The 44,583-nt window shown below is 68.2% G+C and carries 35 protein-coding genes and 2 pseudogenes; 26 read left to right on the top strand and 11 right to left on the bottom strand.

Annotation, left to right across the window (positions count from 1 at the left end):
* Positions 1-208, top strand: a 208-nt coding sequence (locus A6A27_RS33090; protein WP_158074104.1) for a tyrosine-type recombinase/integrase, incomplete at its 5' end; no start/stop codon positions are given.
* A 163-nt stretch (positions 209-371) separates the two neighbouring features.
* On the top strand, positions 372-1,217 hold the full coding sequence (locus A6A27_RS33085) for a hypothetical protein (RefSeq protein WP_073838591.1): 846 nt from the start codon (positions 372-374) through the stop codon (positions 1,215-1,217).
* Between the two features lie 505 nt (positions 1,218-1,722).
* Here the strand turns inward: A6A27_RS33085 and A6A27_RS33080 are convergent.
* Together A6A27_RS33080 and A6A27_RS33075 are read right to left on the bottom strand one after the other, a co-directional pair.
* A complete protein-coding gene (locus A6A27_RS33080) occupies positions 1,723-3,378 on the bottom strand; it encodes a hypothetical protein (protein ID WP_083673073.1) in 1,656 nt (551 codons plus the stop codon).
* Between the two features lie 376 nt (positions 3,379-3,754).
* Positions 3,755-4,627: a hypothetical protein gene (locus A6A27_RS33075; RefSeq protein WP_073838589.1), complete on the bottom strand. Its 873-nt coding sequence runs from the start codon at positions 4,625-4,627 to the stop codon at positions 3,755-3,757.
* An 841-nt stretch (positions 4,628-5,468) separates the two neighbouring features.
* On the opposite strand from A6A27_RS33075, the gene A6A27_RS33070 reads away from it, so the two are divergent.
* Both A6A27_RS33070 and A6A27_RS33065 read left to right on the top strand, forming a co-directional pair.
* Positions 5,469-6,362 carry a hypothetical protein gene (locus tag A6A27_RS33070; protein ID WP_073838588.1) on the top strand — a complete coding sequence of 298 codons (894 nt, stop codon included), beginning with the start codon at positions 5,469-5,471 and terminating at the stop codon, positions 6,360-6,362.
* Entirely contained in the window at positions 6,346-7,359 is a 1,014-nt protein-coding gene (locus tag A6A27_RS33065) for a TRM11 family SAM-dependent methyltransferase (RefSeq protein ID WP_073838598.1), read from the top strand. Before A6A27_RS33070 ends, A6A27_RS33065 begins: the two co-directional genes overlap by 17 nt.
* Before the next feature lie 107 nt (positions 7,360-7,466).
* Here A6A27_RS33065 and A6A27_RS33060 read toward each other — a convergent pair whose 3' ends face one another.
* Positions 7,467-8,207: a hypothetical protein gene (locus A6A27_RS33060; RefSeq protein WP_073838587.1), complete on the bottom strand. Its 741-nt coding sequence runs from the start codon at positions 8,205-8,207 to the stop codon at positions 7,467-7,469.
* A gap of 106 nt (positions 8,208-8,313) precedes the next feature.
* Between A6A27_RS33060 and A6A27_RS33055 the strand changes: the two genes are divergently transcribed.
* From A6A27_RS33055 to A6A27_RS33030, 6 genes and pseudogenes are all read left to right on the top strand, one after another.
* The gene (locus A6A27_RS33055) at positions 8,314-8,883 is read left to right on the top strand and encodes a DNA cytosine methyltransferase (RefSeq protein WP_241825569.1); all 570 of its coding nucleotides are present in this window, start codon (positions 8,314-8,316) and stop codon (positions 8,881-8,883) included.
* Positions 8,852-9,520 (top strand): hypothetical protein, encoded by a 669-nt coding sequence (locus A6A27_RS33050; protein ID WP_073838585.1) that lies wholly within the window; start codon positions 8,852-8,854, stop codon positions 9,518-9,520. The genes A6A27_RS33055 and A6A27_RS33050 overlap by 32 nt, the downstream gene beginning before the upstream one ends.
* A gap of 1,083 nt (positions 9,521-10,603) precedes the next feature.
* Positions 10,604-10,798 (top strand): annotated as a pseudogene (locus tag A6A27_RS47775) (helix-turn-helix domain-containing protein); the annotation flags it as partial.
* 1,004 nt (positions 10,799-11,802) lie between these two features.
* Entirely contained in the window at positions 11,803-13,953 is a 2,151-nt protein-coding gene (gene ligA / locus A6A27_RS33040) for an NAD-dependent DNA ligase LigA (protein ID WP_083673070.1), read from the top strand.
* A 358-nt stretch (positions 13,954-14,311) separates the two neighbouring features.
* Positions 14,312-14,899 (top strand): lanthionine synthetase LanC family protein, encoded by a 588-nt coding sequence (locus A6A27_RS33035; protein WP_083673069.1) that lies wholly within the window; start codon positions 14,312-14,314, stop codon positions 14,897-14,899.
* A gap of 68 nt (positions 14,900-14,967) precedes the next feature.
* A pseudogene (locus tag A6A27_RS33030) lies at positions 14,968-15,726 on the top strand (thiopeptide-type bacteriocin biosynthesis protein); the annotation flags it as partial.
* Between the two features lie 4 nt (positions 15,727-15,730).
* Here the strand turns inward: A6A27_RS33030 and A6A27_RS33025 are convergent.
* Positions 15,731-16,285 (bottom strand): GNAT family N-acetyltransferase, encoded by a 555-nt coding sequence (locus tag A6A27_RS33025; protein WP_073838582.1) that lies wholly within the window; start codon positions 16,283-16,285, stop codon positions 15,731-15,733.
* Complete coding sequence (locus tag A6A27_RS33020) at positions 16,282-17,088, bottom strand: GntR family transcriptional regulator (protein ID WP_073838596.1); 807 nt, start codon at positions 17,086-17,088, stop codon at positions 16,282-16,284. Before A6A27_RS33020 ends, A6A27_RS33025 begins: the two co-directional genes overlap by 4 nt.
* Positions 17,089-17,217: 129 nt before the next feature.
* Here A6A27_RS33020 and A6A27_RS33015 point away from each other — a divergent pair, with 129 nt between their 5' ends.
* The 8 genes from A6A27_RS33015 (at position 17,218) to A6A27_RS32975 (ending at position 23,007) form a co-directional block, all read left to right on the top strand.
* Positions 17,218-17,427 (top strand): hypothetical protein, encoded by a 210-nt coding sequence (locus A6A27_RS33015; RefSeq protein WP_073838595.1) that lies wholly within the window; start codon positions 17,218-17,220, stop codon positions 17,425-17,427.
* A 119-nt stretch (positions 17,428-17,546) separates the two neighbouring features.
* Positions 17,547-17,786 (top strand): hypothetical protein, encoded by a 240-nt coding sequence (locus tag A6A27_RS33010; RefSeq protein WP_073838581.1) that lies wholly within the window; start codon positions 17,547-17,549, stop codon positions 17,784-17,786.
* Positions 17,783-18,064 (top strand): hypothetical protein, encoded by a 282-nt coding sequence (locus A6A27_RS33005; protein ID WP_241825567.1) that lies wholly within the window; start codon positions 17,783-17,785, stop codon positions 18,062-18,064. The genes A6A27_RS33010 and A6A27_RS33005 overlap by 4 nt, the downstream gene beginning before the upstream one ends.
* A 223-nt stretch (positions 18,065-18,287) precedes the next feature.
* A complete protein-coding gene (locus A6A27_RS32995) occupies positions 18,288-19,019 on the top strand; it encodes a GOLPH3/VPS74 family protein (protein WP_241825566.1) in 732 nt (243 codons plus the stop codon).
* Between the two features lie 57 nt (positions 19,020-19,076).
* A complete protein-coding gene (locus A6A27_RS32990; protein ID WP_073838579.1) occupies positions 19,077-20,564 on the top strand; it encodes an APC family permease in 1,488 nt (495 codons plus the stop codon).
* An 11-nt stretch (positions 20,565-20,575) separates the two neighbouring features.
* Positions 20,576-21,223 (top strand): GNAT family N-acetyltransferase, encoded by a 648-nt coding sequence (locus tag A6A27_RS32985; RefSeq protein ID WP_083673067.1) that lies wholly within the window; start codon positions 20,576-20,578, stop codon positions 21,221-21,223.
* Positions 21,220-21,843: a hypothetical protein gene (locus A6A27_RS32980; RefSeq protein WP_073838577.1), complete on the top strand. Its 624-nt coding sequence runs from the start codon at positions 21,220-21,222 to the stop codon at positions 21,841-21,843. The genes A6A27_RS32985 and A6A27_RS32980 overlap by 4 nt, the downstream gene beginning before the upstream one ends.
* 72 nt (positions 21,844-21,915) lie before the next feature.
* Positions 21,916-23,007 (top strand): tetratricopeptide repeat protein, encoded by a 1,092-nt coding sequence (locus A6A27_RS32975; RefSeq protein WP_073838576.1) that lies wholly within the window; start codon positions 21,916-21,918, stop codon positions 23,005-23,007.
* Between the two features lie 156 nt (positions 23,008-23,163).
* On the opposite strand, the gene A6A27_RS32970 is transcribed toward A6A27_RS32975, so the two are convergent.
* Both A6A27_RS32970 and A6A27_RS44575 read right to left on the bottom strand, forming a co-directional pair.
* A complete protein-coding gene (locus A6A27_RS32970) occupies positions 23,164-23,406 on the bottom strand; it encodes a hypothetical protein (RefSeq protein ID WP_073838575.1) in 243 nt (80 codons plus the stop codon).
* A gap of 69 nt (positions 23,407-23,475) precedes the next feature.
* On the bottom strand, positions 23,476-23,646 hold the full coding sequence (locus A6A27_RS44575; protein WP_158074103.1) for a hypothetical protein: 171 nt from the start codon (positions 23,644-23,646) through the stop codon (positions 23,476-23,478).
* A gap of 408 nt (positions 23,647-24,054) precedes the next feature.
* Between A6A27_RS44575 and A6A27_RS32960 the strand changes: the two genes are divergently transcribed.
* The 3 genes from A6A27_RS32960 (at position 24,055) to A6A27_RS32950 (ending at position 29,721) form a co-directional block, all read left to right on the top strand.
* Positions 24,055-24,252 carry a hypothetical protein gene (locus tag A6A27_RS32960; RefSeq protein ID WP_073838573.1) on the top strand — a complete coding sequence of 66 codons (198 nt, stop codon included), beginning with the start codon at positions 24,055-24,057 and terminating at the stop codon, positions 24,250-24,252.
* Between the two features lie 53 nt (positions 24,253-24,305).
* Positions 24,306-24,587 carry a hypothetical protein gene (locus tag A6A27_RS32955; protein ID WP_073838592.1) on the top strand — a complete coding sequence of 94 codons (282 nt, stop codon included), beginning with the start codon at positions 24,306-24,308 and terminating at the stop codon, positions 24,585-24,587.
* Between the two features lie 256 nt (positions 24,588-24,843).
* On the top strand, positions 24,844-29,721 hold the full coding sequence (locus A6A27_RS32950) for a DEAD/DEAH box helicase (protein ID WP_073838572.1): 4,878 nt from the start codon (positions 24,844-24,846) through the stop codon (positions 29,719-29,721).
* A gap of 167 nt (positions 29,722-29,888) precedes the next feature.
* Here A6A27_RS32950 and A6A27_RS32945 read toward each other — a convergent pair whose 3' ends face one another.
* The gene (locus A6A27_RS32945) at positions 29,889-34,118 is read right to left on the bottom strand and encodes a sacsin N-terminal ATP-binding-like domain-containing protein (protein WP_073838571.1); all 4,230 of its coding nucleotides are present in this window, start codon (positions 34,116-34,118) and stop codon (positions 29,889-29,891) included.
* A gap of 535 nt (positions 34,119-34,653) precedes the next feature.
* On the opposite strand from A6A27_RS32945, the gene A6A27_RS32940 reads away from it, so the two are divergent.
* On the top strand, positions 34,654-37,011 hold the full coding sequence (locus tag A6A27_RS32940) for a hypothetical protein (RefSeq protein ID WP_073838570.1): 2,358 nt from the start codon (positions 34,654-34,656) through the stop codon (positions 37,009-37,011).
* A 122-nt stretch (positions 37,012-37,133) separates the two neighbouring features.
* On the opposite strand, the gene A6A27_RS32935 is transcribed toward A6A27_RS32940, so the two are convergent.
* Together A6A27_RS32935 and A6A27_RS32930 are read right to left on the bottom strand one after the other, a co-directional pair.
* Positions 37,134-38,192, bottom strand: coding sequence for a UvrD-helicase domain-containing protein (locus A6A27_RS32935; RefSeq protein WP_073838569.1), 1,059 nt, complete (start codon positions 38,190-38,192; stop codon positions 37,134-37,136).
* The gene (locus tag A6A27_RS32930) at positions 38,176-39,768 is read right to left on the bottom strand and encodes an ATP-dependent nuclease (RefSeq protein ID WP_073838568.1); all 1,593 of its coding nucleotides are present in this window, start codon (positions 39,766-39,768) and stop codon (positions 38,176-38,178) included. Before A6A27_RS32930 ends, A6A27_RS32935 begins: the two co-directional genes overlap by 17 nt.
* A gap of 607 nt (positions 39,769-40,375) precedes the next feature.
* Between A6A27_RS32930 and A6A27_RS32925 the strand changes: the two genes are divergently transcribed.
* Both A6A27_RS32925 and A6A27_RS32920 read left to right on the top strand, forming a co-directional pair.
* The gene (locus A6A27_RS32925; RefSeq protein ID WP_073838567.1) at positions 40,376-40,909 is read left to right on the top strand and encodes an SMI1/KNR4 family protein; all 534 of its coding nucleotides are present in this window, start codon (positions 40,376-40,378) and stop codon (positions 40,907-40,909) included.
* Between the two features lie 714 nt (positions 40,910-41,623).
* Positions 41,624-42,280 carry an HAD family hydrolase gene (locus A6A27_RS32920; protein WP_073838566.1) on the top strand — a complete coding sequence of 219 codons (657 nt, stop codon included), beginning with the start codon at positions 41,624-41,626 and terminating at the stop codon, positions 42,278-42,280.
* Here A6A27_RS32920 and A6A27_RS32915 read toward each other — a convergent pair.
* Positions 42,277-43,512 carry an XRE family transcriptional regulator gene (locus tag A6A27_RS32915; RefSeq protein ID WP_241825565.1) on the bottom strand — a complete coding sequence of 412 codons (1,236 nt, stop codon included), beginning with the start codon at positions 43,510-43,512 and terminating at the stop codon, positions 42,277-42,279. The two genes, A6A27_RS32920 and A6A27_RS32915, sit on opposite strands and share 4 nt — an antisense overlap.
* Before the next feature lie 544 nt (positions 43,513-44,056).
* Between A6A27_RS32915 and amcA the strand changes: the two genes are divergently transcribed.
* The gene (gene amcA / locus A6A27_RS47220; RefSeq protein ID WP_073838564.1) at positions 44,057-44,239 is read left to right on the top strand and encodes a multiple cyclophane-containing RiPP AmcA; all 183 of its coding nucleotides are present in this window, start codon (positions 44,057-44,059) and stop codon (positions 44,237-44,239) included.
* Complete coding sequence (locus A6A27_RS43650) at positions 44,191-44,517, top strand: NAD-dependent epimerase/dehydratase family protein (RefSeq protein WP_338013330.1); 327 nt, start codon at positions 44,191-44,193, stop codon at positions 44,515-44,517. Before amcA ends, A6A27_RS43650 begins: the two co-directional genes overlap by 49 nt.
* Positions 44,518-44,583 lie beyond the last annotated feature (66 nt).

The raw sequence follows: 44,583 nt of genomic DNA, 5'->3' as shown, positions 1-44,583 counted from the left end.
CTTGACACCTCAGCTCCTGGGGTGTCTGACACCGCACGAGCTGCGGCACACGGCAGCGAGTCTCGAAGTGGCCGAGGGTGCCAACGTGAAGGCGGTGCCGCCGATGCTCGGGCACGCCTCGGCAGGGATGACGCTGGACGTGTACGCGGACCTGTTCGAGGACCACCTGGACCAGGTCGCGGACCGCCTCGACCGGGGCGGCCGCTAGTGCTGCTGCGGACTCAGTGCGGACGGCCTCTTGCGGACTAGATGCGGACGGCTTGCCAGGCGGCCCGCTCCACGTTTTGGGGCGAGCACCTGCCCCATGCCCCGCGACTGCTGCTCAGGCAGCTCGGGCGCGCACTTCCGGACTATGTGTCACGATCTTGGCCATGCGTCTTCCGTTCGGCCTGCTCGTTGCATCCGTCGCGGCTGGTTTGCTTTCGGTTGCGGCAGCGCTGCTCGCCATGGCAGCCGCGTCGCTGCAGTTCGGCCTGGTCATGCTGCTCGCATTGCTCGGCTACGTGCTGGTGAGTCGGGGTGTGCGCCGCGTGAGGTGGGCCGTCGCCGCCGGTATCGGGCTACTTGCCGTGGTCGCGGCGGTAAGACTGTTCTGGTACCAGGAACAGGTCGATGAAGCAGGCTGGCTGCCACACGGCCAAGGGGTAACGAAGACGGCCATGTTGGCGCGTTGGCAGGAGATGATCGACCGGGAAAGGCTCGCCGCGCTGGGTCTGGCGCTTGGCGTTCTCTGTCTCGCGGCCGGTGCGTTGGCGTTACCGTCACGCGGCAGGCGGCGGGGTGTCGCGACGACAGTCCTCGCGCTGCTGCTACTCGCCTGGTTCGGGCTGAGCGCCGCGCGGGAGTTCGGCCGTTATCCGCTGATCGACCTGCTCGGGGCGGTGTGGCCGGCGCTGCTCGCTGCCCTCGTAACCGTGGGGACATTCGCGCTGTCAGGGTGGCGGACCGACCGGCGTTGGCTGCTCCCGGTGGGGTTGTTCCTGCTGTCACTCGAGGCGGCTCACGCCTACTCGGATCTCGCCGAGCAGTGGTCAGGCTGGTGGGTTATGGCTAACCCTCCCGACGGCGTCCTCCTGACCATAGGGGTGGCGCTGAGCACGCCAACGGAAGGCTTCCCGCAGGTATCGCGCGCCATAGAGGCGGCAATCGCGCTCGCCGGTGCGGGACTGGTGGCCGCCGGCGCATTGCGTAGCTCCCGCGAGGCTGACGCTCCATAGGTCGCGGCCGGGCAAGGTATCTCTCTTGAGGAACGGATCTCCTCGTCGGGCCGTCGTAGGCCGTCCCCCTGGCGGGGAGCGGGTCGCGGTGTCCCATATTCGGTCCCGGGATCACTCCGGGACCTACCAGTGCCCGCCCCCCGTAGCCGCGCTGTCCCACATGGGTTGCTCTGGCCGGCCAACTGCGGCGCACCGTAGCAGGCGGGTACGACGTCGCGCCCCGGTCCCTCATCGCCGTCGACATGGTCACGGCGACCGGGTGATCCGAGGGCAAGCTGGCTTACCCCCGCTGTCCTGATCGAATGGCACGCTAATGGCACGCGCGGAGACACCTCTCGACATCTCACACCACTTCGTCGCCGTCCGCCGACCTCTTGCGGACTGGATGCGGACTACCAGGGCACGCGTGAGGCGCGGCTGCTCGACTCGGTCTGCAAGCCAGGCTTACCGGCCAACTGCCACTGCGGGCGAGGTGTCGGCGAGGCAGCGCGGGCCCGACGCCGGTCTACCCGCGTTCGGCGCAGGCTCCTCTGCGCAGCGCGTAATCGGCCTGCCCCGTGTAGTGCCAGGCGGGGTTGAGTCGCAACGCCAGGGCCGGCGCCTGCCAGGCCCCGCTGGCCTGCTCGATGAGCTCGTATTCCCAGCTGGTCTCGTGAGTCGGCGTAGTACCGTGGCGGAGGAAGTCGGCCAGCCGCTGCAGTTCGGCGGGCCGGTCGAGCAGCCTGCCGTGCAGGCTGGTCACCTCGTACACGGGGAGCTCGGGATAGGCCCCAGGCGGGACGGTAACCGCGTCGGCTATCGGTAGGAACAGGACCATCCGTACGCCCGGCACCGGGCAGAACATGTTGTTGCGGAAGAACGGTGCCTCGTCCATCAGCGACCGCAGGAACGGCTCGTCGGGATCGTTCGGCACCCGGCCGGTGGTGCCGATCAGCGCGAAGATGCCCCGCAGCTGCCAGCCGGAGGCGACGCCCCAGCCGGAGCTGGCCTCCGGCGGCGGATAGTAGATCTGCCCGGCCCGGATGAGCGGGCTAGCCAGCGCCGCCGCTTCGACCGCCGGGTGCGGCATCCGGCCCAGGTAGTAGCGGATGATCATGGCGCCCTCGCTCACCCCCACCAGCGCCACCGGCTTGCCGGTCCGCGCGTGCAACTGATCCACCTGGTCGGCGAGCAACCGCGCGCTGGTCTCCACCGACTGGTGGGTGTCCTGCGCCCGGTAGGGCCTGGGCCGCCCATCCGCCTCGGTGCCCCGATAAGAGAAAAGCGTCAGGGGTGCCGAGGCGAATTCGTGGGCGAGCCGCCCGTCGTAGCTGGTTTCGTAGCCGTCGAGGAACAGCACCGTGTATCGGAGGTTCGCGAACTCCGGCCGGGCGGCGGCGGCCCGCAGCAGCGGCGGGTCCGTCGGGCGCTGGCCCAGCGCCACGATATCGTCTTGAAACACCAGCAAACCCAGGACCAGCACAAACGCCACCGGCGTCACCGGTACGCGCCGCCACCGGACCTGCTCCTGGGTCACCGCGGCGCGCACCACCCGCAGCCACAGCAGGCCATTGGCCGCCCCGGTCAGTGCCACGACCGGAACCGTCAACCAGGACGGAACCCCCCAGACGAGGGCGCCGGCCGCAGTGAGCACGACGAAGTTGAGGATCGCCCAGCCGACCAGGGCAGCCGAGGGCAGCCCGCGCCACCAGCCCGGCACCATCCCACCCCGCTGCAGCAGCGGGGCCAGGACCAGCAGCGGTAGCAACTCGAAGACGATCCACCAGGACAGCGCCACTTCCACGGTGACCAGGGCTATCGCCGCCCACGGCGACAGCAGCACCGTGGCCAGCGCGGAGATCGCCAGGTTACGGCCGGCCAGCCGCCTCCACGACGGGCGGGGCACCTCCGTCGGCCAGGCGATCGCGATCAGCACGGCGCAGAACAGTCCGCGCAGCACGATGGTGGCCAGCAACTCGACGGCGAACCCGATCCACGAGTTGTGGTACACCAGCACCCAGAGCAGGTCGTGGAACGTCCCGTACGGCCAGACCGCGCTGGCCTGGGGCGCCAGGCCGAGCACCGAGGTGAACCGTACGCCGCGCAGCACGGCCGCCTCGATCGCCGGCGGCACGGCGCACAGGATGACCAGCTGCAACAGACGTACCCGGTCGGGGCGCACGGATCCTCCTCGCCGGCGGCGACCGCCCAGGCCCGGCATCACTGCTGCGCCTGATACCCGCACCGCGCCGGAACATTCGTCGCCGCAGCAGGACAATCCCGGAAGGCGAGGAGCCGCTATAGCCGGGGCGCCCTTCCGCAAACTCGATCGTCATTGAAGCTTGACGGGCACCATGCGGCTTCATAGCGGATCTCCTCGTCGGGCAGTCGTAGACCGTCCAGCCTCCCCGGACGGGGGGACAAGGTGGAGCGCCCTACTGGACGAGTCTCAATGGTTGCTTACGACATCCGACAGCACCATCCGCCATGTATGGTCGCGGTCCCCGCAAACGGCCTGCGGGCCCGGCCACGACGGCCGGACCCGCGGCACGGCGTGTTCAGGCGGCGACATTTGCCGCTGCTGCGGCTGTCCGGTAGGCATTCGCGGTGGCACGCGCGGCGCGGGTCCGTTTCCGGTGTGTGGCGGTCGCGGCCAGGTGTGCGGCGGCCTGCGGAGATGCGACGCCGGTGAGTAGCCCGCTTGCCAGGGCGTGGGCGATGCGTTGGTCGATGCGTCGGGCTCGCATGCGTAGGGCGTCGGCGGTGATGCCCATGGCGTCGGCGATCGGTTCGATTGCCCGCCGGCCGAGGCGTAGGTCGATGTAGGGCTGCTCGTCGCAGGCGTCGAGCAGGCCCAAGATGACCGCGCGGCGTATGAGTAGGTCGGGATGGCCGTAGGGGACGGTGGGGGTGCGGGGTCCGATGACGTGCTGGATATCGTCGACCGGCACCGCCTCGCCGGCGCGTTGGCGCAGTGTGTATCCGGCTCGCCATGCGGCCATGCATAGCGATGCGTACGGCGCGGGTTTCGACAGGTCCGTCCGGTCGCGCAGCGCCGTGAGGAACCCGGTGAGGATTTCCGAGTCGATGTCGTGGGCGTCGCCGGACCAGCCGAGCCGCAGTTGGCCGGCGCATCGGCGTAGTGCCGGCATCGCCATGCCGGCCGCGGCGACCACCCACGCCGGCCCCTGCAGCCGGGCGCGCAGGACCAGTTCCCGCCACACGGTGTCACGGGCTGTGTAGGCGCGTGGGTGCTTCAGGAGCCAGTCGCGCAGTGCCGGCAGTGTCATGGAGCTGGCGGGGAGGTCGTTGTCATCGTGCAGCTTGTCGAGATCGAGTGTCATCGGGTTGGGGTCGCGTGTCAGTGCCGCGAAGGCGGCGTTGACGGCGTCCAGTGGCGAGTCGGGCCAAGCGGTGTCGGGCGCTGCCATGTCAACAACTCCTTGTCAGGGCGAGCGTCGATGACGCGTCGATGGGTGTCGTCGGTTGCGGTGACACTGATTGCGCCACGGCGGCCTCACAGACCTCTGACAGCGCAGCTCGCCGCATCGGTGTCAGCGGCAACGGCGGCGACCGTCGCTGTGGCCGGGTGTCTGACACGCCTCGGCAGCGTCGACCGTTTCCGATCGTGGCGATCTGACAGAGCCGCCCTGACCTGGACGTACCCGCCTTTGCTGTCGCCTGGCCGCGGTCTGTCGGCGCGAGCGGACATCCAAGCCGTCGCACTGCCGCCGGGGTCTGACAGTGCGGCGGGGAGTCTGACAGGTACCCCGGTCAGTCCCTCCGAGTCTGACAGCGAGGCCGTTGTCAGGTGTCCCGTCTCAATCAAGTTGCGCGTGTCGCAATGAAGTTGCTCCGACCCGGCTGTTTGTCTCACTAGAGTTGCCCCGGCCTTTCGCCGTGGCACTGGCAGCTGCGGTGTCCGACGGGGTGGTCGCCGCCGTCGCGACGACATGGCGGCGTCTGACAGCACAGGTCGCCCTCGCCATGTCATCGATGCCATTCGCTGACATGGTGGGCATTGTCCGTCACGCTCGGTGTCTGACAGCGGCGTCAGGTATCGCAGGGATGCTCTGACATTCGGCGGCGGCGTCCGTCGGACACGGTCACCCCTCGACCGGCGCGCAAGGCCGGCGGATCTCCTACCAGGGCTGTCAGGTCAGCCCCCTCGGCTGTGAGAGGTCTGTCAGGCCTGGGGGTGTTCGCCGGAGCTGACAGAGCCCGGTTTGAGGGTGTCAGCGCATCACGGCGCGGCGCGGAGCCGACATTCAGATGAGCGAGCACACGCCGCAGCACCACCCAGACCCTGTCCGCCCGGTCGACCCGTGTGTCGACCCGGCCCTGATCGACCTGGTCGCCGGCGACCCGCCGGTGCCGGTCACCGTATGGCGCACCGCCCGCACCGCCGCCGACGCCGGCCGAAGCGTCGGCGCTCGGCTGGCCTACCGGCTCATCGCCGCGTACAGCCGTCCCGGTGAGGTCGTCGTCGACCTCACCGGCGACCACGCCCTCGCTGGCGTCTGCACGGCGGGCGGTCGCCGGCACCATCCGGGCTGGTTCACCGACGCGTCCAGCCTGATCATCGGACCGGCCACCCTGCCGGCCCGCCCCGACCCGGCCGCCCCCTTCGACGGCGGCGGCGACGTGCCGGACATGAGCGTGTGGTTTGGCGACGACCTCACCGAGCCGGACCTGGCCACCGAGCTGCCCGCCACCGTCCCCGGCCACACGTCCCTGGCGGGGGCGACGAGTCTGGTGGTGGCCTGCTGGCCCCTCGATCCCGCCGACGCCACCAACCGGGTGCGGCTGGCGTGGCTGCTGACCGCGTGCGCGCGGCTGCTGCGCCCCGGAGGCTGCCTCGTCCTCGTCGTAACCATCCCCGCCGCGGCAGGTGGGCCGGAGGACTTCACCCCGGTGGCCACCGCCGCCGCGGCTGTGGGCCTGGGCTACCTGCAGCACATCGTCGCCGTCGCCGCCGACACCGACGGCGACACGTTCGTCTACCACGTCACCGACGAGGAACTGCTCACCCTCACCCAGCAGACCGATCAGCGGTCGGCGGTGGCGCACCTGAAGGTCCACGCGGACCTCGTCGTGTTCACGCCCGTCGCACCGATGGCCTCGCCGCGTGAGGGGCGCCGCGACGGGGGTGATCGCCGTGGCTGAGCACACCCCCTCCCCCACCGACCCGAACCAGCCTGAGGACACCTACCGCGGCCGGCATCGGAGCTACGAGGGTCGGCACCGCGACGACGAGAGCCGCCACCGGGCCCCGGACGGGCCAGAGGGCCTGTCGGTGTGGGCGACCGCGCAGCAGACCGGGCCGGTGCAGCGGCGCGGCCGGTACGTGCCCGAGTCGGGCAAGCATCCCGCCCGGATGCTCCCGGCGATCGCCGCCCACGCCGTGCACGCCTACACCCAGCCGGGCGATCTCGTCCTCGACCCGATGTGTGGGATCGGCACCACCCTCGTTGAGGCCATCCACGCCGGCCGCGATGCCATCGGTGTGGAGTACGAGCCGCGGTGGTCGAACATCGCGGACGCCAACATCGTCCACGCCCAGCGGCAGGGCGCTACCGGGCGGGCGTCGGTGGTCCGTGGCGACGCCACCCGCCTGCGGTCGCTGCTGCCCGCGGCCCTCGCGGGGCAGGTCGCCTTGGTGGTGACCTCTCCCCCGTACGGGCCGACCGTGCACGGCCTCGTTCGGCCGGGCGCGGACGGGGTGGCGAAGTTCGACAACACCTACGGCACTGACCGCGGGAACCTCGCCTACCGGGACCTCACCGGCCTTGCCGACGGGTTCGAGCAGATCCTGTCCGGCTGCGCCGTACTGCTGCGCCCCGGCGGCACCGTGGTGGTCACCGCGCGGCCGTGGCGCAAGAACGGCCAGCTGGTCGACCTGCCGTCCGCGGTGATCGCCGCGGGTGTCCGCGCTGGCCTGGTGCCGACCGAGCGGTGCGTCGCGCTCCTCGCGGCGGTCCGCAACGGGCACCTGATCGCCCGGCCGTCGTTCTTCCAGCTCCAGGCCGTGCGCAAGGCCCGCACCGCCGGCACCCCGCTGCACCTGATCACGCACGAGGACGTGCTGATCTTCCGCCGGCCCGGGACTTCCGCGAGTTCAGGAAACCTGAAGGACGCCACCGACGGCGGGGTGGTCGCGTGAACACATCCGCCGCCCGATATCTCAGCCTCGACGCGGGCGCGCAGTCATCCGCACTGCTGCTGCTCGCCGTCCGTGGTGAGATCCCCAGCTTCGTTGCGCTGGACGCCTCAGCCCTCGCCGTCCTCGTTCTCGTCGTCTGGGACCGTCAGCCACTCGCCGGGCAACCGATGCCGCATGGCTTGCACTGCTGCCGGGGTTCGGCCGTGGACCCACAGCCACGTCCCGCCGTCGTCGCGCAGCATCACATCGAGGCCGGCGAACCAGCGGATTGGCGGCCCGTCCATCCCGGCCCAGAAGGGGAAGTCCGGCAACGGCAGGCGTTCGAACGCAGTGCCCAGCGCTCCATGGGTCGCGTCGTCCAACTCCCGGTTGTCGACGTTGCCCTCGTCGGCGGAGAACATCGCCTCGGACAGCACCATCTCGACGAGCGCAAGCGACAGCCGATCCGAGTACGGCATCCAGCCGTCTCCGATGTTCACCACGACCGGGGGGTCGTCCTGGCCGACGGCCCCGGGCGACACGCCCCACGACGCGCAGTGCTGGGCCTCCACGCGGAAGACCAGGACGCCGTCGGCGTCGGTCCGAAGCTGTTCGGGCAGTATCAGACGGTCCTGAGCGGCGGTCAGGTCCCTCCGGCGACCGAACAGCAGGTAAGCCTCACGCAGTGCGGCTGGCAGCAAGATCCCGATGCGGTCTTCGGCCGCCTGCAACCGGCTGGCGTCGACACCGTCGCCCTCGATCACCGGTCGGCCGAATGCCGCGGTCACCGCACGGACGAACTCCCACCCCCGGCGATGGTCCCCTCTCTCGCTACACAGCGGGTGCAGCGCGTCGAGGCCCTCGAACATGCCGCCGACCCTACCGACACCCGGCCTACTAATGCGGCCGTCGCCCGGACCTGTCTCTCGGAACGACCGGCGGCGCAGGGCCGGGCGTCGGGGTGCGGGAGGTGGCGTGAGTGAGCCTCATCCCGCGCCCGTACGACGCCGCAGCGGGGTGCGGATCGGGTCGCTGTGCACCGGCTACGGCGGCCTCGACATGGCCGTCGAGCTGGTGCTCGGCGGCCGGCTCGCCTGGTACGCCGAGGTCGACCGGCACGCCCGCACCGTGCTCGAGCACCACTGGCCCGGCGTGCCCAACCTCGGCGACATCCGCACCGTCGACTGGACCCGAGTCGAGCCCGTCGACGTGCTCACCGCCGGATTCCCCTGCCAGGACATCTCCAACGCCGGCAAACGAGCCGGCATCACCGGTATCCACAGCAGCCTGTGGACAAGCGTCGTCGACGCTGTTCGCGCACTTCGACCGCCGCTCGTGTTTGTGGAAAACGTCGCCGCGCTCCTCCGCCGGGGTTTCGACGTCGTCGCCGCCGACATGGCCGCGCTCGGGTACGACACGAGCTGGACGTGCCTACGCGCATCCGACATCGGCGCCCCGCATCGCCGCGACCGGCTGTTCCTGCTGGCCACACGCGCCGAACTCCTCAAACGGGGTGCGGACGTTGCCGACGCCGTGCGCACGTGACGGCAAAGGCCCCGGCCACCAGCACGGTCTGCCCGACCTCATCGAACCCGGCGGCACCAGCCACGGGCTGCTACCCACCCCGCGGGCGAGCGACACCGGCACTCCCGGACGACGCGCCGGCAAGGGTTTCCGGCCGCCGCTGTCGCAGGTGCTGCTACCCACACCGCGCGCCTCTGACGGGGAGAAAGGCTGCCCCGGGCAGCGGGGCTCACACGGGGACCTCACCCTGCCCTCGGCAGCGGTACGTGTCCCCCGCAACCTACCCACACCACGCGCCTCCGACGGACGCGGACCCGGCCGGCACGGCGACGGCGGCAACGACCTACGCACCACCGTCGCCGGCCTCGGCCAACTCGACGACGAGCGGTGGGGCGCCTATGCCGCCGCCGTCGCCCGTTGGGAACTGATCCTCGACCGTCCCGTCCCCGAACCAACCCAGACCGGTCGGCACGGCAAGCCCGTCCTCGCCCCACCCTTCGTCGAATGGCTGATGGGACTCCAGCAAGGGCATGTCACCGCCCTCGGACTGCCCCGCACCCTCGCGCTGCGCGTTCTCGGCAACGGCGTCGTCCCCCAGCAAGCCGCCGCCGCGCTACAGCTCCTGCTGTGCCCACACCGCTGGCACATCCCCGCGTGAAAATCCTTGAGCGCCGTCAAGCGCCTCGTGCCGTCGCCCGGTCACGCAGCCCGCCTCCGGTCAATCAGGCAGAGGCCGCAGGCTGACGGTCTGGCCGATGCCGCAGCACCGCTAGGCGCAGTTGCGCAGCCGCGTGTGGCACGCGCTGCACGACCCCGCTAGCGAAACGCCATTAACGCCGACGCCGCGAACATGGCCCTGGACGCCGTGGCGACGCCACCTGCCCGTGACGGCCGTGGGACGACGCCTGCCGTGACGCCAGCCCAGCCGGCCGGGGCGTCCTTCCTAACCGGTCCGACGCCTGGCCGCATGTGGCTGCCGACAGCTGATCCCAGAAGCCGGTCGACGACTTGATCTAGGCGCGAAGTCGGGCGTCACTCGTGCCGGCCGCCGCTGCGGCCTACCCGGCAGCGCACCTGTCCCCACAGCGCTGGCCAGGGTGGCGGCCACCCGAAACCGGCCCCGTCCATGAAGGAACTACCCGATGAACCAGCCGCACCGCCACCGCATCCCCCCACCGTCACCGACGTCCTGCTGTGGCGGCTCGCCACCGACGTCGCTTCCGCCCACCTTCCCCACACCCACCGTCCGAGCCGCTGTGCCAACTCGCGCTGCGTCGGACAGCCATGCCCATGCTCGCCAGCGCCCGACGCCCACCACGCCTACCAAGTGGCGACCCATCGCCGATCGTTCGCACGAGGCCGAAAGCACATCACTCCCCGACCACCGCCGCGCGGACCAACTTGTTCGGCCCCGCACGACCGGGAACCCCTCACAGCGGCCACTGCCCACACCGCATGCCGCCTGATGGCCTGCTCACCACACGCGGTGACGTCAGATCCGGACCGCCGCCGAACCCGCGGCACACGTCTCAACGCTTCCGCATAGCCGTCGGTAGGCCCTGTCGATGCCTCAACGCCGACGCCAAGCGTGGCCGCCACCCAGCGGCGCGGCCCGGAGCAGGGGCATCTGCTGCTCGACCCGCGATTCCGCACACGCGATCTCCGCCCGTCAGCCGCACGCAGGGCTCCGGGCGGCGGCGCCCTGTGAACCCCTGACGAACATTGGAGATTCCGCCCCGCCATGAGCATTGAAGCTGTCTCGTGGGCGCTCGGCCACGCCCCGGACGTCCCACCGCAGTGCCTCGCCGTCCTCATCGGCCTGGCCAACCACGTCGACGCGGCCGGCCGTGCCGCGTTCCCCTCCCAGGAACGCCTCGCTCACTACGCCCGCAAGACCGTGCGATCCGTGCGCCGCGACCTGGACGAGCTGGAACGCCTCGGCCTCATCCGCCGCGGCGACCAACGCCGCACGGCGTTCCTGCCGGCGGACCGCCGGCCCGTCGTCTGGGACCTCGCGACGCACCGCCGCCGCCCACTACCGGCAAGCCTCGGCCCGGTCGCCGAACCGCAACCCGGCCACCCGACCGACGTCCACAACCCTGTGGATAACCGGGAGGACGTCCACGTCCCCCCGGTTGTCCACCGGCCGGACGCACACGTCCAGACGGCCGGACGTACACGTCCGAACGACCGGACGCACACGTCCGACGAACCGTCCTTAACCATCCATAACCAAACACGCGCGCGCCCACGGAGCGGCATCACCTCACCGGCCGGCGTCCGGGCTCGGCAATGTCCCCAGCACCGCGGATCGCCAGCGCACAACTGCGGGCCTTGTCGGGCGGAGCGTCTCGGGCGTGGGCCCAACGACGGCCTGCCCACTAGCCAGCGCGCCGTAGATAACAACCTGCGGCCGACCACTGCTCCAAGCGCCGCACCATGTGACCGCCGCCGCCCAGTAGGTCCGCCCAAGCAGATGGTGGACGGATCCGCTGCCTCGACGCTACATCGCAAGCGCCGTGATCATGATGCCGGCGACGGCCTTACCCGCTGCGGTGCGACGAAGATCAGCACACTCCGCCCTGCCGCCGCCCACGCTACGAAGGAGCGGGTACGGAGCGTGAGGATCGCTGGCGAGCGGCAGCGCTCGGTCAGCAGCAGTGAGCGTGCATCGCCGTCGAGGTCTCGCAGCTGTATCTGGCCATCCCCGCGCCCGATAGGTCCTCGGCCCGGCCCTAACCACCGCCGACCGGGATCAGATCCTTGCCCACCTCCACCGCCACGCCCATCCCGATCCAACTGCGTAGGCATGATCCCGCGCCTGATGACGGCATCGATGTCGTACCCGAGCAGTAGTTTGTGCAGCAGGTCAGCTCAAGTCGGGCAAGTCTGCGCCGCGCCGCCGCGGGCGTGGGCAGCGCGAATTCAAGGAGGTCGGCGATGGCCAGCCCCGGTGTTACAGGTCTTGACGACCGGGTCGACGCCGTCGACCCGGTCGTTGACGCCGCGCGCGCCGAGCCCTTCGATTCGGTGCAGGCGTACCGGTCAGCGATCGCCGACGTGCGGGCGGCCGCCGCGGTGTACTACAGCGGGCCGGGCATGGTCATGGACGATGCGACCTACGACGCATTGTTGGCGCGGGTCGCCGCGACCGAGGCCGCCCGCCCGGAGTGGAAGGCCGACGACTCCCCGACGGAGGTGGTCGCGGGCGGCGCCGGTGTGATTGGCGACGTCGAGCACAGCTCGCCGATGCTCAGCCTGGACAACGTGTTCGATGAGGAGACGCTGCGCAAGTGGGCCGTCCGGCTGGAGCGGTTGCTGGGCCGGCCGGTCGGTGGGTACACGGTCGAGCCGAAGATCGACGGTCTGGCGGTCGCTGCCCGTTACGTCGACGGGCGGCTGACCCTGGTCGCCACCCGCGGTGACGGGCGGGCCGGTGAGGATGTAACCGGGCAGGCCCGGCGGGCGGTCGGGTTGCCTGCCCGCCTGGCGGAACCGTTGACGGTAGAAGTGCGCGGCGAGGTGTTCATGACCGACGCCGACTTCGCCGCCGCCAACGTGCTGCGGACCGGTCACGGCGAGCCGGCGTTCGCGCACCCCCGCAGCGCCGCGGCCGGTACTTTGCGCGCGCAGGACCGCGCTTACGACGCGCCGCTGTCGTTTCTGGCGTACGCCGTACACGGCCTCGACGGCGCCGACGGTGAGCCGGTGCCGCACTCGGTGGCGATGGCCCGCGTCGGGCGGCTCGGCGTCGCGACGACCGCGACCTCGGCGGCGGGGATGCCGCTGTGCGCGAGCGTCGACGAGGTCATCGCCGCGGTGGAGGCTCTGCGCTCCCGCCGTGGGGAGCTGGGGTTCGGGGTGGACGGGGCGGTCATCAAGGCCGACCAGCCCGCCGACCGGGACCGGGCCGGCTTCTCCAGCCGGGCACCGCGGTGGGGCATCGCCTACAAGTTTCCCGCCGACACCCGCACCACGCGACTTCTGCGCATCGAGGTCCAGGTCGGCCGCACCGGCGTGATCACCCCGGTCGCTGTGCTCGAACCGGTCGTCGTCGGTGGCGTCACCGTCGCCTCCGCCACTCTGCACAACTTCGACGACCTGGTCCGCCGTAACGTCCGGGCCGGTGACACCGTGTTCGTGCGCCGCGCCGGCGATGTCATCCCCGAGGTCACCGGTGCCAAGCTCGATGACCGGCCGGCCGACGCCGCGCCGTTCGAACCTCCGATGGTCTGTCCCCGCTGCGGCGGCGACATTGACCGCTCGCAGAAGCGGTGGCGCTGCACCCGCGGTCGGGCCTGCGGTGCGCACGAGTCCCTCGCGTACTACGCCGCCCGCGACTCGATGGACATCGAAGGACTCGGCGACAAGATCATCAATGTGCTGGTGGCGGCCAAGCTCGTGACCGACCCAGCCGACCTGTACGACCTTGACGTGCCCACCCTCGCCGCGCTCGACAGGATGGGTGAGATCTCCGCCGGCAAGCTGGTAGCCAACATTCAGGCATCGAAGGACCGTCCGTTGTCGCGGGTGCTGACCGGCCTCGGGGTACGGATGACCGGCCGGTCCATGTCCCGGCGGCTGGCCCGACACTTTGGCACCATGCAGGCCCTGCTCGACGCCAGCGTCGACAACCTCCAACAGGTCGAGGGCGTCGGCCCGGAACGCGCTGTCATCATCGCCGCCGAGCTGGTCGAGCTGACCAGCGTGATCAACAAACTCGGCGCGCGCGGGGTGAACCTGACCGAACCCAGCGCCCCGGCCGTCGCCGCCCCGGCCCCGGACGGCGCAGCCGCCCGTCCTCTCCCGCTGCAGAGGCCCGACGGAACCCCGCTGACCGTCGTCGTGACCGGCACCGTCCCAGGCCTGACCCGCAACGAGGGAAACGAGGCCGTCGAAACGCTCGGCGGAAAGCCCTCCGGATCGGTGTCCAAACGTACCGACATGGTCGTCGTCGGCGACGGCGCCGGCACAAAAGCCGACAAGGCCGAGCATCTGGGCATCCGGATCCTGCCCGCTGACCAGTTCGCCGCCCTACTACACGCCCACACCACCGGGGACATCGACACCATCAGCAGGATCCTTGCCTGAACCGAACAGTCGATCTCACATGCTGCCCACAGCGTCCAGGGGTCGTCCGTCCAAGATTTCCACGACCTTCCTGCCGCGCTTCGCCGGCCGGCCACACTGCGTCTCGGGCTGCCACGCGTGGCCTCCTCACCACCATCGTGGTCACTCGGCCGCTGGTCAGAGCGCCGGACAGCCGGCATCCACGTTACGAAGAGACCTACCCACGACGGGGTGGCCGGGTCCCTATCAGCGGTCCGCCGACGCCACCCGACCCGGCGACAAGGCTCCGGAGAGCTTGCCGCGCTCGAGCCGGGCGTAGTCGCAACCGGGTGACGCCCGACTTCCCGACCGGACACGGCAACCTTGGCATGCCCACGGCATCACCGGCCCGCTCGCCCTGCTCAGCTTCGCCGCGACAGCCGGTGTGGTGGTCGACGGGCCGGCCGCCGCGATCCGCCGCGTCAGCACCTTCCTCACCACATGGCAGCAGGACGCTCCGACGGACCTTGGTGGCCGCAGTGGCTCACCCTCGACGCCTCTGGCCGGCCCCGCCCCGCGCAGGACGCGCCTGGCCGCCCGTCCTGGTGCTATGGCACCCCCAGGGATCGCCCGCGCGCTGCAACTGGCCGGGATCGCCCTGCACGACGCCGCGCTGCTCGACACCGCCGAGCGGGCCATGGCCGCCTGCCTAGCGCCCGGCCAGCTCGGGCTGCTCGTCGACGGCAGCCTCTGCCACGGCTGGGCCGGGCTGCTCCAGGTCGCGGCCCGTTTCGCGCGGGACGCTCGCACAACGCATGTCGCCGACCGCTTGGCGGAGCTGGCCGGGCCGCTACTGTCCGGAAAGGACCTGACCGACGGGCAGACCGGGCTATTGGAGGGGAACGCCGGCGTGGTGCTGGCCCTGCACACTGCGGCCGCGCAGAATGCTCCCGTCTCGGACTGGGACGCCTGCATGCTCCTCACGTGACCATGGGAGGCAATGCCGTGGACGTCGACAGCGACACGTAGGGGCAACTCAACGTCCAGGTCACCGACGCTGGCACGGAGTTGGCGGTGGCGACCACCTTGGCGCGGCAGCTCGCCGAGGCCGAACGGTACGGCGTGATCGCCGCCTGGTTCTTCATCCGCAAGATGGGCTGGTGGCGACTGCGCTACCAGCCCGGCCCCGACGAGCCGATGGAGGCCGCTACCGCGGCTATCACCGCGTCACTGGCGTACCTACGGGCCGAAGACAGCGTCGGTCAGTGGGTGCCGGTGATCTACGAGCCCGAGGTGCACGCGTTCGGCGGCCTGGACGGCATGCGCGTGGCGCACCAGCTCTTCCACCACGACAGCCGGTCGGTGCTCGAGTACCGGTGCGGCGCCGCCGGCGAGCGTGACCGCCGCAAGGAGCTGTCCCTGCTGCTGGGCACCGCGCTGCTGCGCGCCGCTGGCCTGGAGTGGTTCGAACAGGGTGACGTGTTGGCCCGGGTCGTCGCCGCCCGGCCGGTCGACCAGCCGCCGACCCGGCCCGCGCAGCTTGCCGCTGTCGTGGCCCGCTTCCTGGCCGTGGACACATCCCCGGACAGTCCGCTGTTCAACGGCGGAACGCTGGCGTTCGCTGGCGACTGGATGGCCGGGTTCCGGACGGCCGGCGCCGCACTCGGGGACCTGGCCCGCACCGGTCGGCTGACCCGAGGGCTACGCGCGGTGCTCGCCTACCACGTGCTCTTCGCGTGGAACCGCATCGGTCTGCGCTACGACGAGCAGCACGCCCTGGCCTCGACCGCCCGAGACGTCATCCTCGGCGACTGAGGGGTCAGCTCAGCTCGGTCTTCAACCGGTGGCTGGTGTAGGGCTGGGACGCCCGCTCGAAGCAGGCGCCGGACACGCGGGACTCCACGGTGCGGACGTGGCGGAAGCCCTGCCGGCGGTAGTAGTCGTGCAGCCGCGGGTTGGTGGTCCAGGCGTCCAGCCGCAGCCACGTCAGGCCCGCCTCGTACGCCCGGCCGCTGGCCCAGTCCAGCATCTCGCCGCCCAGGTTCTCGCCGGCGTAGCAAAGCGGGATCATCATCTTCGCCGCGTACAGGGCGTCAGCCGGATCGTCCTCCGGGTACCACAGCGCCTCGGGGTCGCGGTCGGGCTTCCACAGGTTGTCGACGTCGACGTACGCGGTCAGGGTGATCGTGGCGATCGGGTCGTCGCCGTCCCAAACCATCCACGTCTGCCCGGCGGAGACGGTCGACGCCACGGCGGAGCGGGGCAGCGGGATTGACCACTGCTCTTCGCCCCGGGTGGCGAGCCAGGCGACGCGCTCGCGGCGCCAGCTCATGATGACTTCGACGTCGCTCATCCGGGCAGGCGTGATGATCATGATTCCTCTTCCTCCGGCCGGAACTTCGCGATGACCGCGGCGTCGCCGTGTGTGCTGACGATCCGGTTCCGGTCGCCAGCGAACGCGTTGATGGACACCCGGACGGGACGCCTCTCGGTGTAGCCGGTGCGGATGTGGAGCAGGACCGGTGTGCCGCGCTGCAAACCCAGCAAGGCCGTCTCCTCGGGGTTCGGCATCCGCGAGACGTACTCGTCGTAGTAGCCGGTCTGCAGGTACCCGCGTTCGGCGAGCAGCCGCGTGGTGCCCTGCGGGATGTCCTTCGGCGACAGCAGCTCGCGGACCTCGTTGGCCAGGTCCATGGGGTAGTACGTGTCCTGCAACGAGGACGGCTGACCGTTGATGAACCGGACACAGCGGCGCAGCACCGCCGCGGACTCCGGCTCGACGTGCAATCGCTCGGCCAGGTCGCGCGGGAGCACTTCGATCGTCAGCTGGAACTCCTGCGACGCCGTGTACCCCTGCTTCTCGACCTCGGAGCGCCAGGCGTCCGTCTCGCCGGTCGGGCCGGCCGGCATCTTTGCGCGGCGCATTTCGGCGCGGTGGGCGTGGAAGGTCAGCGTCACCTTCTCGCGCACGACCATGCCGCCGCTGCGTCCCGGGACCCGCTCGACAAGGCCCTCGTTGACGAGCACCGCCGTCGCGTCGCGGACGGTGTTGCGCGACGCCTCGTACTGCTCCTGGAGCTGCGGCTCGGTCGGGAGCCGGTCGCCCACGCGCAGTGCACCGGTGACGATCCGATGACGTAGATCGTCCGCGATCTTTCGGTACTTCGGCTGCGCCACGCTCACACCTTCCACCGTTTCGTACCAACCAATCTAGTCGGCGGTCTTGACTGTGTCTCATTCCACTGCAATGGTTGGTATGAATCCAACGTTACGCAACGTTGGGTGACGATCACCAGGGGGCAAGGGATGAGCACCTCGGCTGAGATGGCCCGGGAGATGGAGCGCGTCAACCACGCGCTTGAGGAAACCCGCATCCTTCTGGCCGGCCTGGACCAGGTCGACAGCGCCCGATGGCTGAGCCGCCCCGCCAACTCCCCGCTGCGCACGCTCGTTGAGCACGCCCGGGAATCGGCGGAGCGGGTCACCACGTACCTGCGGGATCAGCCCCGCACATAAGCCGGGTGCAGGTGGCCGTCTCGTCCCCCCAGGCGGCGGCCCCTGCACCCCACCGGCCGGGTGCGCGGTCGGTGCCGGGGAGGGCCCGGCCGCGCACCCACGGGAAGGAGGTGGCGCCCGTGGCGCGCATCAAGTGGTTTGTCCCCGCCAGTGCCGATGATCCGTACAACCCGTTCGGCGTGGCCGACTACGGGGCCACCCTCTACGGCCGTCACGACGGCTTCACCATGGCGACCTCGACCGGCGCCGACCCGCAGGAGGTCGCCGCCGCAAACCGGGCGATCTGGGAGGCCCAACCGGCGCCGATGCCGCCGGGACCCCTGGCCCGGCTGCTGCACCGCCACAGGACCTCGCGGTGACTGGCTCGCTGGCGCTGCCGGACCGCCAACCGCTGGAAGTGCCAGCCGGAACGCTTCTGCAACTCGCCGCCAACGACTGGACACCCGGCCGCGGTGACCTCCCCGTCGGGACCGATGTCGTCGTGGTGGTGTCCGGCCTACGCCCGGCCAACAGCCGGTGGACATGGGTCATCGGGCACCGGCCGCAGTGCGAGTACGCCACCACCGACGAACACCCGCCATGCGTCGAGCTACGGGTCCGCACGTCCGTCCTGTCCCGGCACAGGGCGCGGGCATGACCCGGCTGGACGAGCCGATCGGGCCGGGTGACCGCATCGCGACGGCTCTGCTGGTTGTCGAGGCCCACAAGGAAAACCGCCGGTGCCTCAACTGCCGCACGCCGGGCCCCTGCTCCATGGAGTGGTGGGCGCTGCAAGAGCTTGACCGGCAACCCGGCCTCCACCGCCTCCGTACCGACTCCCCATCTGACCAGACGACGTAACCCGAGAGAGGCCAGCCGCGGTGACCACACCCCCCGGCGCAGACGACCGCCCGACCGTGCACGTGCACACCGAGCCCATGCCCACCGCCGACCCCCACACGGTGCGGGGCGGCCCCCACCAGCCGATGCTGCTGGCCGACGAGTTCTTCATGCTCGCCCACGACGACCAGACCGGCCGGCCACGCCTGCACGACAGCGCGACCAACTACGGCCTGGCCGCCGCGCTGCTCGCCGAGCTGGGCGCCGCCGGCAGGATCCACTTCAACCGGGGACAACTGGTGGTCCAGGACCACCGACCACCGGAGGACTGGCTGCAACACATGGTCCTGGCCCGGCTGATCGCCGAGCCGCAGCACACCGCCACCCGCACCTGGCTGGCGTACCTGTCGGCGACCGCCCACGAGCAGGTAGCGACACGGCTGTGGCAGGGCGGGAAGGTCGTCCCGACGCAAAGCCGCCGGCTGTTCCGCACCACGACCATTCACGTCCCGACGGACATCAACGTGGCCGCCTGGTCGTGGGCCAGGCTGTCGCAGAAGCTGCGCCGCCACGAACACCTCAAACCGTTCGACCTCGCACTGGCCGGCATCGCCCGATCGGTCCGGCTGGATCAGTTCATCCTCGACGGCGCGCCGCTATCCGTGTCCGCGCATCTACGGCGGCTGCTGGAGGCCGCACCTCCGCCGATGCGTGACCTGCTCGCCGACCTCGACACGGCGATCGGCTCAGCCGTCCTCAGCCACCGCACCTGACCTCCAGGCACGGCTGCACCACCTGTCCACCCTCAACCCTCTTGGGAGAGCTTCCCCATGTCCCAATCGCACCCTGACACCGTGTCGGCTGTATTGGCACGCGGCCGGCTCGGGATACCCGCCGTCATCTTCTTCGTCGTGGCGGCCGCAGCCCCACTGACGGTGGTCGCCGGCGGCGCGACGACCGGGTACGCCGTCACCGGCGTGGTCGGCATCCCGGTGTCCTACCTCGTGGTCGCGGCGGTACTCGCCCTGTTCTCCGTCGGCTACGTCGCCATGAGCAGGCGCATCGTCAACGCCGGCGCGTTCTACGCCTTCGTCACCCGAGGCCTCGGCCGGCCGGCTGGCGTCGCCACGGCAATGATCGCCGTGGTGGCCTACAACGCCATGCAGATCGGCTTGTACGGCGGGTTCGGGGCGGTCCTGAGCCAGTACCTCAACGACCGCGGTTGGGACACCACCTGGTGGCTGTGCGCGCTCGCCGCGTGGGCAGCCGTCGCCGTCCTCGGGGTGCTGCGCATCGACCTCAACGGCAAGGTGCTGGCGTTCATGCTCATCGGCGAGTTCGTCGTTGCGCTGATCTACGACGTGGTGATGGTCAGCCACCCCGCCGACGGGATCAAGTTCGACACCCTCGCCCCCTCCCACATCCTGGCCACCGGGATCGGCGCCGCCCTGGTCACCGCGATCACCGGGTTCGTCGGGTTCGAGGGCACGGTCGTTTTCAGCGAGGAGACGAAGGACCCGAAGCGGACCGTGCCCCGCGCGACGTACATCGCGGTAGCGATTACCGGCCTGCTCTACGGGGCCTCAGCGTGGGCGATGTCCGTGGCCACCGGCCCGGACAAGATCGTGGAGGCCGCCAGCACCGACGGCACCGACCTGATCTTCAACCTGGTGTCCCCGCACCTCGGGTCCAGCTTCATCACCGTCGGCCGGGTCCTGTTCATCACCAGCCTGTTCGCGGCCCTGCTGTCGTTCCACCACACCGTTGCCCGGTACCTGTTCGCCCTCGGCCGTGAGCGGGTGCTCCCAGCGATGCTCGGGCGCACCAGCCTGCGGACCGGCGCTCCGAAGGCCGGGTCGATCGTGCAGAGCGTCGTGGCCCTGGGTGTCCTCGTCGGGTACGCGATCGCCGACGCGGACCCGATCGTGCACCTGTTCTTCTGGATCACGGTCACCGGAGGCTTGGGCGTCCTCGTCCTGATGACAGTCACCTCTGCCTCGGTGATCGCGTTCTTCGCCCGCACCGCCAACAGCGACGGGCCGTGGCGGACGAAGATCGCGCCCGTCCTCGCGACCCTCGCCCTCGGCGCGATCCTCACCGTCACCATCCAGCAGTTCGACACCCTCCTCGGCGTCGAATCGACGTCCCCGCTGAGGTGGGCGTTCCCGGCCGCATACGCCGTCGCCGCGCTGGTCGGCCTGATGTGGGCCGGCGTCCTGCGGTCCTCCCGACCCGCCGTCTACCGGGCGATCGGTCTCGGCGCGGAAAGCGCCACGGCACCGATCCGCACCCCCGATCCTGTCCGCCAGCCCGCATGAGGAGCCCTACCGTGACCGTGATCCGTACCGGCTTGGGAGTCCGCCGGGCCACGCCGCCCGACGCCCGCCAGCTGTTGCCCGTGCTGGTCGACGCGTTCCTTGACGGGCCCGTCGCCGACTGGCTGATCCCGAACCGCACCGAACGCCGCGTCGTCTACTACCGGTACTTCCGGATGATGCTGGACCTCGGGCTGCGGGACGGCCGGGTCGACACCACCACCAACCTGTCCGCGGTGGCGATCTGGTATCGGCGGGACGAGACCCCCGCCGCCGATCCGGCACTACAGGACCGGTTGGAGCAGGCCACCGGGAAGTACGCGCCGAAGTTCCAGCTGCTCGACGCGCTGTTCGAGGCGAAGCACCCACGCATGCCGCACGAGTACCTGGCGTACCTCGCCGTCGACCCCGAATGGCAGGGCCGTGGGGTCGGGTCGATGCTGCTCGACCACGCCCACAAAGCCCTCGACGCGAAGGGCCAGCCGGCGTACCTGGAGGCGTCCAACACCCGCAACCGGGACCTGTACCTGCGCCACGGCTACCAGGCCGGCCAGGCGATGCAGGCGTCGGCCGAAGCCCCGCCGATCTTCCCGATGTGGCGTGACGGAGGCGTCCCCAAGCCGACGCCTACGGTCATGCTGCCGCGCAGGGGATCGCTGTGAACGCCATCATGGCCACCCCATCACGCCGAGCCGTGCCGGCCGATGTCGCCGCCGTCACCGCGCTGCTGGTCGCCGCGCTCGAACGTGACCCGGTCGCCGAGTGGCTGGTGCCGGACCCGCAGGAGCGGACCACCGTCCTGCACCGGCTGCTCGCGGTCGACGTCGACCACGCAATCGAGACGGGCCGCGTCGACGTGACGCTGGACTGGTCGGCGGTCGCGCTGTGGCGGACGCACGACCTCGACGCAGACCGCTGGGTGCTCGGGGACCATCACCTGACGACGTTCGCGGGCCGGGCAGCGCCCCGGTTCGGCGAGCTGAACGCCGCGGTGCGCAGCTATCGGTCCGATGCGCCGCACCACTGGCTGTCCTGGCTGGCCGTGCAGCACGGCTACGGGTGGCCTGCCGCCGACGAACTGCTGCGTCGGCACCACCAGATGGTCGACCGGACCGGACTCCCGGTGTACGCGGTCGTCACGAACGAGGGCGCCCGCGACCTGCTGTGCCAGCACGGCTACCGGCCGGACCTTCCGCTGCACCTACCCAGCGGCCCGCGGATCTGGCCACTCCAACGCGGTGCGCGCCCCGTTCCCCCATCCACGCCGGCAACCGCCGGCTGACCATCTGACCACCGGCACCAGGGCCGCCTCAACGACGCGGCGGCCTTGGTGCCGGGCCGAGAGGAGCAGTCCATGCCGTCGCGGACACGGCCCAGCGCCGAGTGGACACTGGCATTCCTTGCGGACGTCGTGGCCGCAACACTCGAACGCGCCGCCGAACGCGGTCTTCACGCGGCAATCGGCGTCGTGGCGAAAGAAACCAGCCTGTCGCCGGCCACGGTCGCCGAGTGGGTGTCGCGCGCCAGAGCCGTGCAAGCCGCCCCAGTGCCGCCAGGCCTGCTGTTCTGCCACGACTGCGACCAGCCGATGATCCTGCTCCAGCTTCCTGGCTGCGAGCAGCAGTACCTGTGCCGTCCGTCGTGCGGCCGGGCACCTGTGTCCGCTGCTCTACTGCGCGACGTCATCGCCAAGGCCGTCCTTGACCACACCCCGCACCTCGTGCCGCGCGGCAAGACCGCCGACGCTGCCTCCTACGCCCTCGGCCCGGTCCAGCGGGTTGCCGTCGGCCGAACAGCCTCCGACTTGCACATCGCCTGGCGGTTGATTCCCCGTCAGCTCGCCAAGCCGACGCTGTCCATGGCGTCGCGCCTCGACTACGCCCGCCGCCAAGCCGACGCAGGCAACCCCGCAGCCGCGATCGAGGCCCTGCGTACCGGTCTGCTGCACAGTGACCCCGCCGGCGGGATCGCCCCGGATAGCGCCACCGCCAGGGCGGCCACCTTGCTGGCCGAACTCGCCGTCGCCGAGGGCGACCCCGAAGGCGTCGTGCCGTGGGCTGGCTGGGCGCACCGCTCCCTGAAGGCTCTGCTCGGCGTGACGTCCGCCGAGGCCCGCGACGCCCTCAAAGCCCTCGCCGCCGTACACCGCCGCGCGGGCAACCTCACCCTCGCCGCGAGCTGCTACAGCGACCTCATCCGGCAGAACACCGAAGCCGAAGGCCCCCGCGCCCTGCCCACCCTCGCCGCCCAAGCCACTCTCGCCCTGGTCCTCCACCAGGACGGCCAATGCCTGTCGGCCCGCCAACTACTCGCCCGTACCGTCGCAGCGCACCTCCACGCCCATCCGCACCACCGCGACGGGCCGCGCATGTCCCGCGCACTCGACCGCATGCGCAACACCTGCATCGAGAAGCGCCACAACCACGAGAGCACCAGCTCCGACTGAACGTTCCTCCGGTGACGCCCGCCGCCTCCCTCCAGCGGCCGGGCGCACGAGGGGCCCGGAAGGTGTGACCGTGCGCGATCCGCAAGGGGTAGCGGATCCCGCCACCCGAGGTCACCCTTCCGAGCCCTTCGACGGTTGCAGCCGGCGCCGTCCGTCTCATGCCGATGTGGTGTGCCGATGCGGCACCCACAGATACAGCCACGGCGGCCCAGCCCCGGCGACCGGTTCGAGCTCGTACGCCCCGTCAACGTCGGCGTCGAGTAGCTCGCCGCCGTACTCGACCCACAGCCACGACTGGTCGATCGTCTCCGGCGGCAGGCCATCGTCGTCGAGCGGCACCATGAGGTTTCGGCCGTCGACCGGACCCCCGACGGCTGGCACGTCGACGCGCTCCCACACCGTCCGATCGTCGGCCGCGCGCCGGTGTGACCGGGCCGTTTCACCGAAGATCGCGTAGCCGATCAGCGGTCACAGAGTGCTGCCAGCCCCTGCGCCTTCGAGTTCGTCGCGCCGGTAGTAGGTCGGTGAGTTCCGGCAGAGCTGACAGGCGAGGGCGATCGGTTTGCCTTCATTTGGGGGCAGATGCTTGCCGCAGCAGACGGGGGTTTCCTCCACGTCGGGCGCGTCACCCTGGTCCATCGTTGCTCCGAATCGACGCTCGCAGGCTCTTTCGGCCGTCCGATCACGGCGGCCGGCAGCGCTCCCGGCGGGTCAGACTCCGGCAGCCGAGGCAGACGTACCGACCGGCACGGACTCGACCCAATGATCTCGTTGTCCACTGCGGCCCGCATGATCTGCGCCAGCAGCCGGTACGCCTGCCGCACCTGGGAGGCGCTGAGCCGGTCGGACAGCTCACCCACCCACCGCGCCACCATGATCACGATCGCTGATGATTCCGTCTCGCCCTACTTCAGAACATCCGGTGCTCCGGTGTCTCACGAGATCCTGACAGAGAGAGCCACGGAAACGCTCCACGGCAAGCCGCTTGGACCGCTGACGGCACGCGTGATCGGGGCCTAGCCGCGGCGGAGTACGTACGGTCGGGGTGTGGAGGTGCTACTGCGGGGCGGCCCAGGTGATGGCCAGGTGGTGCCCGGCGGCGGGGAGACCGTCGTGTGGCGGGCCTGCCTGTACGAGATCACGCCCGAGTTCGGGCACCGACACGGGCGGGACCTACGGGTGTATCGGCACCGCCTCGACTGCTGCGAACCCTACGGCCGGGGCGCCGAGGACCGCTGTGAGTGATCTTGTTCGCAACCCAACCCCTCCCGGTTATCGAACATGCGTACGATCACCTCGTGCAGGAAGTGGTCCGACGCTGGTGGAACGGGGTCTGGGGGCGTTTGGCGCGCCGCGATGTGTGGCTGGTGCGCCAGAGCCGCTGGACGGTGGTGGCCCGCGCCGGCGACGCCGAGACGGGCAAGGTCCTGCGCTGGGAGTACGAGACGGAGGAAGAGGCCCTCGGCATGGTCGAGCGCCTGCTCCGCGCCGACACCGCTGGGCAATGGCGAGCGCAGGACGGGGCCCGGCCACCGGAGCGGACGCAAGATCGGCGGCTAGGTACAGCAGCTCCAGAATGACAATTATTGGTACAGACGGTTGTCGCCTAGCACCTCCGGTCAGTGTCGGGTGCCCCAAGCGGGCCCAGCCGCCTGCACAGACCCGCGAGTAAGCCGGCGTCACCTGGCCCGCGACGAGCCATACGGCCCGGGCACCGAAGAGCTGCAGCTACTGCTTCCCTCCGCTGGGCAGCGGTAGAGTTCCGCGTACCTCCGGTCTGTGATCCTTCCGGCGAGCGCTCGCTCGCCGACAACCTGTGACGGGAATCGAAGCGTAGTGACGACGACCACGACCGTGCACGACGTCATCAAGGCGATCCGCGACAGCTCGGCAAGCAATCGAGATCGTGGCACCCGCTTCGAGGAGCTGATGCTCCAGTACCTGAGCACTGACCCGCAGTGGACCGAACAGTTCAGCCGGGTGTGGATGTGGGCCGACTGGCCGGGAGCTGCAGACGACAAGCGGGACGTCGGCATCGACCTGGTCGCGCAGGACCGGGAGACGGGTGGTTACTGCGCCATCCAGTGCAAGTTCTACGAGCCGGACCACACGGTAGAAAAGGCGGATATCGACTCCTTCTTCACCGCCTCCGGCAAGGGCGGCTTCACCCGCCGTCTGATCATCTCGACGACCGACAAGTGGAACGTCCACGCCGAAGCGGCACTCGCCGATCAGCAGATTCCTGTCACGCGCATCGGGCTCGAGGAGATCGCGCAGAGCCCAGTGCAGTGGCACCTGCCCACCCTCGACCACCGAGTCGAGATGACGCTGCGCGCCAAGAAGTCGCCGCTCAAGCACCAGCGCGAGGCGATCGACGACGTCTTCGCCGGTTTCACCGAGCGCAACCGCGGCAAGCTGATTATGGCGTGCGGGACCGGTAAGACCTTCACCAGCCTGAAGATCGCCGAACGGCTACAGCGCGAGCGTGCCGTCACTGGGGAGACGGAGCACACCAATGTGCTCTTCCTGGTCCCCTCCATCGCCCTCCTGTCGCAGAGCCTGCGCGAATGGTCATACGAATCCGAGGTACCGCTGCGCGCGTTCGCCGTGTGCTCGGACACGAAGGTCGGCAAGCAGCGGGCCGCCATGGGCGACGACAACGACATGACCACGTACGACTTGGCCCTGCCCGCCAGCACGGACCCCGACCGGCTGATCGAGCAGATGGCCAGGGTTGAGGCGGAGCCAGGGCTGACCGTGGTCTTCTCCACCTACCAGTCCATCGGGACGGTGGCGGCGGCCCAGCGTAAGGGTTTGCCTCGGTTTGACCTGGTCCTGTGCGACGAGGCCCACCGTACGACCGGTGTCACGCTGGCCGGCCATGACGAGTCGTCGTTCGTCCGGGTTCACGACGACACCTTCCTCGGCGGCGACCGCCGCCTCTACATGACCGCAACCCCGCGGATCTATAACGAGGACACCAAGGCCGAGGCGAGGAACGCGGACGCGTTGCTGGCCTCGATGGACGACGAGGCCACGTACGGCCCCGAGTTCCACCGGCTGGGCTTTGGGCGAGCCGTCGAGCAGGGGCTGCTCACCGATTACAAGGTCCTCATCCTCACCGTGGACGAAGGCAGGGTCGCCAAGACGCTGCAGCAGGGTCTTGCCGGTGGGGACTCCGAACTGAGGCTTGACGACGCGGCGAAGATCATCGGCTGCTGGAACGCGATGGCCAAGCGTACCGGCACGTTCGCCGATGGCTCCCGGTTCGCCGAGGGCGAGGCGCCCATGAAACGGGCCGTCGCGTTCGCCCGTTCGATTGCCGACTCTACGGCGATCGCAAGGCGATTCAACGAGGTGGTCGACGCCTACGACGACGCCGACGACGAGGTGTTGCGCTGCGAGGTCGAGCACGTCGACGGCACATTCAATACGCTGCGGCGCAACAAGCTGTTGGACTGGTTGAAGCAGGACCCGGGCCCGGCCCAGGCCCGCATCCTGTCGAACGCCCGTTGCCTCTCCGAGGGCGTGGACGTGCCGAGCCTGGACGCCGTTCTCTTCCTCCACCCTCGCAACTCCGTGGTAGACGTCGTCCAGTCCGTCGGGCGGGTCATGCGCCTCGCCCCCGGCAAGAACTACGGCTACATCATCCTGCCGGTCGCCATCCCCGCCGGCATGGCCCCGGAGAAGGCGCTCGCCGACAACCAGCGCTTCAAGACGGTGTGGCAGGTCCTCCAAGCGCTGCGCGCCCACGACGACCGCTTCAACGCGACCGTCAACCAGATCGAGCTAAACAAGAACAAGCCCGACAACAAGATCGGCATCGGCAGCATCGGCCCGGGTGACGAGTCGGTCGGGGACCGCGACGGGTCGAGCGCAACCGACAGCGCCGAGGCGGCGAAGGCGAAGGAAGCCCAGAGCGCCAAGCACATCCAGGATGCACTCTTCGCCGTCACCGAGTGGCGCGAGGCAATCTACGCCCGCATCGTCGAGAAGGTCGGCCAGAGGCAGTACTGGGAAGACTGGGCCCGTGACATCGCTCAGATCGCCGACCGCCACGTCACCCGGATCAAGGCCGCCCTGACGCTGCCGGAGAAGCGAAGCGCCTTCGAGGAGTTCCTCGGCGAGCTACGCGTCAACATCAACCCCGGCGTCAGCGAGAGCGACGCCATCGACATGCTGGCCCAGCACATCGTCACCAAGCCGGTCTTCGACGCGCTGTTCAAGGACTACGGCTTCGCCGAGCACAACCCGGTTTCCAAGGCCATGCAGCGCATGCTCGACATCCTCGACGACCAGGGGCTTGACGCCGAGAGCAAGAAGCTCGACGAGTTCTACCAGTCGGTCCGGGTGCGCGCCGAGGGCATCGACAACCACGAGGGCCGCCAGCGCGTCATCGTTGAGCTGTACGACAAGTTCTTCAAGACTGCCCTGCCGAAGACCGCCGACGCCCTCGGCATCGTCTATACCCCGGTCGAGGTCGTCGACTTCATCATCCGCTCGACCGAACAGGCGTTGAACAAGCACTTCGGTCGCTCGCTGTCGGACGAGGGCGTCCAGATCATCGACCCGTTCGTCGGCACCGGTACCTTCCCGGTCCGCCTCCTCCAGTCCGGCTACATCAAGCCAGAAGACCTGCTCCGCAAGTACACGAGCGAACTGCACGCCAACGAGATCGTGCTCCTCGCCTACTACCTCGCCGCTGTCAACATCGAGGCCGCCTTCCATGACCTAGTTGGCGGCGCCTATCGCCCCTTCGAAGGAATCGTGCTCACCGACACCTTCCAGCTCGCAGAGGGCACTGCAAAGCTGGACGGGCTGGACGTCCTCGAAGGCAACAGCGAGCGCGCCAAGAAGCAACAGACGCAGAAGATCACGGTTGTCATCGGCAACCCGCCCTATTCCGTCGGTCAAGACAGCGTCAACGACAACAACCAGAACCTGAAGTACAAGGCTCTCGATGAACGGATAGAAACGACCTACGGAGCTCGCACGAATGCGACTTCGCGACGCACACTGTACGACTCGTACATCAGGGCGATCCGATGGGCGTCTGACCGCCTCGAAGATGAAGGTGTTGTCGCGTACGTCTCCAACGGCGGCTATATAGATGGAAATACCTACGACGGCCTGCGTAAGTCGCTGATTGACGAGTTCGACGCCATCTACTGCTACAACCTGCGAGGCAACCAGCGCACAAGCGGCGAGCAGTCGCGCAAAGAGGGCGGCAAGATCTTTGGATCGGGTAGTCGGAATACCGTCGCCATTCTGATCCTGATAAAAGGGGGCAAGGTTGCCGGAAAGAATCCCCACGGCTTGCTCCGTTACCGTGATATCGGCGATTATCTTACCCGCGAACAAAAGTTGGGAACTCTCGGCGCACAAGACCTCGGAACTGTCGAGTGGCACGAGCTTGTCCCCAACACTGAAGGGGACTGGATCAACCAACGCGACGACCGATTCGCGGCCTTCCAAGCGCTGGGCGATCGAGATAGCGCTGAGGGCTCCGAAGCCATCTTCGCCGCATACTCGCTCGGACTGGGAACAAACCGCGATGCATGGGTCTATAACTATTCGCAATCGCACCTGAGCACTAACGTCGCGTCCACGATCGACTTCTACAACAGCGAGGTGGGCCGGTTCGACGAGCATTGCAGGGCCAGAGGCATCACTCGACCACAGGCGGCGGATGCGGAGGCCTTTATCGATCGCAATCCCACGAAGATCAGCTGGTCGTCAAGCCTCATCCCTAAGGTCGCACGACGGAAGAATGTCGTGTTTGACCCAAGTCGAGTAGTCCCCAGCTCTTATCGCGCCTTCTGTCGCCAGCACCTTTATTTCGATCGGGATCTCAATCATCGCCAGGGCAAGCTCCCCCAAATGTTTCCGACGCCCAGGCACGAGAACTTCGGGTTTTATATAAACGGGTTCCATGCCACTGCCGAATTCGCCCTCCTGGCAGTGGATCTCATCCCATGCCTCGATCTCTTCGGAAAGGGTGGATACTTCTTTTCGCGTTACACGTTCGGGGAGTTCGACTCGGGAGACGGGCTTTTCGCCGCAGCAGACGTGGCGGTCGACTATGTGCGTATCGATAACATCACTGATGCCGCTCTCCTAAACTATCGTCGGCTCTACAGCGACCCGACGATCGACAAGGACGACATCTTCTGCTACACGTATGGCCTGCTGCACTCGCCCGAATACCGAGAAAGGTTCGCCGCAGACCTCAAGAAGTCCCTGCCACGAATACCGAAGGTGGTCGACTTCCGCGGCTTTGCCGAGGCCGGCCGACAACTTGCCGACCTCCACATTCACTACGAGCAGGTTCAGCCGTACCAAGGCGTTGTCGAGACAGTTGCTGGCGATGCATCTACTACTCCACTCGACGAGCTGTATCGAGTCGGCAAGATGAAGTTCGCCAGGGCCAAGGGCGTGGTGGACCGATCAACCATCCTTTACAACCATCGAGTAACGCTCAGCAACATCCCTGAGGAGGCGTACCGTTACCAGCTCGGTGCTCGGTCGGCCATCGAGTGGATCATTGACCGCTACCAGGTCAAGACGGACAAGGACTCGGGCATCGTCAACGACCCAAACGATTGGTCCGACGATCCGCGTTATGTGGTTGACCTGCTGAAACGAATCGTGACCGTCAGCCTGGAAACCATGAAGATCGTAGACGGGCTGCCTCCCTTGGACATCTTGGGATGACGCGTTCAGGGACGACTGCGCTAGGCCATAGGTGTCTCCGGCTGCGCGCCCGACCGCACCAGGCTCAGACTCCGGCTGCCTTCCGCCCAGCACGAGGTTGGGGGTTCGGAAGCATTACAGCTTAAGGAGGGACTGACGCCTGCTGCGCCCCGAACGCTGCCCAATGCTCACCTCGAAGTGGGTTTCACATTGGTCGTTGATTCGCTGGTGTTCGAGAATGCGAGTGTCATTCGTGCACGGTCGAGCAGCAGGCGCCCCTTACCCTCTTTGATCTTCCGTAGGGGGTCGGCGATGCGGATGATGGTTGGGGTTTCGGCAGCGGCATTGGTGACGCGGTAGATGTAGTAGCGGCTGCCGTGGAGGCTGGCTTCGAGGAGTTCGGCCTGGGAGAGGTAGAAGGGCTCCTCGGGGTTGTCGGCCTTGGTGGATTTGACCTCGATGTAGATGACTTGCTCGTCAGCGTCGACGCTTTGGATGTCGAACGGCGACAGCTCGTCGTCCTTCGAAACCCAGACGACGAGGTCGGGGTTTTTCCCCGCGTCGCGTAGCCTCTCGCGTTCCTTGTGGAAGACCACCTCTTCGCCGCGCTTGCCGATGTGTCGTTTTTCTGCCTCGGACTGTAGAGAGGGGGCAGTGGAGATCCCGCCGCCCGCCCAGCTCTGGCTGTTGCTGGCGGCCGGAGGGTGGAACGCCTCGAGCTGCCCGTCGATGATGCGCACCTTGCTGTAGTCCACGGTTGCCAGCGGTGGCGCCGCCGGCGATTCCTGAGGGGTTCCGATTGGCAACGCGGCGACCGGTGTGGGCGAGGGCGGTGGAGACATGGGCGGTGGGGACGGCTCCACGGTGACATCTACCGGTGGGGCAGGTGCCTGTCGGTCGGCCTGTGACAGGAGCGAGTCGAGGATGTTCTCCGGTTCGTCGTCGTCAGCGGTGAGCCCGAGTTGCTCGCGGGCTTCGGTGATGTCTTCGGGTTGGATTTGCCGATCGGCCATCATGCGCTGGCGGTCGTCTGTCCCGGCGGTGAGCAGCATTGTCACGGCATCGGCCAGAGCAGGGGTGCCGAGGTGTTGGGCGAGCTGGCGGCCGAACGGGAACCAGTGTGGGGCCCCGGTGGTGGGGTCGAGTTCGAGGTAGGCGGTGCCGATTTGGTTCGTCCGGCCACCGTGCTCTCGACGAGTGGCGATGTAGCAGACCGCGTCGTCGCGTTCGACCGTGACGCCGGCGTACTCGTAGCGGAGCACGAGGCTGTCACAGATGACCTGGTCCAGCCGCTTGAGCGCATTGCGGGCCATGCTTTCGGCCCGCGGGTTCTCTGCTCGTATCAGTGCCAGGAGGTAGGGTTTTACGTCGTCGAGCAGGCTGTGGACTGCGGTCGAGGCGGCGTCGTGGTAGTGGAGGCCGTAGGGCATGGCGAATTTTGTGACCGCGTCGTCTAGTTTGGTAAGTGACAGATAGCGCACGAGCCGGTTAAGCCGAGCTTCGGCGCTGAGGACGGGAAACTGCCGTTCCCAGGTATCCCGTAGCAGTGGGTCGTCGGCGACCGGTGGCTGTGCGACGAAGGTCGGTCGGCCGTTGTGGCTGGCGAGCACGCGGACGGTCGCTGGCGCAGGGTGCGGTCTTGGTTCGTCGCCGAGGACGTCATCGAGGGTGCGCTGGACGTAGCGGGCGGCCAGTTCGGTCTCCCGGTTGGTGCCGCCGAGCTCGTCCGCCTCGGCGGCGATGCTGTGTAGCAGCGCGAGGAGGTCCTTGACCTTCGGCCGCCCGGCGTCTGTGAGACCCAGTGCGGCCACGAGCGCGACGCCACCGCGCATCTGGTACATCGATTCCGTGATTCGGGGGATGCGGTCCTTGATGCGGCGAGGCGTGTCGGTTGCGTCGACCCATGCGTCCTCGGGGCGTACGACATCGGTGTTTGCGCCGCGGGCGACCGGAACCCACCGCCGCGAGCGGAGGGTGTGGGCGAACAGCGACTCGCAGGTGCGGTCCCGGTCGCCGGAGTGGCTGCTGTGGACGCAGCGGAAGGTCGCTTCCATCGCCGGCTCGTAGATGGTGCCCCAGCGTTGGGCGAGTTGCCTCCAGAGGGCGAAGAGCCGGTGCTCGTCGCGGCTTTCGATTAGATCCAGGTGTCGGTCTAGCCGGTAGGACCGCTGCAGTTGCTGGGACTTGGTATGCCCTTGCGGGCACTGTGCCGCCTGTCCGACGTGGGGTTGCGCCATCCATTCATCGAACAGGGGCCCACGATGCGGGTGGCGATAGTGTCCGACCATGTAGCCGTAGGCTTCGGCCGGTTTCGCCTCTTCGAGCCGGGGGTGGTCGGTGACGCCGAGCATCCGGTAGAAGTTCATGTCGTCCTGGCGTTGGTCGGAGTTCCGCGGAACCTCGACGTCGAGGAACTCGGCCTGGCGGAATGGCCCGTAGAGCGTCTCTAGATCGTTCGACCGCGTCCAGTCGGCACCGAAGTACACCCCCGCGGCGGCCCGGAGATCGCGTCGCGTGCCGTCAGCGGAACGAGCCGGTACCAGGACACGTCCCAACACGGGTGCCAGTTCCTCGCTCCCGGACAGGCGTACCTTGTGGTAAGCCCGCAATCCTGACATCGCCCGGAGGCGCTCGTCCGAGTCGGCCTTTGGGTCGGCCAGGATCCTGGCCAAGAAGTCTCGGATCAGGTCGCGCCACTCGAACGGCCTTACTCCCAGCTCCCTCAGGAGGCCTTCGATGCCCTCGATCGGGGGAACCTCGGCGATCGGCACAGGGATATTGTCGGGAATGGACGAGTCGCCCCGCGCTCGCGGGAAGAAGACTGGCTGCTCGGTGGGCGTCACAAGCTGCCCGCTCACTGTGAGCACGCTCGCCGTCATGCGGAGCGCCGTCACGAGCTGTTGCCCGATTTGGTAGCGCCAGCTGAGGAGGAAGCCGTAGTAGGCGCCGATGGAGTCGCGGCTGGGCGGCCTCAGGTGCGCCAGAAACTCATCGACTCCCATCACACGGGCCGAGCCCGACATGAGGAACGTCTTCGTGGCCGGCAGCTCCTCGATGTCAGGTCGCAACGTGCGGCTGCGATCGAGAACCGCTAACGCATGGGCCTGGGCCAGACTGGGCACGCGGGGTGGGAGCAGAAAGACGTCGGCGGGTCGGGCCAGCGATCCATCGACGACCGGAAGGAAGCGGGTTCGCCTCAGCGCCTCCTCCCACAGATTGCGTAGCTGAGCTCCGGCTCCCGCGCTGGGTGGCTTGGCAGCCGGCACAAGGGCCCCCACAGCCGCTGCGCTGGCCTTGCTGCGAACAAGGAGGTCGACCGCGACGTGGTTCTCCAAGAACCCCACGACGTGAGCCAGGAGCCTTTGGTTGTAGGGTGCGGCCTCCGGCGTCACCGCCAGCTGACGCCGATCCATGCCCAACACCCATTCCGCGTGCACCATGACGTGCAGCCCTGGAACCTCTTCGGTCGGAAAGTAGACGTGTAGCGGAAACGTCTCGTCCGTCCGAGGCCGGCACGCCTCATCCAGTGGTACCGCCAGCGCCCATCGGACCGTCTTGAGCTTGGTCCACGCCTCACCCAACGGCTCCAAGACGCCGCGGTCGGGAGTCGCCTCGCTGCGGTAGATGAGCCAATCTTCGACGGTCCCGCCCGCATCGAGCACGACATGCTCAGCGCCGCCGTCCTCGCCGCGAGAGACGGTGGCCGTGAAGTCCGAGAGCGTTCCATGAAGGTCGAGTCGATCGATACCGGGAAGAAACAGCAGCAGCCGCGGACGCAGGTTCTCCACCAGGTGCGTGGCGACCGTCTGCCGGTCGACATCCTCGCGCAGCGGCAATCGGATGACCGTCCGAAACCCTTCAGCTAGGAGCTGGCGCACCTGCGCGGCATCCGACCCAAGGTCCCCGTCTGTGATGGGAAACGGGAATGCGTAGACCGGGAATCTCTGCTCGGCGGGCAGCGCCCCGAGCAGTCCGAGCACCTCACGTCGCAGCCTTTCACCGTCGAACTGGAACGACGTTCGCGTCGAGACGACCTGTGGCCGGTCGCTGATTTCGCCAACTGACTTGAAGCCGAGCCCCTTGTGCCCAACGGCCGTCCCAGGGCCCTTCGACGATCGCCCCAACGAGCAGATGGCATCCACCTGCCGGTCGCCGAAACCCGACCCGTCGTCCGCCACGATCAAGGCCGTGTCCGTCAGTAGGAAGTAGGCACGACCTCGAGTCCCGGCGTCGACCGCCGCGTCGTTGGCGTTTTGAAGGAGTTCGAACGGATAGCGACCTGAGTACTGCTGACGAACCAGCTCCTGCGCTCCGCCGCGTTCGTCGAGGCCCTTCAGGAGGTTCTCGCGGAGGCCGCCCTCCAACTGAAGGCGGATCGCCGCAAACTCCTGCTCGCGCAACCGAGTTGCCAAGTCCATCTCCGGACTCCTCCCGACAAGGCCGTGAACAGGATGAAGGATGCTTCATATTCTGCCCGCCCGATGCATCAACCATCGGTTCAGTGACGCGTCTGCCGGCACTTCCCACTGGCTCGGTGGTTTGACGCGGTCATGGTTGACCGGCCCCGACGCGATTCGTGAGGACCTCAAGGACGAGCTCGACAAACCTGACGGGCATTGGTCCAGGGTCAGAAGCGGTCCGTCTTGATTCGGTTCGGCGCGCAGCGGTCCCGCAGGTGAGAACACCGACGTGGTCGTGGCCCTAGACCACCCGGACGAGGGGTTGTAGATCCAGAGAACGTGCTCCTCATAGGTCGGTTGCCCCGTACAGGCATCGGGGCGCCTCAGTCCCAGACCGGCCGCCTTGCCAGCACAGCGCCCACGCGGGCGGCGGTGGATCCACGCGAAAGCGACGTGACTAGGGGCGCTCGTCGAGTGGCCGCAGCCGCTGCGGCCGATGGAGTGATCCGCTGCCGCCCGGGACGGCGTGCACGGAGGCTAGGATTCGATGCCTATGCGTGGACTGCTCGATACGGATCTCCTCTCCGGTACGCACGAGATCACGATGAGACTGCGGCCGGAGCGGGCTGCGCGGCCGGTGGATGCCGGGCACCTCGGTCAACTCCGAAAGGAGATCATCCGGCTGTGTCAGACGTGGGGCGGTGCCGGGCAGCCGATACTGCCCATCGTCGGCGGTGAGGTACCGCCTGCATACGTCCGCCTCCTGCAGGTCGAGCAAGTCGACCAGGTCGGTGGTCTACACGACGTGGACGCCCAGCTTCCCTACCGGGTCAGGCGCAGCGCGCCCCGGGACTTTCCCGTCATTGTGATCGCCGACAGCACCCCTCGCGATCAGTGGCGTCCTGTTCACGTGCCCACCCTGGATGTCGATGATCCCTGGGAACTGATCTACGCCGCCACCCTCGGCGTCCTGCCGGAGGTGCCCGACCCCGCGCTCATGGACCCCCGTGGACACGTGGACAACGTACGGTTCGAGCAGATCATGCCGGTCGAACGGCAGCGAGTTATTGGCTCGCTCGACGACCTCCTGCAGCGGCTCGAAAACCGCCAACCGATGTCCCCGCGGATGGTAAGCAACATCGGCTTGGCCGCAGGGCAGGAGCCGGACACCGGCTATATGGGCAGGGGCGCGAGCCCACTGCCACAGCCCTACGGTCTGCGTCGCGCTGCCGGCCCGAACATCGTTGTCGTCGTGAGCCCTGGGTCGGTCGAGGATCTTGCGTTGCTGTGGAACCTGCGCGCCGCGCACGGCGACGGCCGAGTCATGCCCATCGGCCTGCCCGTGGCGGCGGTCACCGAACAGGCGCTGAAGGAACTGCGGCAGCCGGGACGGGCGAGCATGTTCGGCTTCCAGGGCGGACGATGCTTTGTAACGAGCGCGTCCCGAGATCCCAGCCAGCTGGCTGACGTGGCGGCCAGCGCCGGCATGAGGGCGGTCGCCTACGAGGAACTCCTGACCTTTGGCCCCCCGCCGGGAAGGGGCCGTAACGACATCGCGCAATGGTCGGAGGGACAGGCACAACTAGCGGTCGTCTCCGAAGCGGATCGCGAATTCCTGCGACCAACTCGCAATTTCTGGCGTCCGCCGGAACTGGTCGTTGATGTCAGCGTCCGTGATCAGCTGCTTCCCGCCGATCCCACGATGCGCGGTGCGGAGTTCGGCCTCCGCTTCCAGGCGGGATCCGCGCAGGTGCACGTGCCGTCGCTTCGACGCCTGGAGACGGTCGCGGTTCACATGCCGTCGACATGGACAAGTTTCGCCGCGGTAGCGCAGAGTCGCCGGCTTCGCGTAGAACCGTCCGAGCCGGGCCTCGCGGCGGAGACATTGATCCGCGCTATCGGGGGCGTGGAAGGCATCCGCTATCTGACGCACCGCCCGTTGATCGAGCTGCTGTACAAGCTCGCCGAGCGCAGCGGCATGGCCTGGTGGAAGGACCGCTGGACGCGCACCCACCGAGAACTTCGAGCACTGGGTGTTCCTGAGGAAGAGATCGAGGCAGCCGCGGTACGTCTGGGGCGCGATGACCCAGCGATCGCTCCGCCGGGTGAGGGACGCGCCCTGCCATTCAGCGACTTTCTCAAGGTGTTCCGAAAGAGGCAAGCGGCCGTCAACTGGGTCGTGTGGGCGGAACGGCACCACCTGCTCGTCCGCGGGGCAACGGTGGAGTGCCCCGCGTGCAAGGCCAAGTCCTGGCTGCCCATGGCATCGGTCCCACCACCTGTAGCCTGTCCCGGCTGTGGACGCTCGATCGTGCAGCCCTACGAGCCCGAGGTACTCAAGTTCACCTACCGCATCGGGGAAGCTCTACGGCGCGTCCTCGAAACGGACAGCCTGGGCCATCTCCTCGCCTTGCGATGGCTGGTGCAACTCTTCGAACGACACGGCCTCGTCGGAGCGCACCCCGGAGTCAACTTCTTCTGCAGCGACAAGAACATCGGTGAGGCGGACGTTGTCCTGCTGTTCGCCGACGGGAGTCTCGTCCCCGTCGAGGTGAAGCGCCGCATCGCCGGCGTGGATCTACGTATGGCCGACTCCCTGGATACCTTGTCCGACGCGCTCCGGGCACCGTACGACATCGTCGCGGTCACACAGCCAGCCCGCGACTGCCCCGAACTCCTACAGTTCGCACACTCACTTCCCGACCGGCCCCGACTGCTCCTCACCGACGACCAACTCCACGCTGAGCACGCCATCTTCATGCTGAACAGCGACCCATTCGCCTGGGAGCCGCAGGACGAAAATGCACAAAAGACCCGACAGGACCAGTTCGTAGACCTACTGGTCCGCGACCAGCTCACCGCACCGCTGGACTGGGTCAGCGAACAGCTACTCGCCTGCGACCCCTCGTAGCCCCAGTCCGGCGGCGTCAAGCAGGTGACCGCCATCGAGAGAGCCCAGCCGCAGCCACCGGCCTTGGCCGCCGTGTTGGCGACAGGCTCCTGGCCACAGGCGATCGAGAGAGCCGGATGAAACTATGGAATGTGGTCCGCTTCGCGGCGGGTGACTACGAACGCAACGCTATGTCTAGCGCGGGTTACCGCTACGTAGAGTCGGTCTAGCGCTCGCAGGGCTGATAGGTCTGTGGTTCTCAGGTACTTGAGCATGGGCTGCGTCGGAAAGATCAGCACTCGATCGAAGGTGCTGCCCTTGGAAAGGCCGATGTTCATGGCTGGTAGTCCCAGCGTCGATGTCGTGACGCGGTCACGGAGAATCTTTGGGGAGTACTTGGCGACGTAGGCGAGCACGTCCTCTTCGGCGACCTTGAAGACTCCGTCATGGCCGGTTTCAGTTAGGTTCCGGGACTTGGTAGGCGGCAGGGCCGGGTATAGCCGGTCGGACCAGTCGCAGATGGTTTGGTGGCATCGCCAGCTCTCGGCGCGCATCTGAAGTTCGCAGGCGTGCTGCCGTTGGTTGATCCAGTTCATGATGCCGGCGCCACGGTATTTCTTGTTCCGGGGGCCGTTGTTCGTGGCGAAGGTGTGCTGGCGCGGATCGCCGACGACGGTGACTCTGACGGTCGACGCGAACAGTTTGTCGACGAAGTCGAGGTCGTAGCCCACGAGGTCCTGGAACTCGTCGATGTAGATGTCGTCATACATCGCCTCGAGGCGGCGTATGACCGCCCCGGCGGAGGCGTCGTCGGCGCGGCAGGCGAAGTCGGCTACCCCGTCGCGGTACATATCGCCGCGCCGGTCGAAGTAGTAGGCGAGGACGTCGTCCCGGCGTGTGAACCTCGACCGGCTCCCGTCGAAGTTCAGTGACCGGATGTGATCGATCCTCCCAGTGACGCAGCTCTGGAAGGGGCGGGCCGCCTGATGGATGAGGAACGAAAACCACGTTGTGGTCGTGACGTGTCCAGGGATCACCCCATTGACCGCCAAGATCCGTCGGCGAATCTGGGCGAGGTTCTCCTGGGTGTAGGTCGTGATCAGGGCCCGTCGGCCGGGGTGGGCCAGCGCGGCTTCGATGATGAGCTGGGTCTTGCATGATCCGGCCGCGGCGATGACCGCGAGGTTACGGGCGGACGGCATCGCGGATGTACTGCGGCATGGTGATGGCCTGGTCGGACTCGAACACGGTCAGCGCCCAACTGGTCTTGTTCGCCGTCATGTAATCGAGCATCTCCTCCTTGGTCGTGTAGCTCTTGCCGAGGACCTCGTTCATGCGCTCAAGGCCATTGGCGGCCAGAACCTGCGGTTCGAGAGTCTTCTCGTCACCGGCGCCGATGTGGATCGAGATGAAACTGTAGGAGGTGTAGGCGGCATACTTCTGCAGCATCTGAGCGGCGTCACCGTCGTTGTCGTTTATCACGGCGACGGGCTTGGTGAGCGGGACGGCGAGGTCGAGGAACCGTGCGGCCGACAAACCCCGTACGTTGATCACGTCCACACCATCTGCGATGGGTTCACGGCCGTGTTCATCGTAATACGCACGGGTGACGATGAGCTCATCCGAGGGGCCCTCCACCAGGATGGCGCGCTTGGCCAGAACGAGACGCAGGGTGTCGTAACCGGAAAGCTTCTTGAAGTAGTCGACAGTGTCCTTACGCAGGTCGGTGATGCGCTGCCCACCGGTAGGAGTCAGCAGGATCAGGTCGTCGAGCCCGAGCTTGTTGAGAATGTAGGCACTGTGGGTAGTGACCAGGACCTGCTTGCCGGCGCATTTCTGGCCGATTTTGTACACGAGCTGGTTGAGCGACGAGAACGACAGATGGTTCTCGGGCTCCTCGATCAGCACGACGTGGGTGTCGGCGATCTTCTCGTTCAAGGCCAGAAGGATCTTGAGAGTGCTCTGCTCGCCCTTGCCGACGTATGGGAAGGGCAACTCGTTGAGATGCGGTACGAGGCTGCGTTCCCAACCGGCCCGCTGCGAGATGTCGATGGAGAGTGTCAGCTCGCGGTCGCTGATCTCGCCACGCTCGCCCGCGAGCTTGTTGTTGATCTCCTTCACCGCCCCGATTTCGCTGAAGGTCTCACGAAGGCTTCGGTACGACCGGGACAGCTCGACGCGCTCCCGGGGCTCCAGGCTGGCGCCGATGATTGACTGCAGGTAGGCGTCCGCTCCGTTCTGCAGTCGGATCGCAGTCGCGTCGATCAGCGAGGCGGTCGCGGGAACGCCGCGGGCGGTGACGGCTGCTGCGGCGAAGTTTGACCACTCGACCTGGTAGTACTCAGTGGGCACCCAGTTGATTTGTGTAGGGTCCCGGATGTACTCCACGTACTCGTCGATGAAGTCGTCGTTGAAGGCGATGCGGACCTTGACTCCCGGCGCGACCTCACGTAGCGAGTTGTTGTTCCCCTTCAGCGGTGCGAGATCGTCGGTGTCATCGAAGTAGACCTCGATGAGGATCGTCGGCGGTTCCGCGGCGCGCCGCTCGCGCATGGCCGTGATGTACTGACGGGTCGCGTCGAGGTTGACCAGGAACGGTGATAGCTCCGCCGCGATCTGGTTGCCGCGAAGCCGGCCCGTGAGGGCGAGGTTGATCGCCTCCAGGAGGTTGGACTTGCCGATGTCGTTGTCGCCGACGATCACGTTCATGCCGGGGTTCAGCTCAAGCACGAAGTCGCGGAACACCTTGTAATTCTTGATGATGATCTTTTTGAGCACGGTGCGGCGACTCCTGGCGCTCGGCGGCTACGGCACGCAGGGAGCGAGACCCATGTGCTGTTCTTGGGTCCCTCACGTTGTACGGATCCTACAACTCCTCGTCACACCCCGAGTGCGACAGCGCTACGCGCCGGCGGCGTCCTAAGAGAGCTCTGAGGCGACTACGTAGCTCCTTGATGCTCCTGCCGACCCGATCGTTTCGCCGAGCAGCACTGCCGCCAACACCGCAGGGTCGGTGATCGGACATCGCCGTCCAGCGGCTCAGCCAGCTTGTGGGCGGCCTACTAAGGCATACCGGCTGGCGTGCGTGTCGGGGAAGGGACGGAGACATTGATCTATGGTGCCAGCGGCCGGGGATCGCCGGCATGGCGGTCGGAGGGCGAAGGCGACGGTGCCAGCTACTCCTCCGATGGTTCGGCAGTACCTGGGGCAGCGCACACCTCGCCGGGCAGAGGCATCGAATCCGTCAGGGTCAGCGACTCCTGGACCTCGCGAGGACAGACAAGGCGGCCCGCAAGCGGGCCGCGCCGGCCCGGCCCCGGCCTGCTGGCGACCTCCGGCCGGCATCGGCCGGGCCGGCCCGCCACGCGGGGCCTATCGTTCTGACGTGACGGATTCCGGGCTGACCGCTGGCGAGCTGCGTGACTTGCTCGACCGCATCGCGCGCACCCATGGATGTTCGGTCCTGCCGCCGACAGGTGGTGCTGTCGCAGGCCGAGGACACCGCGTCCCGGACAACCTGCGGGAGTTCTACCAGCTGTGCGGCGGGGCCTGGCTGTTCCGCGACGCCCCTTACCAATGGCGAGTCTGCGGACCCGACGACCTCGTGCCGGCGAGTCCCCGACTGCTGACTGAGGCCATCGCGCGAGAGATCGAGACAGAGGTGCCAGCGGATCTGACCAACGGCTGTTACGTCATCGCTGACGGCGGCGGGGCAGCCACAGACCCGCACATCGTTATCGACCTTCACCCCACCCGGGCGGGACGCTGCTACCTGGTCGGTTGGGATACTTACGGCCTCGTCGGCGAGATGCCTGTCGTCGCCACATCAGTGCTCGAGCTGCTCCGCTGGCTTCTCAGCACGGATGGCGCGAATCCAACGCTCGCGCCCACCCAGGGTGACGCGTACGACCAGGCATAGCCGAGCGATTGCCAGTCGGCCGCATGGTGAGGCGGGCCGATCGCCGTCGTGGCCGCTCGCCGCTGAGGTTGGGGCGATTGCTGCCGCGCAGCAGAGCTCCTTGCCCCCGAGTTCGGTGCGCACCGCCCGCGGTTCGCCGCCGACGAGAACCGGGGCGTGACCATCCCCCGGATGCCCGATCCTCTACGCCACCCGCCCGGCGTCAAGCGCGCTCCGCGTCGGCGAGCCGATGGCCTCCGGCCACCCTTGACCCCGACCGTGTGCCGCAGTAAGGGTGGCGGCAGTTGCTCGCCGGTAGGCGCAGGTCGCCAACTTGATCTCGTAACGCGCCAGTCGCCACCGATTCCGTCTTGCGCGGCTACCGCTTCCCTCCCCACCACACAGCTAGCCGCGCCACAACGCCTACGAGGGCGACGCAGCCCGCCACGGCGCAGATCATCATGGCGACGGCGGCGATAGGTCCCAGCTCCACGGCCCGACTCTAGGTGCAGAGCCAAGCTGACATCAGCCCGTGCCCGCGTGCCCCTTGCGTGCCCGTTGGGATGGGAGGCGACGGCCCTCGCAGCGAGCGACGTCGATTTCGCGGATCTCGACGTACCGCGCGAGCAACTTCGCCGGGTCCGCCCATCGGTTCTGTCACCGCCGTCTTCCTCGGCGATGGGCGGCCGTAGGGGCAACGATCCTGGCGGAAAGCTGGCAAGGCACAATCAGCCTGTGATCGCGAGCGTGTTCTTCGACGTGGGCGAGACGATCGTCGACGAGTCCCGGGAGTATGGGACCTGGGCGGACTGGCTGGGTGTACCCCGGCACACCTTCTCGGCGGTCTTCGGGGCTGTGGTCGCTCGCGGCTTGGACTACCGGCAGACGTTCCAGGTCTTTCGCCCCGGTTTCGACCTGGCCGAAGAGCGCGAGCGCCGCGCAGCGGTCGGCCAGCCCGAGCACTTCTCCGAGGAGAACTTCTACCCGGATGCCCGGCCGTGCCTGGCCGCGCTGCGTGAGTTGGGCGTGCAGGTCGGCCTCGCCGGTAACCAGACCGCTCGGGCAGAAACGATCCTGCGCGGCTTGGACCTGCCGGTGGACGTGATTGGCACGTCGGACGGCTGGGGAGTGGAGAAGCCGTCGGTGGCGTTTTTCGACCGCGTTGTGGCGGAGGCGGGCTGCCCAGCCGATCAGGTGTTGTACGTCGGAGACCGGCTGGACAACGACATCCGGCCCGCGCAGCAGGCTGGGATCGCTACCGCGCTGATACGGCGCGGCCCGTGGGGGTACATCCTTGACGACAAGGACGTCAGCGAGCGCTGCTTGTTCCGGCTCGACTCGCTGGCTGAGCTGCCCGAGCTGGTGCGCAAGCACAACGAGTCGGCGGCCTAGCTGCCAGGTAGGGCGGCTCGGCTGGCGGCGAGGGCGGCGATGCGTTCGTCGAGCTGCCTGCCCTGTCGGCTGTCGCCGAGTATGGGCCGGATTTCCCTGACGCGATCGAGGCCAGTGCCGTACCAGTCGTTGTGCAGGGCGTCCATCGCCTGGTTGAGGTAGTCGGCGGCGTGCTCACCGTCGTCGCTATGCGCGGAGGCGAGGTCGGCGAGGATGACGCTGCGCTGCTTGGCTGCGGTGGTGGTTAGGCCGGCGAGGGCCTCGGTGAGCCGCCTGGTGGCTTCGGGGTGGTCGTCGGCCGCGAGGGCCGCGTAGCCGGCGAAGGAGTGCAGTCGGCCGGCGTTGTAGAAGTCGAGCCATTCCGGCGGGGTGGGGTTGGCCTCGATCGCGGTTACGGCGAGGTCGATCTGGTGCCGGCTGGCTGCTCCGGCGCCGGCCCGGGCTTCGACTTCCGAGGCGACGCAGTGCAGCCAGGAGCGGACGGCCGGGCTGACGCCGTGCCAGGTGTGCTGCAGCGCCGCGTCGACCAGTGGCCGGGCGGCGGAGGAGTCGTGGCTGAAGGCGGGGATGAAGGCCATGTGGCCCAGGACGGCGGCGGCCAGGGCGTGGTCTCCGGCTTCCCGGGTGCCGGCGAGGGCGACGTCGTAGCAACGCTGGGCGATGGCGGGCTGGTTGAGGTCGAAGAACGCCAGCCGGGCGGTGAGGAGCGCGGATTCGGCGAGGGCGGCGGCGAGGGTGGTGCGGCTGGTGCCGCTCGCCGCTCGGACGAGTTCCGTGCCGAGCTGGGTGTGGGCGTAGGCGGCCTCGTAGAGCGGCCGGGCCGGGCTGGTCCAGTACAGGGCCCGCTGGCAGCGAACGATGTCGGTGTACGCGTCCGGGTCGATGGTCTTCGTGTCGGCGCGCGCTGCGTGTGGGTCCAGTGACAGCAGCGGCGCGACGAGGGGCAGCATGCTGGCGCCGAAAAGTGCTCGCAGAACAGCTGCCCGGTCCCAGCCGGCTTCGTTCTCGTCTCCGGTGAGCATGTCCCACAACCTCCTGAACTCGTGCAGTGTGTCCGCCCGCGGGCACATGGCCAGCTCATCCGGGGTGAGGAGGCCGAGCTGGCTCGCTGGCTTGTCGAAGATGGTCACCAGGTGCTTGCGGTAACGGGGGTCCGGCCACCGTTCACCGGTCTCCCAGCGCCGCACCGTGTTTGCGTTAAGTCCGGTGTCGGTCTCTCCGGCGTGGCTCATACCCACGCGGATACGCTCAGCGACCTCCTCGTACGACCAGCCCCGCTGGAGTCTCTCCCACGCTAGCCGCCGGTTGGGGGGATAGCGCCGTCCGGTCATCTGAGCACCTCCGCGCGTTGCCTGTCGACCGCAGCCGACGCTAGCGACCTTCGCTACCGCCCGTCACTATCCGGTTGCGAGCGGACGGGTAGTGGACGGTACCGCCCGGCTCCTGTGGACGGTTCGCTGTTGACGAGCATCGAAGACCGCTGCCGAGCGGCGGGCCAGCTCACCGACCCATTGTCATCGACGCCAGGAGATTCATGGTGGGCAGATTGATCGAGTCAGGCAAGGCGGCCAGTGAGTTGACCTGTCCGACTGAAACGGCGGCCGGATGCGCGTTCGTGAGGGTGACCCCTCGTCCGCGTACCGCCATCAGGGCTGCGCGGGCGGGTGACCGGCGGGGTGCTCCCAGCCGCCGCCTCGCCCTTGCGGACCCGCCGGGATCCCGGCGGGTCCGCCAGGACTGGCAGCCGAGGAGCTTTGTTCGTCGAGCGGTGGCGCCATGACCGTTTACGTCTCGCGGCACGCCCTCGCCAGCACCACGGGCACCCCACACCCCTCGATTCCCGTCTCGGTGCAGGCGGCTTCCGGCCGGGCGACGGTCTCGCCGGCGGACCCGCCCTTACTCACTTACGTATGGCAGTGGGTGTTCGCGCAGCGGACCGGTATAGGCGGGCAGCGATGATGGCCCGGGTGCTGGTGGTGACCGGCGCTGCCAGATTCATCGGCTCACATTTGGTCGACGCGCTCCGCGGCCGTGGTGTTGAGGTGGTCGACCTCGACGCTCTATGCCAATCAACCCCGCCCATCCGATTGGCCGCTGGTGAGACCGCCAAAGGTGCGCGCCGTCAGCGCCGCTTCCTGGGGGAGGGGGCTCACTGCCCTGCTTCCGATCGCGCAGCCGGGCCGGGTGGGCAACTTCGTTCTGGGCAGAAGTGGCGCGCGAATGGAGGCCGCTGGTGATGACGTCCAAGCTGCCCATCCCCAGCGCCGGACCTAAGTGAGCGTCCGGGAACTTCACCAGTTGCC

The organism is Micromonospora sp. CB01531, assembly GCF_001905095.1.
Taxonomy (GTDB): Bacteria; Actinomycetota; Actinomycetes; order Mycobacteriales; family Micromonosporaceae; genus Micromonospora.
This window is presented reverse-complemented; position numbering and strand designations above follow the sequence as displayed.

Excerpts from the sequence above, each read along its gene's own strand:
- A6A27_RS33085 (WP_073838591.1), top strand. The coding sequence starts at position 372 with ATGCGTCTTCCGTTCGGCCTGCTCGTTGCATCCGTCGCGGCTGGTTTG.
- A6A27_RS33075 (WP_073838589.1), bottom strand. The coding sequence starts at position 4,627 with ATGGCAGCGCCCGACACCGCTTGGCCCGACTCGCCACTGGACGCCGTC.
- A6A27_RS33070 (WP_073838588.1), top strand. The coding sequence starts at position 5,469 with ATGAGCGAGCACACGCCGCAGCACCACCCAGACCCTGTCCGCCCGGTC.
- A6A27_RS33060 (WP_073838587.1), bottom strand. The coding sequence starts at position 8,207 with ATGTTCGAGGGCCTCGACGCGCTGCACCCGCTGTGTAGCGAGAGAGGG.
- ligA (WP_083673070.1), top strand. The coding sequence starts at position 11,803 with ATGGCCAGCCCCGGTGTTACAGGTCTTGACGACCGGGTCGACGCCGTC.
- A6A27_RS33025 (WP_073838582.1), bottom strand. The coding sequence starts at position 16,285 with ATGATCATCACGCCTGCCCGGATGAGCGACGTCGAAGTCATCATGAGC.
- A6A27_RS33015 (WP_073838595.1), top strand. The coding sequence starts at position 17,218 with ATGAGCACCTCGGCTGAGATGGCCCGGGAGATGGAGCGCGTCAACCAC.
- A6A27_RS32990 (WP_073838579.1), top strand. The coding sequence starts at position 19,077 with ATGTCCCAATCGCACCCTGACACCGTGTCGGCTGTATTGGCACGCGGC.
- A6A27_RS32975 (WP_073838576.1), top strand. The coding sequence starts at position 21,916 with ATGCCGTCGCGGACACGGCCCAGCGCCGAGTGGACACTGGCATTCCTT.
- A6A27_RS44575 (WP_158074103.1), bottom strand. The coding sequence starts at position 23,646 with ATGGACCAGGGTGACGCGCCCGACGTGGAGGAAACCCCCGTCTGCTGC.
- A6A27_RS32945 (WP_073838571.1), bottom strand. The coding sequence starts at position 34,118 with ATGGACTTGGCAACTCGGTTGCGCGAGCAGGAGTTTGCGGCGATCCGC.
- A6A27_RS32940 (WP_073838570.1), top strand. The coding sequence starts at position 34,654 with ATGCGTGGACTGCTCGATACGGATCTCCTCTCCGGTACGCACGAGATC.
- A6A27_RS32935 (WP_073838569.1), bottom strand. The coding sequence starts at position 38,192 with ATGCCGTCCGCCCGTAACCTCGCGGTCATCGCCGCGGCCGGATCATGC.
- A6A27_RS32915 (WP_241825565.1), bottom strand. The coding sequence starts at position 43,512 with ATGAGCCACGCCGGAGAGACCGACACCGGACTTAACGCAAACACGGTG.
- amcA (WP_073838564.1), top strand. The coding sequence starts at position 44,057 with ATGACCGTTTACGTCTCGCGGCACGCCCTCGCCAGCACCACGGGCACC.
- A6A27_RS43650 (WP_338013330.1), top strand. The coding sequence starts at position 44,191 with ATGGCAGTGGGTGTTCGCGCAGCGGACCGGTATAGGCGGGCAGCGATG.